The organism is Stenotrophomonas sp. TWI273 (assembly GCF_039674765.1).
In the GTDB taxonomy this organism is placed as follows: Bacteria; Pseudomonadota; Gammaproteobacteria; order Xanthomonadales; family Xanthomonadaceae; genus Stenotrophomonas.
In genome coordinates this window covers 1-57,671 of record NZ_JBDJOA010000007.1, presented here as the reverse complement: position 1 = coordinate 57,671, position 57,671 = coordinate 1, and the positions used below count along the sequence as shown (strand labels likewise).

Genomic DNA, 57,671 nt, shown 5'->3' with positions numbered 1-57,671 from the left:
GTTTTCCCGCACCCGCCACAGGAAGTACATGAGCATCGAACAGCTGGCTGAAACCGCACAGGCCATGGTCGCCCCGGGCAAGGGCATCATCGCGATCGACGAATCCACCGGCACCATCGGCAAGCGCTTCGCCAGCGTGGGCCTGGAGAACACCGAGGAGAACCGTCGCGCCTACCGCGAACTGCTGCTCACCACGCCCAAGCTGAACGAGCACATCTCCGGCGCGATCCTGTACGACGAGACCATCCGTCAGTCCACCAAGGATGGCGTCCCGTTCGCCAAGTACATGGCGGCCCAGGGCATCATCCCGGGCATCAAGGTCGACAAGGGCGCCCATGCCCTGGCCGGCTGCCCGGGCGAGCTGGTCACCGAAGGCCTGGATGGCCTGCGCGAGCGCCTGCAGGAGTACTACAAGCTGGGTGCGCGCTTCGCCAAGTGGCGTGCAGTCATCAACATCGGTGAAAGCATCCCGTCGGGCACCTGCATCGAGTCCAACGCCCACGCGCTGGCCCGTTATGCGGCGCTGTGCCAGGAATGCGGCCTGGTGCCGATGGTCGAGCCGGAAGTGATCATGGACGGTGACCACGACATCGAGACCTGCTACGAAGTCACCGAAGCCACCCTGCGTTCGCTGTTCGACGCGCTGTACCAGCAGAACGTGCTGCTGGAAGGCACCATCCTGAAGGCCTCGATGGTCATCTCCGGCAAGGGCTGCGAAGAGCAGGCCGACGTCGAGGAAGTGGCCGAGTCGACCGTGATGTGCCTCAAGAGCACCGTGCCGGCGATCCTGCCGGGCGTGGTGTTCCTGTCCGGTGGCCAGAGCGATGAGCAGTCCACCGCGCATCTGAATGCCATGAACCAGATGGGCAACCTGCCGTGGCCGCTGAGCTTCTCCTACGGCCGCGCCATGCAGCAGGCTGCATTGAAGCTGTGGGCCAAGGACACCAAGGCGAACGTTGCCAAGGCGCAGCAGACGATCTTCGATCGCGCCAAGGAAAACGGCCAGGCTGCCCTGGGCAAGTGGAACGGCTGATTCACGCCTGACCAGCATCAACGAAAACGCCGGCCTTGGGCCGGCGTTTTTGTTTGCGCGGTGGTTTGCTCAGTGCGCCGCCGCCGGCGGCAACCCGAGCGCCAGCGGCGCGAAGATCGCCGAGGTTGACGGCTCGACCGGCTGCCCCAGCGCGGCCAGCGCCGACTGGTAGGCCTTGTACGTCGCCGCGTTGTACGCCACCAGGATGATCCGGCGCGGCTGGCGATGCGAGCGCTGCCACGTCAGGGTCTCGGTGGCGGCGATGTGCGCGGCCTGGTGCAGCGGATAGCCGAACACGCCGCAGCTGATCGCCGGGAAGGCGATCGATTCCAGATCCAGTTTTTCGGCCAGTTGCAGCGATTTCCAGTAGCAGTTGGCCAGCAGCGCCGGCTCGTCGCGCAGACCGTCCTGCCAGACCGGGCCGACGGTGTGGAACACATGCTTCGCCGGCAGCTCGAACGCTGGCGTCTCGCGCACTTCGCCGGTCGGGCAGCGCATGCCCGGGCGGATCTCCGGCAGGGCGCTACAGGCCTCCAGCAGCTGAGGGCCGGCCGCACGATGGATCGCGCCGTCCACGCCACCACCGCCGAGCAGGGATTCGTTGGCCGCATTGACGATCGCATCCACCGCCAGGGTCGTGATGTCGCCCTGCCACACTTCGATCTTCATGCGTACCGCTCCTTACTGACTGTTACCGGGTCCATACAACGGAATGACGTGCCTGACCTGCACGTTACCCGGCAGGACATCTAGGCTGCGTCATCGTCGTCTCAGGCAGTGCGACCCGCCCGAGCGCTGGCTGACCTTCACACGATGCCGCCGGATCGCTTCACCGCAGATGAAGCGCCCCATGCAAAACGCCCGCCGATGTGGGCGGGCGCTTCGTTCCTACGGACCAACGGGCAGATCAGGGCAGACCGGCCAGCCAGTCGTCGTCGGAGCCTTCGTTGATATCGGCAAACAGCGGGGTGGAGAAGTAGCGCTCGCCGGTGTCGGGCAGCATCGCCAGGATCACCGCGCCGGGTGCGGCCTTGGCAGCGATGTCCAGCGCGCTGGCGACCGTGGCACCGGCCGAGATGCCGACGAAGATGCCTTCCTCGGCCGCCAGCCGGCGCGAGGTCTCGATCGCGCGGGCGTCGTCGATGGTCAGCAGTTCATCGTAGACACCGCGGTTGAGGACCTCCGGCACGAAGTCCGGGGTCCAGCCCTGGATCTTGTGCGGCTTCCACTCATCGCCTTTGAGCAGGGCGGCGCCTTCCGGCTCGGTGGCAACGATGCGCGTCTCCGGGCGGGCCACCTTGAGCACCTCGCCGACGCCGGTCAGGGTGCCGCCGGTGCCCCAGCCCGTGACGAAGTAGTCCAGCCGCTTGCCGGCGAAGTCGCGCAGGATTTCCGGTGCGGTGGTGTTGCGGTGATACGCAGGATTGGCCGGGTTCGCGAACTGGCTGGCCAGGAACCAGCCATGTTCCTCGGCCAGTTCCTTCGCCCGGCGCACCATGCCCGAGCCGCGCTCGGCGGCCGGGGTCAGGATCACCTTGGCGCCATAGGCGCGCATGAGCTTGCGGCGCTCGATCGAGAAGGTCTCCACCATCGTGGCCACGAACTTGTAGCCGCGCGCGGCGGCCACCATCGCCAGCGCCACGCCGGTGTTGCCCGAGGTCGCTTCCACGATGGTATCGCCGGGCTTGAGCAGGCCCTTGGCTTCGGCGTCGAGAATGATCGCCAGCGCCAGTCGGTCCTTGACCGAGCCGCCGGGGTTGAACGACTCGACCTTGGCATACAGGGTGACGTGCTCGGGGGCGAGACGGTGCAGGCGCACCACCGGGGTGTTGCCGATGGTGTCCAGGATGGAGTCGTACAGGGCCATGGGGATGCTCCGGAGAAGTCGTTGCCGCCCGGGGGCCGTGCGGCAGGGGGAAAGGGTCGGGCCGGTGGCGGCGCAAGGCGCCCGCGCGCGGCCGGGCCGGGGTCGGTCAGACCGTACCGCTGGCATATGACCGCGCGAAATGACCTGATTACCTTCTTAAACAACGTTTGGTTATAAGCTGGTGACGGCATTTGCCCTACAGTCGGATGGCCCCCTCTCCATGCGCCGTATCGCCCGCCCATGACGCTGACCCAACTTCGCTACCTGGTCGCCATCGCCGACGCCGAGCTGAACATCACGCTGGCGGCGTCCCGTGTGCACGCCACCCAGCCCGGCCTGTCCAAGCAGCTCAAGCAGCTGGAGGATGAACTCGGCTTTCTCCTGTTCGTGCGTAAGGGTCGCAGCCTGGAAGCGGTGACCCCGGCCGGCGTGGAAGTGATCGGCCGCGCCCGCGCCGTGCTTGGCGAGGCCAACAACATCCGCACGTATGCCGCCAACCAGCGCCGTGAAAGCCAGGGCCAGCTGGTGCTCACCACCACCCATACCCAGGCGCGCTTCGTGCTGCCGCCGGCGGTGGCGCGGATCAAGCAGGCCTACCCGCAGGTCAGCGTGCATCTGCAGCAGGCTGCCGAAAGCGACGCGCTGGACCTGCTCAGCCAGGGCGACGCGGACATCGCCATCATCAGCACCGCCGGCGGTGAACCCACTGCCGGCCTGGCCATTCCGCTGTACCGCTGGCGTCGGCTGGTGCTGGTGCCGCGCGGGCACGCGCTGGACCGCCCGGGCGCCGCGCCGGACCTGCAGGCGCTCGCCAGCCACCCGCTGATCAGCTACGAATCCTCCACCCGCGGCAGCTCCTCGCTGCAGCGCGCCTTCGCCAGCGCCGGGCTGACCCCGGACATCGCCTTGACCGCCCTCGATGCGGACCTGATCAAGACGTATGTGCGCACCGGCCTGGGCGTAGGCCTGCTGGCCGAAATGGCGGTCAACGCCAGCGATGAAGACCTGCGGTCCTGGCCGGCCCCGACGCCGATCGACGAGTGCATCGCCTGGGCGGTGCTGCCGCGTGACCGCGTGCTGCGCGATTACGCGCTGGAGCTGGTGCACGTGCTCGCCCCGCAGATCGATACCCGCGACCTGCGCCGGGTGATCGACGGCAACCAGGAAGCCAACTGGCCGCTGCCGCCGACGTGGGAATCGCTGACGCAGACCATCACCGTCTAGCGACGGTGATGGCTGCCCGCGCATTCCCCCTCTACCCCGCGCCGTTGGCGCGCCCCCTTCAACAGAAGGGGGCTTTTCTCCAGAGCGGTTGAGGGGGTCGGTGGGCGCTTCGAAAGGGCCGCTGCGACGGTTGGTCGCAGGGCTTCGGGTCGGCCGGCCAACGCTCGGGCGCTACCATGACAGGGTGAACGTCCGCCGTCGCCCGTATGCCGTCTTTCTGCAGCTTGCCTTCGTGGCGACGTTGCTGATGGCGCTGGCGCCGCTGGTCAGCCGCTGGCAACAGGCGCATGCCGAGGCGCCGGTGATGCTGATGCCGACCGGCATGACCCACGCGATGCCCGTGCCGCCCGATGCCCACGCCGGGCACGACATGCAGCACGACATCGCGCAGCGCGACGTGCACCACCACGGCATGCAGCAGCACGACATGGCGCACCATGACATGGCGATGCAGCCCATGCCGATGCACGCCCTGCCAAGCGCCCACGACACCCCCGCATCGTCGCCACCGATGAGCGAGCATGCCGGGCATGGCGATGCCTGCGAGTACTGCATGATGGCCTCGCGGCTGATGCCGTGGCTGGCGGTACTGATCCTGCTGCTGCCGGCGATGCCGGTCATTGCCCCGCGGGTGCTGCGCGCGGTGCCCACGCCCCGCAGCCTGCGCTGGCCGGCCCACGCCGCACGCGGCCCCCCCGCGCTCTCCTGAGACCACCGCCCTTTCTGCCCGTGTCGCCGTGATGGCGGCGCGTGCCTGCGTGCTTTTCTGGAGTTCCACCATGACTGTTTCTTCCCGCAGCGCGGGCGCACTGACGCGCCTGTCTGTTTCCCTGTCGCTGGCCCTGGTCGCGCTGCCGCTGCATGCCGCCAACGACGACGCCCGTACGCTCGATACGCTGGTGGTCACCGCCACCGCGCCCTCCTCGCCGCTGCACTGGGTCACCGATCCGCGCCTGCCGCGGCAGCCGGTGCCGGCCAGCGATGGCGCTGACTATCTGAAGACGGTTCCCGGCTTCTCGGCGATCCGCAACGGTGGCACCAACGGCGATCCGGTGCTGCGTGGCATGTTCGGTTCGCGCCTGAACATCGTCAGCAACGAAGGCAATCTGATCGGTGCCTGCCCCTCGCGCATGGACAACCCGCTGTCCTACATCGCCCCGGAAACCTTCGATCGGCTGACCATCATCAAGGGGCCGCAGAGCGTGCGCTGGGGTGCCGGTGCCTCGGCCGGCACGGTGCGCTTCGAGCGCGATACCCCGCGTTTCGATCAGCCGGGCGTGGATATCAACGCCAGCGCGCTGGTCGGCTCGCGCAACCGCAACGACCAGGTGCTGGATCTCACCGCCGGCGCTTCGCCGGGCTATGTGCGGGTCAACGGCAACCGCTCCGAATCGGAGGACTACAAGGACGGCAACGGGGATGTAGTGCCCTCCAGGTGGCGCAAGTGGAACAGCGATGTCGCCGTCGGCTGGACGCCCGATGCCGATACCGTGCTGGAGCTGTCGGCCGGCACCGGCGATGCGATCGCGCGCTACGCCGGTCGCGGCATGGATGGCGCCTCGTTCAGGCGCACCAGCTACGCTGCGCGCTTCGAAAAGGACAATCTGCCGGGTGCATGGGACCGGCTGCAGGCGAACCTGTACTACAACGACGCCGACCACGTGATGGACAACTACACGCTGCGCACGCCGAACCCGGCCAGCAGCATGCCGATGCCGATGGGCTCCAATGTCGACCGTCGCACCACCGGGGGCCGCATCGCATCGGAATGGCGCTGGCAGGACATCGCCATCGTGGCCGGCGTGGACGCGCAGGACAGCCGTCACCGCAGCCGCAATGCCATGGGGCGCAACACGTACCGGGAGCAGCCGTGGCGCACCGATGCGCGCTTCGGGAATCTGGGGGCGTTCACGGAGATCACCCTGGGCGAGGGCACTGCCCAGCGCTGGGTGGGTGGCCTGCGCATGGACCGTGCCGAGGTGAAGGACGAGCGCGCCACCAGCGGCATGATGGCGATGCCGAATCCGACGGCCGGGCAGACCCGGCGCGAGAATCTCGGTAGCGGTTTTGCCCGGTTCGAGCGCGATATCGCCCCCGCACTGACGTGGTACGCCGGTATCGGTCATAGCGAGCGCATGCCCGACTACTGGGAACTGTTCTCGCCGACGCTCGGCCCGGCCGGCGCGGTCAACGCCTTCACCGGTGTGCAGCCGGAAAAAACCACCCAGCTCGATCTGGGTCTGCAGTACCGCACTGATCGCCTCAACGCCTGGGTCTCCGCGTATGCCGGGCGCATCCAGGACTACATCCTGTTCACCTACCGCGACGGCGGCATGATGGGTAGCACCAGCCAGGCCAGCAATGTCGATGCGCGCATTGCCGGCGCCGAGGCGGGCGTGGAGTGGCAGCTGGCGCAGCAGTGGAAACTCGGCGGCACGCTGGCCTATGCCTGGGGCGAGAACCGCAGTGACGGCCGCGCGCTGCCGCAGATGCCGCCGCTGGAAGCCCGGCTCAGCACCGCCTGGGAGGGCGAGCGCTGGACCGTGGGGGCGCTGGCACGCGCGGTCTCGCGTCAGGGCCGGGTCGCGGCGGGGCAGGGCAACGTGGTCGCCCGCGATCTCGGCCCCAGCGCCGGCTTCGCCACCCTGGCCGTGAATGCCAGCTACCGGGTCAACGAGGCGCTCCTGGTCAGTGCAGGCGTGGACAACCTGTTTGACCGCGCCTACAGCGAGCATCTGAACCTGGCCGGCAGCGCCGATTTCGGCTTCCCGGCCGATCCGGTGCGTATCAACGAACCCGGCCGCACCGCATGGTTGAAAGTGAATTATCGGTACTGAGCACGTTGGCCGGGCGGGGGACATCTCGCCCGCCCGGCGCCCGCTGCCGCCGGGGCCGACACCCCGGCGCGTGCCGCGCACTTCGACATGCGTCGATACATGGCGATACATCCTGCGCAGGCCCCAGCACGGAAAGGCCTTCGCCCGTCACCGGCAGATGTGAAGAGGCCGGTAAACGCTTGGCACATATGCCCCGGCTCGACCCCTCTATACACTCGGCGGTCGAGAAACAACCGGGATTGCATTACATGTTGGGACGCATCGCAGCGCGCTTCGCCGCTGGCATCGCCTTGGTCGCTTTGGCTGGGTGTGGCAGCAAAGACGAGGCCGCTCGCCGGCAGGCAGACGCCGTACCGGTCACCACCCAGGTGGTGAAGGCTTCGGCATGGAGCGACACGCTGCAGGCCCTGGGCACGGCCAAGGCGCGCGAGTCGGTGACGGTCACCGCCAAGGTCAGCGAAATCATCGAAACGGTGCACTTCGAAAGTGGCCAGCAGGTCAGTGCCGGCACGCCGCTGGTGACCCTGCGCGGGCAAGCCCAGGAAGCTGCGCTGCTGCAGGCCCAGGCCACGTTCCTGGAAGCCGACCAGCTGTACAAGCGCCAGCGCGAACTCGCCGCCCAGCAGCTGGTGGCCAGCTCCACGCTGGACACGCAGCGCGCCATCCGCGATGCCGCTGACGCCCGCGTGCGCGAAATGCAGTCCGACATCGGCGACCGCCGGGTACGCGCGCCGTTCGCCGGCGTGCTGGGCATCCGTCAGGTCAGCGCCGGTTCGCTGGTCACCCCCAGCACCGCGATCACCACCCTGGATGACATCGAGCGCATGCACGTGGACTTCCAGGTGCCCGAAGCCGAGCTGGCTTCGCTGAGCACCGGTGACAAGGTCAACGCGACCAGCGTGGCGTATCCGGGCCGCAACTTCGAAGGCCAGGTCGCCACCATCGATACCCGCGTGGATCCGGGCACGCGTGCGGTCACCGTGCGCGCGGATTTCATCAATGCCGATCACGCACTGCGCCCGGGCATGCTGCTGGATGTGCGCATGTTCCGCCCCGAGCGCCAGGCGCTGGTCATCCCTGAAATCGCGGTGGTGCAGGTCGGGCGCGATTCCTACGTGTTCCGGGTCACGCCGGACCAGGTCGTGGAGCGCGTGGACATCACCGCCGGCGCGCGCCGCAGCGGCGTGGTCGAAATCCGTGAGGGGCTCGCCGCCGGCGACCGCATCGTGGTGGACGGCACCGGCAAGCTGCGCCCGGGCCTGAAGATCCAGGCCGAAGAAGCTGCACCGACTGCACCGATCGCGCCGGCCGCCGCCACGACGGCCGAACCGGACACTGCCGGATGAAGCTCTCCGACGTTTCCATCCAGCGGCCGGTCTTCGCCGTGGTGATGAGCCTGCTGCTGGTCGTGCTGGGCTTCATGTCATTCACACGCTTGACCCTGCGCGAACTGCCTGCGATCGATCCGCCCATCGTCTCGGTCTCGGTCGATTACACCGGCGCGTCGGCAGCGGTCATCGAAAGCCGCATCACCCAGGTGCTGGAAGATGCGCTGGCCGGCATCGAAGGCATCGATACGATCAACGCGCGCAGCTCCAACGGGCGCTCGCAGGTCAGTATCGAATTCACCTCCAACCGCGATATCGAAGCGGCCGCCAACGACGTGCGCGATGCGGTCAGCCGCGTTGCCGACCGCATGCCCGAAGAGGCGCGGCCGCCGGAAATCGCCAAGGTCGAGAGCGACGCCGATCCCATCATCTGGCTCAACATGAGCTCGACCTCGATGGATACGCTGGAGCTGAGCGACTACGCCGACCGCTACATCGTCGACCGCTTCTCCAGCCTCGATGGCGTTGCCCAGGTGCGTATCGGTGGCCGCCAGCGCTATGCGATGCGGATCTGGCTGGACCGCGACCAGCTCGCCGCGCGCGGCCTGACCGTGGGCGATGTGGAAAGTGCGCTGCGCAACGAGAACGTGGAACTGCCGGCCGGCCGCATCGAATCGGCCGACCGCGATTTCACCCTGCGCGTGGAGCGCAATTACGTCAAACCGGAAGACTTCGCCGGCATTCCGCTGGGCAAGGGCGCCGATGGGTACGTCGTGCGCATGGGCGATGTCGCCAAGATCGAACTGGCCTCGTCCGAACGCCGCGCGTACTACCGCAGCAACGGTGAGCCGAACATCGGCCTGGGCATCGTCAAGACCTCCACCGCCAACGCGCTGGATGTCGCCCGTGAAGCGCGCGCCGAAGCCGACCGGATCAGCAGCACGCTGCCCGAAGGCACCCGCATCTTCGTGGCCTTCGACAACACCACCTTCATCGAGGCCGCGGTCGATCGCGTCTACGCCACGCTGGTCGAGGCGATGCTGCTGGTGCTGGCGGTGATCTGGCTGTTCCTGGGCAGTTTCCGCGCGGCGTTGATTCCCGCGGTAACGGTGCCGGTCTGCCTGATCGCGGCCTTCATCGCGCTGTATGCCTTCGGGTTCTCGATCAACCTGCTGACCCTGCTCGCGCTGGTGCTGTGTATCGGCCTGGTGGTGGATGACGCCATCGTGGTGGTGGAGAACGTGCAGCGCCGCATCGATCTGGGCGAGCCACCGCTGGTCGCCTCCAAACGCGGCACCACCCAAGTGGCGTTCGCGGTGATCGCCACCACCGCCGTGCTGGTCGCGGTGTTCCTGCCGGTCGGCTTCCTGGAAGGCAATACCGGCCGCCTGTTCCGCGAGCTGGCCGTGGCGCTGGCCGCGGCGGTGGCGCTGTCGGCGTTCGTGTCGCTCACGCTGACCCCGATGATGGCCTCCAAGCTGCTCAAGCCGCATACCGGCCAGGCACCGAAGGGCCTGCACGGGCTGATCAACCGCAACCTGGATCGGCTGTCGGCCGCCTACGGGCGCTTCCTGGAAGCGCACGTGACCCGCACCTGGGTCTACATCGTGGTGATGATCCTGTCGCTGCTGGCCAGCGCGCTGCTGCTCAAGGTGCTGCCGTCCGAGCTGGCCCCGGCCGAAGACCGTGGCTCCTTCCAGATCATGATCGATGGCCCGGAAGGTGCCGGCTTCGATTACACCGTCGGCCAGGTCCAGCAGGTCGAGAAGATCGTCTCCGGCTTCGTCGGCGAAGATGAGCCGATCGTGCGCGCCAACCCGCGCGTGCCCGGCGGCTGGGGCTCCAGCGAGGAAATGCACACCGGCCGCATCAGCGTGTTCCTGCAGCCCTGGCGCCAACGTGATGTCTCCACCCCGGATGTGGCGGCCGAGCTGCAGACCCACCTCAATGATCTGCGGGGCGTGCGCGTGCGCACCCAGGTCGGGGGTGGTCTGGTCCGCAGCCAGGGCCAGCCGTTCCAGATCGTGCTGGGTGGCCCGGAGTACGCGGAGATCGCGCAGTGGCGTGACCGCATGCTGCTGCGCATGGCCGACAACCCTGGCCTGGTCGGTGCGGACTCGGATTACAAGGAAACCCGCCCGCAGATGCGCGTGAACATCGATCGCCAGCGGGCGGCCGATCTGGGCGTATCGGTCACCGCGATCGGCAGCGCGCTGGAAACCATGATGGGCTCGCGCCGCGTCACCACCTTCGTCGACAACGGCGAGGAGTACGACGTGCTGGTCCAGGCCGGCCGCGACGGCCGCGCCTCGCCGTCGGATCTGGCCGCGATCCGCGTGCGCGCCAGTGGCGGCGAACTGGTCCCGCTGTCCAACCTGGTCACGCTCAGCGAAGTGGCCGAAGCCGGCAGCCTCAACCGCTTCAACCGGCTGCGCTCGATCACCATCAACGCCGGCCTGGCCCCGGGCTATCCGCTGGGCGAGGCCATCGCCTGGGCCCAGCAGGTGGCCAGCGAGGAGCTGCCACAGCATGCGCAGATCAGCTGGAAGGGCGAATCGCGCGAGTACCAGAACGCCGGCAGCGCCGTGCTGCTGACCTTCGCGATGGCCCTGCTGGTGGTGTTCCTGGTGCTGGCCGCACAGTTCGAGAGCTTCATCCACCCGCTGGTGATCATGCTCACCGTGCCGCTGGGCGTGCTCGGCGCGCTGCTGGGGCTGTATGTCAGTGGTGGCACGATCAACCTGTTCAGCCAGATCGGCATCGTGATGCTGGTGGGCCTGGCGGCCAAGAACGGCATCCTGATCGTGGAGTTCGCCAACCAGCTGCGCGATGAGGGCCGCAACGTGCACCAGGCCATCGTCGAATCGGCGATGGTGCGCCTGCGCCCGATCCTGATGACCTCCATCGCCACCGTGGTCGGTGCGATCCCGCTGGTGGTGGCCGGTGGCCCGGGTTCGGCCAGCCGCGGCACGATCGGCGTGGTGGTGATCTTCGGCGTGACCGTGTCCACCTTCCTGTCGCTGTTCGTGGTGCCGGCGTTCTACTCGCTGCTGGCCCCGTACACCCGCTCGCCGGAAGCCGTGGCGCGTGAACTGGCCCGCCAGGAAGCGGAAACCCCCTCGGTCGGCGGCCATGCCTGACCCGAATGGGCGGCATTGCCGCCCATTCATCGAAATTGCCACTACGCAGTCCGGCGCGGATCGTGGAGAATCGACCGGGTCCCAGCCGACGGGGACGTTCCTTTTGTTTCCGCCGACTGGAGAGAGCGCGTGGAAGAAGTAGTCAGTTTCATCAACGGGATCATCTGGAGCAAAGCCCTGATCTTCCTGTGTCTTGCCGCAGGCCTGTACTTCAGTGCCCGTACCCGTTTCATGCAGATCCGCGGGTTCGTGGAGATGTGCCGGCTCACCGTGCAGGGTGAGAAATCCGAGGCGGGCGTGTCCTCGTTCCAGGCGCTGGCCATGTCCATGGCCGGGCGCATGGGCATCGGCAACATCGCCGGTGTGGCCACCGCGATCGCCTTCGGTGGCCCCGGTGCGATCTTCTGGATGTGGGTGATGGGCTTCCTCGGTGCGTCCACCTCGTATGTGGAATGCACCCTGGCGCAGATCTACAAGACCAAGGATGCCGAAGGCCGCTACCGCGGTGGCCCGGCGTACTACATTGAAAAGGCCATGGGCCTGAAGTGGTACGCCTTGGCCTTCGCCGTGGCCACCATCATCGCCGCCGGCTTCCTGATGCCGGGCGTGCAGGCCAATGCCATCGCCGACAGCATCATCAATGCCTGCCGCGGCGGTGCGCTGTGCGGGCCACTGGATGGTCAGTTCATGGGCCTGGAATCGGTGCAGGCGCTCAAGCTGGGCATCGGCATCGTGGTCTCGTTGCTGCTGGCCGTGGTGATCTTCGGCGGCGTCAAGCGCATCGCCAACTTCGCCGAGGTGGTCGTTCCGTTCATGGCCGCCGCCTTCATCCTGATGGCCATCGTCATCATGATCATCAACTACGACCGCGTGCCGGACATGTTCCACACGGTGTTCAGCAGCGCCTTCGGTGCGCATGCCGCGTTCGGCGCGATGATGGGCCTGGCGGTGGAGTGGGGCGTCAAGCGCGGTATCTACGCCAACGAGGCCGGCCAGGGTACCGGCCCGCATGCGGCGGCCGCCTCGGAGGTTTCGCACCCGGCCAAGCAGGGTTACGTGCAGGCCTTCGCGATCTACTTCGACACCATGATGGTGTGCACCGCCACCGCGTTCCTGATCCTGGCCGCGGGCACCTACAACGTGTATTCCCCGGTCCCGGGCGGCGCGCCCGTGTTCGCCGGCCTGGCCGGTGTCGCTGAAGGCGCGGGTTACGCCCAGGCGGCGGTGGAAACCGTCATCCCGGGCTTCGGCGCGGCCTTTGTGGCGATCGCGATCTTCTTCTTCGCCTTCACCACGATCATGGCCTATTACTACATGGCCGAGACCAACCTGACCTACGTCAACAACAACGCCAAGCGCCCGCTGACCGTCCTGCTGCTGCGCCTGGGCATCATCGGCATGGTGATCTTCGGTGCCTTCCACAATGCCGGCATGGCGTGGGCGCTGGGCGACATCGGCGTCGGCCTGATGGCGTGGTTGAACATCATCGCGATCCTGATCGTGCAGAAGCCGGCGATGCTGGCCCTGCGCGACTACGAACGTCAAAAGAAGCTCGGCCTGGATCCGACCTTCGACCCCGATGCACTTGGCATCAAGAACGCCGATTTCTGGCGTCAACGCAAGCTGGAGCTGTCCCGTAGTGAATGATCCCTGGAAGAATGCGCGCCGTCCGTCCTCGCGGCCGCCGCGCGCCACGCCGTTGCCGCCGCGCGAAGGTGGCACGCCGCCGCCGCCCGGCCGCGGCAACGACGAGCTGCGCCTGTACGGCTGGAATGCCGTGCAGGCACTGTTCGAGCATCGCCCGCAGGCGCTGCGCAAGCTGTACCTGACCGAGTCGCTGATCCCGCGCATGCAGCCGGTGCTGAAATGGTGCGTGGCCAACCGCGTCGGTTACCGTGTGGTGGAAGACGGCGATCTGAACAAGCTCGCCGCGACCACCCATCACGAGGGCCTGGTGGCTGACGTGCTGCGTGCGCCGATGCTGGAGCTGGACGAATGGCTGGCCACGTTGCCGGCCGGCGCGCCGGTGCTGGCGCTGTGGCTGGATGGCGTAGGCAACCCGCACAACTTCGGCGCGATCCTGCGCTCGGCGGCGCATTTCGGTGTGGCCGGGCTGCTGCTGCCGCCGGGCTCCACGCTGGCATTGTCCGGCGCGGCCGCGCGCGTGGCCGAAGGCGGCGCCGAGTCGGTGCCGCTGGTGCGTCTGCCGGAACTGCCCGAGGCGATGGCGCAGCTGCGCGCGGCCGGCATCGGCCTGGCGGCAACGCTGGTGGAGGGAGGCAAGGACCTGTTCGCCACGGAACTGCCGCAACGCCTGGTCTATGTGATGGGTGCCGAGGGCGAGGGCATGGACCGCGATCTGGCCGACGACTGCGATCTGCAGGTGTCCATTCCCGGGTCCGGTGCCGTGGAAAGCCTCAACGTCGCTTCGGCGACGGCGGTGTTGTTGGCGCACTGGTACGGCAGCCGCTCGCGCTGATCGGAAGGTGTGCGTTTGTCGGGAACGGCGCGTTGCGCCGGACCCGCGGTGTGATCGGTTTCACCGAACGCGTCGTGACTACATCCGATTCGGATTTTCCGCATGGCGCTCGACGTGAGAACTGAGCACAGTGCGGGGTGGACGTTGTGCTGCGTAGATGAGGAGAGACATCCACGCAGTGCGACGGTCCGTTTCTCCGGACCGTGAAAGTAGTACGGCGCTCACCGCGTGGGGTGTGACGAATCCCGGTAGCCCGGTCGCATTGCGACCGGGTTTTTTTTTGTACCGACCCACGGTCGGTACCTGCCGCCTGCGCGTCGGGATTACTCGTTCGGCGGCGTGGTCGGCTTGGCTTCGCTGCCGAAACTGCCGTCGGCCTCGGCGGCCAGATACGCGAACACCGTGTAGGCGGCGACGTTCTGCGCCAGCGCCGCCGGGTCGATCTTGTCCAGCGTGTCGTCGGCGGTGTGGTGCAGGTGGAAGTAGTCGCTGCCGTCCTGCGCCAGCCATGCCCACGCGCCGCCCTTGGCCGCCAGTGGACCCACGTCCGGGCCCGGGCCGCCCTTGTCGGCGGCGTACTCGATGCCCAGCGGCTTGAGCACCTCGGCGATCTGGCGGGTGGCCTCGCGCGAATTGGCCGGGTTCGGCGAGCCTGTGTTGAAGGCATAGATGCGGCCGGCACCGAAATCGCTTTCGGCGGCCAGCTGGTGCCGCACCACGTCCTTGGCATGTGCCTCGGCGTAGGCCTTGCCGCCGTACAGGCCCTGCTCCTCGTTGGCGAACGCGACCACGCGGATGGTGCGCTTGGGCGCCTGCTTGAGCTGGCCGATCAGATGGCCAGCGGCCATGGTGATGCCCACGCCGGCCCCATCATCCACCGCGCCGGTGCCCAGGTCCCAGGAGTCGAGGTGACCGCCGATCACCACCACTTCCTTGGGCAGGCTGCGCCCGGTGATCTCGCCGATCACGTTGTGCGACGTGGCCGTACCATCCCAACCGCAATCCAGGCTCAGCTTCAGCGTGGTGCTGCCGAGCGCGACCAGACGTGCCAGCTGGTTGGCATCGGGCACCGACAGCGCGGCGGCCGGCACCGGGGTCAGGCCGTCATCGAAGCGGGTGATGCCGGTGTGCGGCACGCGGTGCGAATCGGTGCCTGCCGAGCGCATCACGAAGCCGATCGCACCCTTGCGGATCGCCTCGGACGGGCCCTTGCTGCGCACGGCGCCACCGTTGCCGTAGTCGCGGCCATCGCGGTAGGCGGTCATCTGGTAATCGACGAAGGCGATCTTGCCCTTCAGCGAACCCTCCGGCGCGGCCTGCAGCGCGGCCAGATCGGCGAAGCGCACGACGTCGGCCTCCACCGTGCCGCCCGGGCTGCCGCCAAGGGCGGTGACCGTCAGCGGCTGGGCATGCTTGCCGATCACTTCGGCGTGCTCACTGCGGCGCTCCCACTTGGGGAAGGTGACCGGCTCGGTCCAGACCTTGTCGAAGCCCAGCGACTTGAACTTGGCCACCGCCCAGGCCACGGCGCGTGCGTCGGCTTCACTGCCGGCGATGCGCGGGCCGATCTCGGTGGTGAGCGATTCGACCACCTTCCAGCCGGTGTCGTCCTTGAGGGCCTGCTCGCGCAGCTCGGCGGCGGTGGCCAGCGACGTCGGCGGCAGCGTGGTGATACCGGTCGCCGCGAATGCGGGCGCGGCCAGCAGGGCGAGGGAAGATGCGATGGCAAGGACGCGGCGACGCATGGACGAACTCCGGGAAACGGGGCGGAAGCGTCCGAGCTTACCAGCCTCGCCGGCACGCACATGGGCGGTAGGTCATGTCCCGGCGGATACTGTTTTCCAAAAGCGAAAACCCCGCCAAAGCGGGGCTTTCGATCGGTAGTGCCGGCCGCTGGCCGGCTCCGCACGAGGCAGGATATCCGTGCTGCCGACGAGCGGCCGGCACTACCGGTGTTGCTGCCTCAGTGCTTGAGGTTGTCGCGGATCTCGCGCAGCAGCAGCACTTCTTCACTCGGCGCCGCCGGGGCGGCCGGCTCGGCCTGCTTCTTGCGCGCCAGGCGGTTGATGAACTTGACCACCATGAAGATCGCAAAGGCCACGATCACGAACTGCACCACGGTGTTGAGGAAATCACCGTAGCCGATCACCACCGCCGGAATCTCTTTGCCATCGGCGGCAATCCGCGCCGGGGCCAGGGTCCAGGCCAGCTCGGAGAAGTCCACGCGGCCGATCATCCAGCCCAGCGGCGGCATGATGATCTTGTCCACCAGCGCGGTGACGATCTTGCCGAACGCCGCACCGATGACCACACCAACCGCCAGGTCGATGACGTTGCCACGCATGGCGAATTCTTTGAACTCAGTCAGTACACCCATCGGGCTCTCCTGTCGTAGTGGGGGAATCAAATGACGCCGCAGCGTAACGCAGCGATTGTCATCCGGCGATGATGCCGTGGCGCTCGGCCACGTTCTCCAGGCGTGCACTGAAACGGTCGCCCGGCTTCAATGCGGCCACGCCCGAGGGCGTACCCATGAAGACCAGGTCGCCTGCGCGCAACGCCCACAGCTTGGAGAGCTCGTGCAGGATCTCCGGCACGTTCCAGATCATCTGGTCCAGCAGTGATTGCTGGCGCACCTCGCCATTGATCTCCAGCGACAGATTGAGGGCGGCCAGATCGCCGACTTCACCGGCCGGCACCAGCTCGCTCACCGGCGCGGACTGATCAAAGCCCTTGGCCGGATCCCACGGGTGGCCCTTGGCCTTGGCCTGCGCCTGCAGATCGCGGCGGGTCAGGTCCAGGCCGACGCCATAGCCGAACACCAGCGCCTCGGCCTGGTCGACGGGCAGCTCGCCGGCAGGGGCGTCCTTGCCGATCGCCACCACCAGTTCCACCTCATGGTGCAGGTCCTGGGTGGCGAGCGGGTAGGGGATCACATCGTCATGCCCGACCACGATCGCATCGGCCGGCTTGCTGAAGAACATCGGGCGGCCGCGATCATCGGCGACCGGCACGGCCGCACCCATTTCGCGCGCGTGATCAGCGAAGTTGCGGCCGACACAGTAGATGCGACGCACCGGGAAGGTACCGCCGCCGGCGACCGGAATTCGGGGCTGCTCGGGCGTGGGAATTACATCGGTCATGCGCGCGTCCTGTGGAGAGGTTTCGCCGCAGTCTAGAGCGTTTTCCCGCCGCCACAAACAGAAACGGCCGCGCAGGGCGCGGCCGTCATCAGGAGGAATGCGCGTCGATCAACGCGACATCGGCAAGGCCTGCTTGCGGACCACCCGGTATTCGCCGTCCACGACCTGCGACGGAACGGTGCGCGCACTCTTGCGCTGGGCGAGCAGCTTCCATGCCAGACCGGCGATGATCATCGCCGCGCCCACGAACACACCCACGAACACCAGCGCGGCCAGGATCGCCAGGCCCAACAGACCGACCGCAACGCGCACCAACGGGTGGCGCGGCTTGCGCGGCGCGAACAGGGCACGGAACTGGTTGAACTGGAAGATGCGGCTGTACATGGCACTCTTTTTGGCTGAGGTCAGCAGTGGACGAGTATCCGTGCTGGCCTTTGTGACTGAGTGAAAAAAGCGTTAAACGTGCCCCGCGCGCATTGCAAATCAATGACTTGTATTCATCCGGGAGCCAGTGACATGAGCGCGTGAGACACTGTGCCTCCACTGCCTGTTGTCTGGATGCCATGTCCCACCCTGAGTCCACCGCCACCGCCCTCATTGCCCTGGATGCCATGGCCGACGGGGGTTTCGCCGAAACCGATGCCAGCATTGGGGGCGACAGCGAATCGGTGGTGTTGTATCGCGAGGGCGACCAGGTGCGCGCGTGGCTGAACATCTGCCCGCACGCCGGCCGCCGGTTGGACTGGGCCCCGGGGCAGTTCCTGAAAAGCAAGGACGGCCACCTGGTGTGCGCGGCGCACGGCGCCTCATTCTCGCTGGACAACGGCGACTGCGTGGCCGGGCCGTGCCGCGGTGATCGCCTGCGCGCGGTGCCGGTGCAGGTGCGCGACGGCCAGGTCTGGCTGGCGTGACAACGACCGGTGGGTCTCCAACCCACGGGTAGGTAGCGACCGTTGGTCGCTACGCCTCCAATGCCGCCCAGCGACCGGTAGTGCCGGCCGCTGGCCGGCTGCTCTTGATGGCCAACCGTACGTGGAGCCGGCCAGCGGCCGGCACTACTACGTCTTCGATGCCGGCCAGCGGCCGGCACTACCTGGGGCATCGGGCGAGCCCGCCCGCGGCCGGCACTACCTGGGGTATCGGGCGAGCCGGCCAGCGGCCGGCACTCCCTAGAACATCAGGTTGATCATCAGCACCACCACCGCCGTATAGATCAACGACAGCGGGGCGCCGACGCGCCACAGCTCGCGCGGGGTGTAATTGGCCGGGCCGGTGATCATCGAAATCACCGGGTTGGAGGCTGTCATCAGATTGTTCGAGGCCGACAACGCCACGATCAGCGCGAACGCGGTCGGGCTGCCCCCGGCGGCCAGCGCCAGGTTCACCGCGATGGGCACCATCACGATGGTTGCGCCCACGTGGCTGATCACCAGCGAGAACATCGTGGTCAACAACGCCAGCGCGATTTCCAGCACCCACACCGGGATGCCGGTCGGCAGGCGGTCGATGGTGTGCCCGGCGATCCACGCCGCCGCGCCGCTGCTGTCCATCGCCCAGCCGAGCGGAATCAGCCCGGCCATCATGAACACGGTTTTCCAGTTGATCGAGGCGTAGGCCTCGTCCATGCGCAGCACGCCGGTCAGCAGCATGCCGGCCACGCCGGTCATCAGGGTCAGCGCCACCGGCAGCTTGGAGGTCAGCGCGATCAGGATGGTGATGGCGAAGATGCTCATTGCGATCTTGAACTTGTGCGGCCGCTGCTCGCCCTTGGGGTAATCGGTCACCACCACGAAGTCGCGGCTCTTGGCCGCCTGCGCCAGGTCGGTCCAGATGCTGTGGAAGACCAGCATGTCACCGGCGCGCAGGGCCACGTTGCGCACGTCTTCGCGGATCACCTGCTTGTCGCGGTTGATCGCCAGCAGGCTGATCCCACGCTGCTTGCGCAGGCGCAGGTCCGAGGCGCTCTTGCCGATCACATCGGAGGTGGGCGGCACCACTGCTTCGGAAATGCCGGCGCGGCTGGGGTTGAACAGGTCGCCCAGGTGCTTCAGCCGCGAGGACATCCGCAGGAACTGGTTCTGTGCGAAATCGCTGACCTGCTGGCGCGCGCCCATCACGCCCAGCACGCTGCCCACCCAGATCCGCATCTCGGCCGGCGGGGCCAGACGGGTGTCATTGCCGGTCTTGAGCGCCAGCAGCAGCGGCGCATCGTGCACGTTCTCGGCCTCGCCCAGGGTCATGCCGACCAGCGGGCTTTCGGCGGTGACCACCAGTTCGAACACATCGCCTTCGATGCCGTAGGTCTTGGCGAAGTAGCTTTCGGTGCGCGACGGGGTGACGCCATCGTTGGCCAGCGTCTCTTCCTCCACCAGCTTGCGATCACCGAAGTAGCGGAAATACAGCAGCGAGGCGATCAGCAGCGCCACGCCGATCGGCAGCGGTGCGAACATGCGCAGCGGCTCGATCGTGGCCAGGCCCGAGGGCAGGTTGTTGTTGGCCGAGGCCAGCAGATCGTTGAGCAGGATCAACGGCGAATTGCCGACCATGGTCAGCGCGCCGCCCATGACGATGGCCGCGGCGATCGGCAGCAGCAGGCGCTGCAGGGTCAGCCCGGTGCGCGCGGCCAGCCGCGAGGCGACCGGCAGGTACAGCGCCATCACCGAAGGGTTCTGCATGAACGAGGAGTTCAAGCCGGCGATCGCGGTGGTCATCATCAACAGGCGTGTCTCCACGCCATGCCCGCGCCGCAGCAGCCACGCCGCCAACCGGTTCAATGCCCCGGTGCGGTCCAGGCCCGCGCCGAGGATGGTGGTGGCGATGATGCTCATCACCGCGTTACCGGAAAAGCCGCCGAAGATTTCCTCCGGCGCGATCAGGCCGGTAACGCCGAGCACCACCAGCACCACCAAGGCCACCACGTCGGCGCGGATGCGCTCGAACAGGAACATCGCCATCGTGAAGCCGACCAGCCCGAGAACGAGCTTCATGTCGGTAGTCAGCGTCAGCGCGGTATCCATGGGGTGGCGCGGTTCCTTGTGGGATCAGGTGCGGTCGTACAACAGGTCCCACACCCCATGGCCAAGCTTCTGGCCACGGGTTTCGAAGTGGGTCTGCGGGCGCCATTCCGGCCGCTCGACCTGCCCACGCGGACCGGCGCGGTTGCTCAGCCCGGCGGTGGCGTCGAGCACGTCCCACATCTGCTCGGCATAGTCTTCCCAGTCCGTGGCGCAGTGCAGGCGGCCACCGACGCGCAGCTTGCGCACCAGCAGCTCGGCAAAGCCAGGCTGGATCAGGCGACGCTTGTTATGGCGCTTCTTGTGCCACGGATCCGGGAAGTAGATGCGCACTTCATCCAGCGCGCCATCGGCGATTTCCTTCTCCAGCACCTCCACGGCATCGTGGTGGTACAGGCGCACGTGGTCGGCGTTGTCGTCGGCCAGTGCATTGAGCAGGCGTCCCACGCCGGGCGCGTGCACTTCCAGGCCGATGTAATCGCGGCTCGGGTCCTGCTGTGCGGCGAAGCGCAGCGCGGCGCCATTGCCGAAGCCGATCTCCAGCACCTTGTGCGCATCGCGCCCGAAGGTGGCATCCAGATCACGCGGCTCGCCGGTGAAATCCAGCCCGAAGCGCGGCCAGCGGTCATCGAACGCACGTTGCTGGGCGGGGGTGAAACGCCCCTGGCGCAGCACGAAACTGCGGACCTCGCGGCGGCCTTCGGTGATGGTGAAGGGCTTGGGCGGTGCCTTGGCACCGGCGCTGTCGAAAGGATTGGTCATCAGCCGATCAACCCGTCGATCGGCGAGGACGCACTGGCGTAGCGCTTGCGCGGAATGCGCCCGGCCAGGAAGGCCTCGCGGCCCGCCTCCACGGCCTTGCGCATCGCGCTGGCCATCAGGATCGGGTTGCGCGCGCCGGCGATGGCGGTGTTCATCAGCACGCCATCGCAGCCCAGCTCCATCGCAATGGCTGCATCGGAGGCCGTGCCCACGCCGGCATCGACGATGATCGGTACCTTGGCGTCTTCGATGATCTGCAGCAGGTTGTACTTGTTCTGGATGCCCAGGCCCGAGCCGATCGGCGCGGCCAGCGGCATCACCGCAGCGCAGCCGATGTCTTCCAGGCGCTTGGCCAGGATCGGGTCATCGGAGGTATAGACCATCACCTCGAAGCCATCCTTGACCAGCTGCTCGGCCGCTTTGAGGGTCTGCACCACATCCGGGTACAGGCTCTTCTGGTCGCCCAGCACTTCCAGCTTGGTCAGGTTGTGGCCGTCCAGCAGCTCGCGGGCCAGCCGGCAGGTGCGCACGGCGTCTTCGGCGGTGTAGCAGCCGGCGGTGTTGGGCAGGATGGTGTAACGGTCCGGCGGCAGCACGTCGAGCAGGTTCGGCTCGCCCGGGTTCTGCCCGATGTTGGTGCGGCGGATCGCCACGGTGACGATCCGGGCGCCAGCGGCCTCGGTGGCCAGGCGGGTTTCTTCCAGATCCTTGAACTTGCCGGTGCCGGTGAGCAGGCGGGAAGCATAGGTCTTGCCGGCGATCACCAGCGAATCAGTGGGGGCAGGTGCATTCATGGCCCGAATTATCGCCTATCGCGCGTCACGATGCTGCCTCAGCCGCCGCCCAGTGCATGCACGATCTCGACCACGTCGCCCTCGCGCAGGGGGTGGCTGGCGTGCTGGCTGCGGGTGACGATCTGGCCATTGACTTCGACCGCGACGCGGCGCTCGAGCAGGTCCTCGCTGCGCAGCAGGTCGTGGACAGTGGCGGTGTGCGGAAGCTGGCGGTTCTCGCCGTTGAGCTGGATGTTCATGACGGTATTGTCCCGTAATCACATCCCAGTGCGTACCCTGTGCGCCCCGCGGCAGAGGTGCCGCGAGCGCCAGGCCAACGATGGCCGGGCGGCGGGCTGCGGCGTTCATGCCGCAGCGCAGCGTGATGCCGGCCAGGTGCAGTGGAACCATGGCACCGTGCGCCGGCGTACGTCCGCCGTCTTCCCCACCCTCAAGGAGTTTCCATGTTGCTCAGCAAACGCCCGATCCGTTCCCTCATGGCCGTGGCCATCGCCCTGGCGGCGATGCCGGCCATGGCCCAGTCGCCGTACACCAAGACCGTCTTCATCGGCGACAGCCTGACCGATTCCGGCTACTACCGCCCGCTGCTGCCGGCCGCTGTCCGCCCGGTGACCGGCCAGGCCACCACCAACCCGGGTTGGCAATGGGCGCAGCACGTGGCGAACTACTACGGCACCGATGCCAGCCCGAACGGTAACGGCCAGAACGGCGACAACTACGCCGTTGGCGGGGCCCGCGTGGGCGTGGACCTGACCCAGCCCGCGCTGGGCGGTGTGCCGATTCCTTCGCTGAAGACCCAGACGGCCAACTATCTGGCGGCCAACGGTGGCAAGGCCGACCCGAACGCGCTGTACACCGTGTGGGGCGGTGCCAATGATCTGTTCGCGATCCAGACCGGTGCGCCGCTGGTCCCGACCCTGACCGGTGCCGTCACCGACCAGGTCGGCATCGTCGGCACGCTGAAGGCAGCGGGCGCTGAATACATCGTGGTGCCGACCATCCCGGACATCGGCCTGACCCCGGGCGCCCGCGCCGGCGGCCCGGCTGGCATGGCCGCCGGCACCGCGCTGGCCAAGGCCTACAACGACGCCCTGTTCGGTGGCCTGAAGGCCGCCGGCCTGCAGGTGATCCCGGTCGACACCTTCCACATCCTGCAGGAAATCGTCGCCAACCCGTCGACCTACGGCTTCAGCAACGTCAGTGGCACTGCCTGCACGGTGCCTTCGTCGCTGACCTGCAACCCGACCAGCCTGGTCACCCCGGACGCATGGCGCACCTATGTCTTCGCCGACGGCGTGCACCCGTCCTCGGCCACGCATGAAATGCTGGGCCAGTACACCCTGTCGATCCTGGAAGCGCCGCGCAACCAGCAGATCCTGACCCACTCGGCACAGACCATCGGCCGCTCGCGCGCTGACCAGGTCAGCTGGCACGTGGATGGCCGTCCGGCCGACGGCCTGAGCTGGTGGGGCAACCTGCGCGGCGACATGCAGCGTTACGCCCACGCCGATCTGTACGACGGCATGGCCCCGGCCGGCCTGTTCGGTGTGGATTGGGCGCGTGATGGCATGGTGGTCGGCGGCTTCGCCGGCTATGGCCGCATGGACGCCGATTTCGGCAACAACAAGGGCGACTTCACCCAGTCCGATACCACCCTGGGCCTGTTCGCCGGCTGGTACGGCGAGCGCGCCTGGGTCAACGGCCAGCTCAGCTACAGCTGGCTGGACTACGACGTGACCCGCAAGCTGCAGCTCGGCCCGGCAACGCGCATCCACAAGGGCTCGCCGGAAGGCAGCAACCTGACCGCCGCGTTGAACGCCGGTTACGAGTTCGGCACCGAAGGCGGCTTCCGTCACGGTCCGGTCGCCGCGGTGATCTGGCAGAAGGTGAAGCTGGATGGCTACACCGAGTCCAACCTGAGCGCCTCGGCGCTGGGCTATGGCGACCAGGATACGGATTCGACCGTCGGCCGCGTCGGCTGGCAGGCCCGCTTCGATGGCGGCAACGTCAAGCCGTACGTGCAGGTCACCTATGACCACGAGTTCGAGGACAGCAAGCAGGCCAGCGCCTGGCTGCAGACCATGCCGGACGTGGGCATGTACAAGGTGCCGGGCCTGGAGTTCGACAAGAACTACGCCACCGCCGTGCTGGGTGCGCGCCTGAACCTGTGGGGCCTGAGCAGCAACATCGGCATGAGCACCACCACGATGCAGAAGCGTGCACGTGACGTGTCGCTGTTCGCCAGCTTCGGCGGCAGCTTCTGATCCCACGTGCGCAGCGCCCGCCCGCGGGCGCCGTGCACGGCGGTGGAAAAGCGTGAAACAACGGGCGGCCCAGTGCCGCCCGTTGCGTTTGAGGGCCCCGCCCGAATAGACTTACGCCGCGCCTTGCGGGTGTAGCTCAATGGTAGAGCTGTAGCTTCCCAAGCTACTGACGAGGGTTCGATTCCCTTCACCCGCTCCACGCTTCACCCTCCCATGCCGCCCGTCACCGCACGCGCGATGCCTCGAAGGTGAAGGGGTCGCTCTGATCCGGAAAGCGCAGCAGATAACGCGCAACGCGTGTCGTGCCATCCGATAGCAGATAGTCCACCTGCAGGCCGCTTGGATTCGTTTCCATCCCCGGGCCCAGATAGGTCGTGCTCGGATAACTGAATCCATCGCCCGCCGCCTTCTGTATGGCCACGCAACTGCCAAAGAGCGGGGGCAGGGTGTACAGATGCTCACCGTGCAACAGCATCACCAGCGTGTAGCGACTGCCTTTGCCACTGCTCACATAGTGCATGTCCAGGCACACCGACGTGCCCTGCTGCCAGGCGGTGACGTTCGCCAGATTCTCCGGGTCGATGGGGGTGCGGCTGGGCCAGTCCGGTGGTGTGAGAGCGACAGCGCTGCGCAATGGCCATCGCTGCGTACCGACCATCAGCGTCTGGCCGTCAAAGGCAATGTCGGGTGCGCCATCGGCCGGGTTCATCTGCAAGGTGCCCGGAACGATCCAGTCGGTCGCCTCGTAGCGCCGCAGGGCCTGCGTCATCGAGGTGGTCCACAGGCACGCGCGCGGTGCGTCCGTGCAGGGCTTGTCGAGTGCGGTCCCCTTTCCCTCGAACAGGGGATCGCCCAACGACCTGTAGAAGTCGTTGTAGCTGGTGAAATGGGCAGGCGCGGCCTGCGTGCCCGCTGAGAGCAGAACCGCGAGCAGGGCCGCGAAACAATGACGGGTGGGAGGCGTGGTCATCCGTGTTGCCGGGGCAGCTCTGTGGGCGCCCATTATTGTGGAACAACCGCTGGATGCGGGCCGCAGCATCGTCGGGGCGGTCCGTCATCGCGGCCTACGCACCGCACGCTATGCTTCGCGCTTTCCCGTCCCCTGCGCCGCGATGAAACTCGCCATCCTGTCCCGCAACAGCAAGCTGTACTCCACGCGTCGCCTGGTGGAGGCCGCGCGTGCGCGGGGCCATACCGTGCGCATCCTCGATCCGTTGCGCTGTTACATGCGCATCGCCGCGGATGGCTTCACCATGCATTACAAGGGGCGGCCGATCACCGGGGTGGACGCGGTGATCCCACGCATTGGTGCCTCGGTCACCCGCTACGGGACGGCCGTGCTGCGCCAGTTCGAGATGATGGGCGCGCGCACGCCCAACCCCTCCGATGCCATCCTGCGCGCCCGCGACAAGCTGCGCGCCCACCAGATCCTGGCCTCCAAGGGCATCGACATGCCGGTCACGGTGTTCGGCGACAACCCCGATGACACGGTCGATCTGCTCTCGATGCTGGGGCCGCCGCCGCATGTGGTGAAGCTCAACGAGGGCACCCAGGGCCGCGGCGTCATCCTGACCGAGAAGGCCAGCGCCTCGCGCGGCATCGTGGAGGCACTGCGCGGGCTCTACGCCAACTTCCTGATGCAGGAGTTCATCGGCGAGGCGCAGGGCGCCGACCTGCGCTGCCTGGTGGTCGGCGACCAGGTGGTCGGGGCGATGCAACGGCAGGCGCCGGAGGGGGATTTCCGCTCCAATCTGCATGCCGGGGGCAGTGCCCGCGCCGCCAAGGCCAGCCGGGCCGAGCAGCTGGTGGCGGTGCGCTCGGCCAAGGCGCTGGGCCTGGGCGTGGCCGGTGTGGACCTGATCCGCTCCAGCCGCGGCCCGCTGGTGTTGGAGGTCAACTCCACCCCCGGGCTGGAAGGCATCGAGGCGATCTGCCAGGCCGATCTTGCCGGGCGCATCATCGATCATGTCGCTTCCTTGAAAAAACCTGCAAATACAAAGGGTTGATGCGGTTTTCCAAGGTGGGGCAGGGCCTTAACATCGGTTTAATCGGCCCCGGCGTAGGCTCTGTCGAACCGCAGCTCTGCCCTCCTCAGCAGGATCGGTAATCGGGAAACACCTTCAGGCCCGGCCAGCGTCAGTTGGTCGGGCCTTTTTCCGGCCGGCAGCGCTGCCAAGCCCCTGCCATCGGTAACTTGTCGGCCCGGTTCCATCCTCGTAGAGTTGGCGTTCATTCATGTGGATAAGGAAGTCGCAGATGTCAAAGATGCATCGAATCATCGCTGTCGCGCTGCTCGGCTGTCTCTCGCTGGGTGCCCACGCCAAGCCGACTGCGAAAGCCGATGAGGCCGCGATGGCGCTTGCCGACGATGCGCCTGTTGCCGAACAGCTGGCCAAGGTCGAGCGCGCGCTGCACAGTGAGGACTACAGCGAGCTGAGCGTGGCCGACAAGAGCCGCGTTCAGGCCGCCTTGGACCGCATCCGCACCAAGATGGGCGATCGCGAGCGCTTCGATCAGCTCACCCCGCCGCAGAAAGTAGAGGTCTTCAATGACCAGGAAGTGGTCAATACCTTGATGACCAACGCCAAGGAAGACAGCCGCATGGTCTGCCGCAGCGAACGTCCGATCGGCAGCAACCGCCCTCAGCGCACCTGCATGACGGTGGCTCAGCGCCGCCAGGCGACGGACGACGCCAGGCAGATGAAGCGTGATCTTCGGATTTCCGAAGTGAGGGACGCAAAGTGACCGAAGGCCGCTGAGTTTTGACGCTGCGCCAGCATTCGACGGTGTCTAATGTTAAGAATCGAAGCTGTATGGTCAGCTTGAGGTCGCGCAGTCCTTTTCCCATTGCTGCCCTGCGGCTCCGTTCTTTCCGTTGAACCCCACGAATCAGAGGTCCCAGTGCGAATTCTCGTCATCGAAGACAACAGCGACATTGCCGCCAACCTGGGCGATTACCTCGAAGACCGCGGTCACACCGTGGACTTCGCAGCCGATGGCGTCACCGGCCTGCACCTGGCGGTCGTCCATGAGTTCGACGCGATCGTGCTGGACCTCAACCTGCCCGGCATGGATGGGATCGAGGTCTGTCGCAAGCTCCGCAACGAGGCGCGCAAGCAGACGCCGGTGCTGATGCTCACGGCGCGCGATTCCCTGGATAACAAACTGGCCGGCTTCGATTCCGGCGCCGATGATTACCTGATCAAGCCGTTCGCGCTGCAGGAAGTCGAGGTGCGTCTGAACGCCCTGTCGCGTCGCGGCAAGGGCGTGCAGACCCGCGTGCTGGAAACCGGCGATCTGGAATACAACCTGGACACGCTGGAAGTGCGCCGCCAGGGCAAGCTGCTGCAGCTCAACCCGACCGCGCTGAAGATCCTGCAGGCGCTGATGGAGGCCTCCCCGGCCGTCGTCACCCGCCAGGAGCTGGAAACCCGCGTCTGGGGCGAAGAGCTGCCCGATTCGGATTCCCTGCGCGTGCATATCCATGGCCTGCGCGCCGTGGTCGACAAGCCCTTCGAGGTTCCGATGATCCAGACCCGTCATGGCATCGGATACCGCATCGCCGCGCCGGAAGCCTGATCCGGTGACGGGCAGGGGGGGGCGTCGCCGCGCGCCATACCGGCGCCGGCTGCGCAGCCGCATCATCGTCTCGTTCGTGCTGTTGGGCTTCTGCCTGACCACGTTGTTTGCGTTCGCCACCAACTGGGCGCGTGCCCGTGTGGAGAACCAGCTCGTCGAAGACGTGATGAACCGCAACATCGATGAGTTCGCCAAGCGCTTCTATTCCGACCGTACCCGTAATCCGGATCTTCCCGTGCAGCAGATGCGGGCCTTCGCGTATCCGCGCGAAATGCTCGACCGTGTACGGGTAGAGCGGGCGGAATGGGCGGCGTTGCCAAACGGCAACCACAACGTGAGCGGCCTGGACGAAGAGGGCAGGCCTTACGCCTACAAATTGGCGGTCCGCAAAGCTGACGATGCCTGGTTCTTCCTGGCATACGACATGACCGAGGCCACGCGCGGGGAGGCCCAGCTCAAGCGCGCGCTGTGGATTTCGGTGCTGGTGTTCAGCGCCCTGTCCCTGGTGCTGGGCTGGTGGTCCGCCTCCAAGGTGATGAAGCCGGTGTCCGATCTGGCCGCCCGCCTGCGCGCCTACCGCGGTGGCACCAGCGAGCCCGAGCCGCTGGCACCGCGCTTCCCGGACGATGAGGTGGGCCAGCTGGCCCAGGCGCTGGATGACTATTCCGCGCGGCTGACCGAAGTGGTGCAGCGCGACCGCGAGTTCAATGCGGACGTCAGTCACGAGCTGCGCACGCCCCTGGCCGTGATCCGTGGCGCCACCGAGCTGCTGCTGACCCGCCCGGATCTCGATCCGAAGGTGCTGCAGCGCCTGCAGCGCATCCAGCGGGCCGAGCAGCAATGCACCGATCTGATCGGCGCGCTGCTGCTGCTCTCGCGCAACGAGCGCGGGCAGGGCAGCAGCAATGTCGCCCGCGTCTCCGAGCAGCTGCTGGATTCGCACCGTGCCCAGCTCGGCGGCAAGCCGCTCGAACTGATCCTGGAAGGCAACCACGACCTGGTGATCGATGCGCCGGAATCGGCCCTCTCGGTCGCGTTGGGCAACCTGATCGGCAATGCCGTGAAGTACTCGAAGGAAGGCGCAGTGCGCGTGCGCGTGGGCAACAACGCGGTCGAAGTGATCGACAGCGGCCCCGGCCTGAGCGAAGAAGATGCCGCCAAGCTGTTCCAGCGCGGCTACCGCGGAACGCATGCGGGGCATTCGCAGGGCGGGGGTATCGGCCTGTCCATCGTCAGCCGCCTGTGTGATCTCTACGGCTGGCAGGTCAACGTACGGCCAGGCGCCGGGCGCGGCGTCATCGCCACGCTGACGTTCTCCCCCGCCTGACACGGTAGAGCCGACCGTTGGTCGGCTCCTCCACAACCGTGGGTCGGCGCCTCCAGATCTACCGCGCCGCCAACTCCCGATACGCCCGATCCAGCCGCTCCACATGCGCCTGCAGGTGGTCCGGGTGGCCATCATTGACCACCACATCATCGGCCAATGCCAGGCGCGCCTCGCGGCTGGCCTGGGCGGCGATCATGCGGTCGGCCAGGGCGCTATCGATGCCATCGCGCTGCATCAGCCGCGCGTGCTGCACGGCCACCGGCACGTCCACCACCAGGATCCGGTCCAGCCACGGGTACTGCTGGCGGCCACCGGCCTCGGTGAGCAGCGGAATCGCCGCGATCGCATACGGTCCCTCGGCCTGCTCGCAGGTCTCGCGCAGCAACTGACGAATAGCCGGATGGGTGATCGCTTCCAGCGCCTGACGCTCCTGCGCCGACGCGAAGATGCGGGCCCGCAGGGCGGCACGGTCCAGCTGGCCATCGGCCAGCAGGATCTCGGTGCCGAAGTGGGCGGCGATCCGCGCCAGCCCCTCGCTGCCCGGTGCCACCACCGCGCGTGCGGCCAGGTCGGCATCGGCAACGGTGATGCCCAGCGCCTCGAAGCGGCGGCTGACCTCGCTCTTGCCGGCGGCAATGCCGCCGGTCAGCCCAATCACGAAGCGGCTCATCGCGCGGCCCTCAACGCAGGCCGGCGTAGCTCAGGTAGCCGTCAATCAACGGCTCGCCCCACATGAACACGATCCAGCCGGCAATGGCCAGGTACGGCCCGAACGGGATCGGCGTGGCCCGGTCACGGCCGCGGGAGTACAGCCAGATCGAGCCGATGATCGCGCCCACCACGGACGACAGCAGGATGATCGGCAGGATGCCCTTGAGCCCGCACCAGGCGCCCAGGGCCGCCAGCAGCTTGAAATCGCCGTGGCCCATGCCTTCCTTGCCGGTGATCTGCTTGAACAGCCACCACACCGACCACAGCGACAGATAGCCCGCCAGCGCACCCAGCAGGGCAGGCTTGGCCGGCATATAGAGATTGTCGCTGGCCGCGATCAGGCCCAGCCACATCAAGGGCAGGGTGAGCTGGTCGGGCAGCAGCTGGGTGCGCAGGTCGATCCCGGACAGCGCCACCAGGAAGCAGCTCAGCACGATCGCACCGAAGCCCTGCCAGCCGAACCCCAACTGCCAGACGCTGGCGGCCACCAGCACGGCGGTCAGCAGCTCCACCAGCGGGTACTGGATCGAGATCGGGGCATGGCAATGCCGGCACTTGCCGCGCAGGACCAGCCAGCTGAACAGCGGGATGTTCTCGTACCAGGACAGCTTGTGCTTGCAGTGCGGGCAGTGCGAGGGCTCCACCACGATGCCCGGTGGTGGCGGCTCGTAGATGTCCGGCTCTTCCAGCACCTCGCGCGCATCGCGCTTCCACTCCCACTCCAGCCGCTTGGGCAGGCGCAGGATCACCACGTTGAGGAAACTGCCGATCAGCAGTCCCAGTCCGACCGCGGCGGGGTAGCCGAGACCGGGATGCTGGTCGAGAAATGCCATTGATTAGTTATCCAACTACCGCGCCGAGTTTGAAGATGGGCAGGTACATGCCGATCACCATGCCGCCGACGATAATACCAATGAAGACCATGATCATCGGTTCCAGCAGGCTGCTCAGGGCGTCCACGGCATTGTTGACCTCCTGCTCATAGTACTCGGCCACCTTGAACAGCATGGTGTCCAGCGCGCCGGCCTCTTCGCCGATGCCGGTCATTTGGATCACCATGTGCGGGAAGATGTTGACCTGCTTCATCGCCATGTTGACCGGGTAGCCGACCGACACGTCGTCGCGCATGCGCAGCACGGCCTCTTCATAGACCTTGTTGCCAGTGGCGCCAGCCACGATGCCCAGCGCCTCCACCAGTGGTACGCCGGCTTTGAAGGTGACGGCCGTAGTGCGGGCGAATCGGGCAATAGCACTGTTGTGCATGATCTGGCCGATGACCGGGACCTTCAGGATCAGGCGGTCCATGCCGTGCTGCATCTTGGGCGATCGTTTATAGGCGTAGATGAAGCCTGCCGCCGCACCCAGCAGCACGAAAAGGATCACCCACCACCAGGACACGAGGAACCGCGACAGGTTGACGATCATCTGCGTGAAGGCAGGCAGCTCGGCGCCAAAACCCTTGAACACATCTTCGAACTGAGGAACAACGAAGATCAGCATGATGGAACTGACCAGCATGGCGACAACGATCACCATCACTGGATAGAAGAGGGCCTTCTTGATCTTGCCTTTCAGGCCTTCAATGTTCTCTTTATAAGTGGCAATGGTGTCCAGTACGGTTTCCAGGACACCAGCGCCCTCGCCTGCGCGCACCAGGTTGCGGTAGAGCTCGTCGAACTGAACCGGATGACGACTGATCGCTTCGTGTAGCGAGGAGCCGCCTTCAATGTCGGTACGGATCGTTTCCACGAGCTTCTTCATTCGTGGATTCTTATGTCCGCTAGCGATGATCTCCAGCGCACTGACGATCGGTACACCCGATTTCATCATGATCGCCATCTGGCGACTGAAGAAGGCGATGTCTTTGGCGCTGACTGCCGACCCCGCACCGCCAAACAATGGCTTGGGCTTCTGCTTGACGATACTGGGCGTAATACCCTGCCGCCGCAGTTCCGCTCTCAGCAGGTTGGCGTTCTTGGCAGGCTGTTCGCCCTTCATCTTGATGCCCCGCTTGTCTGTCCCCTCCCAGACAAACGGTTGCAACTCCATGGTGCTACGCGCCACGGGCTCTTTCTTGATCGCGCTACGGCTGACAGACATACAGGGCTCCCCAGCCACACCATCCCCAGGCGGGCTATCTCGGCGCATGGTAGCCGGTTCCGGGGGGTGTTGGCAGTCCTGCCGGGCGTCGGCTTTGGGCAGCAAGCCCGGACCGGGGGTGTCAAAAGGTGACGCAACAGGTCACATTGCCGGACGCGTCGCAAATTGTTGTGCGGGGGGTTCCAATCCTGAAGATTGGTGCCATGATTGCGCCGGGGAATGCTGGGGAGCATTGCTGGCACTGTTGGCACGCAACCTGCTTCGATCCACCCGCACGGGCGCCCGCCTAGCTCACCCGGTCCGCCGGTCAGGCAACGGCCCAGTGCCCTACTTATTTATCTACCTCTAGGGGATGTACTCATGAAGAAGCAGCAGGGCTTTACCCTGATCGAACTGATGATCGTTGTGGCGATCATCGCCATCCTGGCCGCAATCGCGTTGCCGGCTTATCAGGACTATGTGTCCAAGTCGAAGGTGACCGCTGCGCTGGCCGACCTCGCCTCGCACAAGACTCAGTTTGAAATGGAAGTCAGCGAAGGTCGTACCCCGACGCTCGCAACTGCCGGTTTTCAGGCTGCCTCGACCGGTAGCTGCTCGGGGATTGCGGTCGATGATTCGGGCATGATCTGCACGATCCGTGACCCGGGTCGTATCGGTTCTTCTTCCAAGATCGCTCTTGAATACACTCAGGCGAGTGGCACGGGCAACGCTGCAGTTGCTGGTGGCTTCGTTTGCAAGGCGACCGCGGTTGACGCCAAGTACCTCCCGAATGGTTGCACTGGCAGTTCTGGCACTCCTTCTCCGTAATTTTCCGGCCTCACGTTCGGCAACTCGGCAGACAGTCATCTGACGTCGGGTACTGAAGAAGCCACACAAGGCCCGCTTTATGCGGGCCTTGTGCTTAGGACCCAAGCAGAAGTGGGCAAACTTGGATTCGAGGTTTTAGTTTTTCGCAAGACGAGCCATTTTCTAAAGTCCAACGCTGAGAGCGTTTAGCGAAGCAATGGGGATTGCTTGGGCCAGGGGGAGTCATGAACAAGAAAAAAGGCTTCACACTCATCGAATTGATGATCGTTGTTGCCATCATCGCGATCCTAGCCGCGATTGCGATCCAAGCATTTCCTGCGTACATCGCAAGAACCCAGGTCGCTGCCGCACTTGCGGACATGCATCCCGGGAAAACTCTGGTGGAAGCGGTCATTGTGGAAGGCCTCAGCCCAGCAGTAGTGACGCCTGGCTACCTAGGGCTCACGCGAAGCGTGCATTGTTCAGCGGTAGCTGCACAATTCAGTGATTCCGGAGTGGGGTCTATTCTCTGCACGGTGAAGGGCGCCGGTACTGCGAATGGAAAGGATCTTCTCCTTCGCAGGAGCATAGAGGGCATCTGGTCTTGCGACGGAAGCGCCTTTGAGGTGCGCGTCCGCCCCACTGGCTGCTGACCTGGCAGTAGGCGCCTTAGTGATGTTTGACTTACGTCGGCAGCGCTATCATGACGCGGCGCCTCAGATTCCTGCTCCGCGTTCATGATTGGCGAGACGGGGTGCGACAAAGCACAGGGCTCATCCGTGAGCCGCGTGGTCGTTCGATGCGGCCATCGAAGAGAAGGATTGATATGAATGCCGTAACCACCGCAAACCTCGTAGGCATCACTGGCATCGCACGCCGCCTCGTTCAAGACGGCGTTCTAGAAGAGGCCGTCGCCCGCGAAGCCATGGCAAAGGCAGGTGCTGCCAAGCAGCCACTGCCGCAGTGGTTTGCCGAGAAGAGGGTGGTCACCAGCGCCCAACTCGCCGCAGCGAACTCCCTCGAGTTCGGCATGCCGCTGCTGGATGTGTCGGTGTTCGATAACAATCAGAATGCCATGGGTCTGGTCAGCGAGGAGCTGCTGCGCAAGCATCATGTGCTTCCGCTGTTCAAGCGCGGTGGCAGGCTGTTTGTCGGTACCAGCAACCCGACCCATTCGCTGGACGAGATCAAGTTTCACACCAATCTGGTGGTGGAGCCGATCCTGGTCGATGAGGACCAGATCCGCCGTACGCTGGAGCAGTGGCAGTCCAAGCAGGACACGCTTGGCTCGGCGCTAGGCGCTGACGAGGAGGGGATGTCCGATCTCGACGTCTCCGCGGGCGACGAAGAAGGCGGTATCAGCGACTCCGGCATCGACGCCAAAGGCGACGACACCCCGGTCGTAAAGTTCGTCAACAAAGTCCTCGTGGACGCCATCCGCAAAGGCGCCTCGGACATCCACTTCGAACCCTACGAAGACGACTACCGCGTGCGCCTGCGCATCGATGGTCTGCTCAAGAACGTGGCCAAGGCCCCGGTCAAGCTCAACCAGCGCATCGCCGCGCGCCTGAAGGTGATGGCGCAGCTGGATATCGCCGAAAAGCGCGTGCCGCAGGATGGGCGCATCAAGCTCAACCTCTCCAAGACCCGCCAGATCGATTTCCGCGTCAGCACGCTGCCGACCCTGTTCGGCGAGAAGGTGGTGCTGCGTATCCTCGATGGCAGCGCCGCCAAGCTGGGCATCGACAAGCTCGGTTACGAGCCGGCGCAGCAGAAGCTGTTCCTGGATGCGATCCACAAGCCGTATGGCATGGTGCTGGTCACCGGGCCGACCGGCTCGGGTAAGACGGTCTCGCTGTACACCGCGCTGGGCATCCTCAACGATGAAACGCGCAACATCTCCACCGCCGAAGACCCGGTGGAAATCCGTCTGCCCGGCGTCAACCAGGTGCAGCAGAACGTGAAGCGCGGCATGACCTTCGCCGCGGCGCTGCGCTCGTTCCTGCGCCAGGATCCGGACATCATCATGGTCGGCGAAATCCGCGACCTGGAAACGGCGGAGATCGCGATCAAGGCGGCGCAGACGGGCCACATGGTGCTCTCCACGCTGCATACCAACGATGCGCCGCAGACCATCGCGCGCCTGATGAACATGGGCATCGCGCCGTACAACATCACCAGCTCGGTGACGTTGGTGATCGCCCAGCGCCTGGCGCGCCGGCTGTGCAACAACTGCAAGCGCCCGGTGGAACTGCCGGCCAATGCGCTGCTGGCCGAGGGTTTCACCCAGGCGCAGCTGGATACGGGGATCACGCTGTTCGAGCCGGTCGGCTGCGATGAGTGCACAGAGGGTTACAAGGGCCGTACCGGTCTGTACCAGGTGATGCCGATGACCGATGAGATCTCGACGATCGTGCTGGCCGGTGGCAATGCGCTGCAGATCGCCGAGGCCGCGCAGCTGGCCGGGGTGAACGATCTGCGTCAATCCGCGTTGATCAAGGCCGCGGCCGGGGTGACCGGTCTGGCGGAGATCAATCGTGTGACCAAGGATTGAGCGGCGTCCGCAGATGAGAAAAGGCCCGCGCAAGCGGGCCTTTTGGTTTCTGGGGTGGTGGATCCAAAGCAGCCACCCATGGGGTGGCGCTACTCCATGCCTAGCTTTTTCAGCTTGTACCGCAGTGCGCGGAAGGTGATGCCCAGCTGCGCCGCAGTACGCGTCTTGTTCCAGCGGTTTTCTTCCAGCGCCTTCTGGATCGCGGTGCGCTCCATCTGCTCGATGTAGGAGGGCAGGGCGCCATTGCCGGTCGGCAGATCGACCACCGCTTCTTCCTGGGTGGGCGGCGCATTGCCGGCGCCGAAGCGTGGGGCGTGCTGGGGCAGGCGCAGGTCGCTGGCACCGATGCGGTCTTCCTCGGCCAGGGCCAAGGCGCGCTCGAGGATGTTCTCCAGTTCGCGCACGTTGCCGGGGAAGTGGTACTGGGCCAGGGCTTCCAGCGCCGAGGGCGCCAGCAGCGGGGTCGGGCGGCCGTGGGTGCGGGCCAGCCGGGCCAGGATCGAGGCGGCCAGCGCGGGCAGGTCGCTGCGGCGTTCGCGCAGCGGTGGCACGCGCAGTTCGATCACGTTGATGCGGTAGTACAGATCGTGGCGGAAGCGGCCGTCTTCAACCAGTTCGCCCAGGTCCTTGTGCGTGGCGGAAAGGATGCGTACGTCCACTGGCACTTCGGTGGCGGCACCGACCGGACGGATCGATTTCTCCTGGATCGCGCGCAGCAGTTTGACCTGCATCTGCAGGGGCAGCTCGGCCACTTCATCCAGGAACAGGGTGCCGCCGTGCGCGGCCTGGAACAGGCCGGGCTTGTCCGCGTGCGCGCCGCTGAAGCTGCCCTTCTTGTGGCCGAAGAACTCGCTTTCCATCAGTTCGGACGGAATCGCGCCGCAGTTGACCGGCACGAAGGCGCCGGGGGCGCGCGCGCTTTGCGCGTGGATGGTGCGGGCGACCAGTTCCTTGCCGACGCCGGATTCGCCAAGGATGTAGACCGGCGCCTGGCTGCGCGCGACCTTGCCGATGGTGGCGCGCAGCACATCCATCGAGGGCGAATCGCCGAGCAGGCGTGCGGCCTGTTCCGGGGCGAGCGGCGCGGGCGCGGCGCGCTCGGTGTTGTTGAGTTCCAGTGCGTGCTTGACCAGGCCGCGCAGCACCGAGATGTCGACCGGCTTGCTGACGAAATCGAAGGCGCCGGCCTTCAGCGCTTCCACCGCCAGGTCCATGCTGCCGAACGCGGTGATCATCGCCACCGGTGTGCGCGGGTAGTGCTGTGCGATCTCGGTGACCAGCTCGATGCCGTTGCCATCGGGCAGCCGCATGTCGGTGATGCACAGGTCGTACGGATTGCTGGCCAGCAGTTCACGGGCTTCGGCGAGGTTGGCTGCGGTGCTGATGCGCAGGCCCATGCGGCCCAGGGTCAGTACCAGCAGTTCGCGGATGTCACGCTCGTCATCGACGACGAGGGCGCTGCGGGTGTCATTCATAAGGAAGGAAGATAGCCGAGGGCGGTCGTTGGCGACAAATGTTTGACGGTGGCGTCCGGGTGTGCGCGGCTCATCCGGCCATCATCGTGTGGGGACCGGCCAGCACCAGCCGGAAACACGCACCGCCGGCGGGCACCGAGACGTATTCCAGCCGTGCCTGGTTGGCGCGGCACAGTTCGCGGGCGATATACAGGCCCAGCCCGGTGCCGTGCTCGGAGGTGGTGAAGAACGGGCGGAACAACTGGCTGGCAACCGTCTCGGGAATGCCCGGGCCGCGGTCCATCACATCGATGATGGCGGTGCGGTCCTGGCGCGCCACGCGCAGCCGCACGCGCGCCGGCTCTTCGGCCACGCGGCCGTACTTGAGCGCGTTGTGCACCAGCACGGTGAGGATCTGATGCAGGTGGCGCGGATCGACCAGGGCGTGCACCGAGGTCTCGCTGATGATCGGCTCCACGCTGTCGGTTTCCAGCGACAGGACCTGTTTGTACTCCAGCACGAAGCGGCGCACGAACGAGGCCAGATCCACGTTCTCCGGGTTGGCACGCTCGCGCCGGGCCAGCCCGAGCACGCTTTCGACGATGCCGTTGGTGCGCTGGCACTGCTGGTTGATGATCTGCAGCAGGCGGCGGTCGGTGTCGCCGATATCGGTGGATTCTTCCAGCAGCTGGGCGGCGTAGTTGATTGCCGCCAGCGGGTTGCGGATCTCATGGGCCAGGCTGGCCGAGAAGCGCCCCATCGCCGAGAGCGTCAAGGACTCGGCACGCCGCGAGACCACGGTGGAATCATCCAGGAACACCAGGGTGAGGTCGCTGCCGGCCAGCAGGCGGGCAAAGCGTGGCTGCACTTCGGGCTGGTCCGGCGAGAGCTGCAGGGGCATTTCTTCGTTGGTCCAGCCGTTGCGCCAGCGCAGCAGCCGGCGGCTCAGCTCGGGCGAGGCACTGCCCAGTTCCAGCTTGCCGCTGCCACTGTTGCCGTCGGCATCGCCGAGCAGGGTGGAGGCGGCTTCGTTGGCCAGGGTGATGCGGTTGGCGCCGTCCACCACGATCACGCCGGTGCGCATGCGGCGGATGATCAGCTCGTTGATCTGGAACAGGTTGGCCACTTCATCGCCGCGCTGGTTGGCCAGCTGCTGGTTCATGCGGGCGCGGTTGCCAACCTGGTAGCTGATGAAGGCGATGGCCAGATAGCTGGTGACGAACATGGCCAGCTCGGCCAGGGTGCGGGTCGGGTCGCCGCCTTCGAGCTGCTTCCAGAGGTACTCGCCGGCGGTGGCGGTGCTGGCGGCAGCGGCCAGGCCCAGCCCCATGCCCAGCGGCAGCAGGGTCGCGGCGGCGGCGATGTTGAACAGCAGCGACATCGAGATGCCCGCGCTGGCGCCCGGCAGGGCGTGGGCGAGCAGGGTGGCGGCGATGATGTCGGCGGCCACGCTCCACACCACGATGGTGCGCAGCCAGCGCTCGTTGCGCCCGAACAGCAGCACCAGCACGGCCACCACCAGGTAGCCGCTGGCCACGATGGTCGCCAGCGTCGGGTGGTCCGCGGTGCCGACCAGACCGCTCAGCGGGCTGAACAGCAGCGCGCCGATGACGGTGGCCATCAGCAGGCGGTACAGCGCGAAGAAATACAGCTCGCGCCGCGGTATCGATTCGATGCGGTCGATCAATGAAGCACTGGGTGACACGCCGGAACTCCCCTTCTGGCATGGGGGCAGTGTAGGGGGTCCGGCCGGGTTTGGGGGCAGGCGGCGGGGGCGGGGCGTGTGAAGGCCGGGCGGTGCGCGGGCGCCGGCCAGCTGCGCGGCCGTGCCACAGGGGGCCCGGGTGGCCGTTTCCGGCCGCTGCCGCAACTGTCTGAAATTGCGCCGGAAACGCCTCCCCGCGCGTGTCTTGGGACTGACTTCTTTGCGCCCGCGCGCCGGGTCGTCCACAATAGTGGGCCCGCCGCGGTCCTTACCGGCGCCCCCGTGAGGGAGCCTTGGAGATGCGTGCGGTCGTTCCTATTCCCACGGTGACGCATGAATTTCCACGAATACCAGTCAAAACAGCTGCTTGCCGAGTACGGCATTCCCGTTCCGGCCGGCAAGGTCGCGGCTACCCCGGACGAAGCGGTTGACGCTGCCAACGCCCTGGGCCAGGGCCCCTGGATGGTCAAGGCGCAGATCCACGCTGGCGGCCGCGGCAAGGCTGGCGGCGTCAAGTTCTGCAAGACCACCGACGACGTGAAGGCCGCTGCGGCCAAGATGCTCGGCACCAAGATGGCCACCTACCAGACCGCAGGCGTTGAACTGCCGGTCAACCTGGTGCTGGTGACCACCGCCGGTGAGATCGTCAAGGAACTGTACCTGTCGGTGCTGGTTGACCGTGGCACCAAGACCATCACCTACATCGCTTCTTCGGAAGGCGGCGTGGAGATCGAGCAGGTCGCCGCTGAAACCCCCGAGCTGATCCACTCGCTCAACGTTGATTTCGTTGAAGGCGTGCAGGGTTACCACGGCCGTGATTTCGGCTTCAAGCTGGGCCTGACCGCCAAGCAGGCCGGCCAGTTCGCCAGCATCATGGTGAACCTGTACCGCCTGTTCAACGAAAAGGACCTGGCCCTGGTTGAAATCAACCCGCTGGCCATCCTGGACGACGGCAACCTGTACGCGCTGGACGGCAAGTTCGACAGCGACGACAACGCCGCGTTCCGTCAGAAGGCGCTGGTTGCCATGCGCGACAAGACCCAGGAAGACGAAACCGAAGTGACCGCTTCGGAGCTGGACATCAACTACGTCACCATGGACGGCAACATCGGCTGCATGGTCAACGGCGCCGGCCTGGCCATGGCCACCATGGACGTCATCAAGCTCAACGGCGGCGAGCCGGCGAACTTCCTGGACGTGGGCGGCGGTGCGAACAAGCAGCGCGTCATCGAAGCGTTCAAGCTGATCCTGTCCTCGGACAAGGTCGAAGGCATCTTCGTCAACATCTTCGGCGGCATCGTCCGCTGCGACATGATTGCCGAAGGCATCATCGCCGCGGTCAAGGAAGTGGGCGTCAAGGTTCCGGTCGTGGTGCGCCTGGAAGGCACCAACGTGGAAGAAGGCAAGCAGCTGCTGCGTGACAGCGGCATGGCCATCATCCCGGCCGACAACATCAACGACGGTGCCAAGAAGGTCGTCGCTGCTGTCAAAGCCGCCGCCTGATCCGACACCGAAGGAAATCCAATGTCAGTTTTGATCAATAAGAACACCAAGGTGATCGTGCAGGGCTTCACCGGCCAGCAGGGTACCTTCCACGCCACTCAGATGATCGAGTACGGCACCCAGGTTGTTGGCGGCGTGACCCCCGGCAAGGGCGGCACCACCCACATCGATCTGCCGGTCTTCAACACCGTTGCCGACGCCGTGCAGAGCACCGGCGCCAACGCCTCGGTCATCTACGTGCCGCCGCCGTACGCGGCTGACGCGATCCTGGAAGCGGCCGCTGCCGGCATCCAGGTCATCGTGTGCATCACCGAAGGCATTCCGGTGCTGGACATGCTGCGCGTCAAGAACGTGCTGACCCGTGCCCATCCGGACACCGTGCTGGTCGGCCCGAACTGCCCCGGCGTGATCACCCCGGGCGAGTGCAAGATCGGCATCATGCCGGGCCACATCCACATGCCGGGCAAGATCGGCATCGTGTCGCGCTCGGGCACCCTGACCTACGAAGCGGTCAAGCAGACCACCGAAGTCGGCCTGGGCCAGTCCACCTGCATCGGCATCGGTGGTGACCCGATCAACGGCCTGAACTTCGTCGACTGCCTCAAGCTGTTCAACGAAGATCCGCAGACCCTGGGCATCATCATGGTCGGCGAAATCGGCGGCGACGCTGAAGAAGCCGGTGCCGAGTACATCAAGAACCACGTGAAGAAGCCGGTCGTCGGTTTCATCGCGGGCGCCTCGGCTCCGGCCGGCAAGCGCATGGGCCACGCCGGTGCGATCGCATCGGGCGGCAAGGGCACTGCCGAAGGCAAGTTCGCCGCCATGGAAGCAGCCGGTGTTGTCACCGTCCGCTCGCCGGGCGACCTGGGCGCTGCCATCGCCAAGCTGGTCAAATAAGCCGCCGGCCGCACCCGCGGCCGACGCGCGGGTAGAGCTGACCGTTGGTCAGCTGCCCGTAGAGCCGACCGTTGGTCGGCTGCATCAAACAGAAAGGCCGCCTCCGGGCGGCCTTTCTGCGTTTCAGGCGGTCCCCACCTTGGTGGGTACCAGCCGTTGACCGGTACGCACGCCACGTAGTGCCGGCCGCTGGCGGGCTCCTCATCGTGCGGCCGCCGAAGGGGTGGTTGCCGGCCAGCGGCCGGCACTACAATGAGCGCAGTACACCTACAGGCTGGACCCCCATGACGTCGCTCCGCATTGCCCTGGCGCAGTTTGATTTTCCGGTTGGCGCAGTGGCGCAGAACACCGACACCATCATCGCCATGATCGCCGAGGCGCGCGATGAGTACGGTGCCGAGCTGGTGGTGTTCCCCGAGCTGGCGATCAGCGGCTATCCGCCGGAGGATCTGCTGCTGCGGCCGGGCTTCCTGTACGACTGCCAGCAGGCGCTGGAGCGCATCGCCGCAGCCACCACCGGCATCGCGGCCGTGGTCGGTTGGCCCCAGGCCGCCGGTGCGGTGGTCTACAACGCGGCCAGCGTGCTGCGCGATGGCCAGGTCGAACACACCTACCGCAAGCGCGAGCTGCCCAATTACGCGGTGTTCGATGAGCGCCGTTATTTCGATGTCGATCCGGACGGCGGCAGCTGCGTGTTCGAGCTGAAGGGCGTGCCGGTGGGCGTGCTGGTCTGCGAAGACCTGTGGTTCGCCGAACCGCTCGCCGATACCGTCCGTGCGGGCGCGCAGCTGGTGGTGGTGCCCAATGCTTCTCCCTACGAGCGTGGCAAGCATGCCCAGCGCGATGCGCTGCTGGCCGAGCGTACCCGCGAGAGCGGGGCGGCGATCGCCTACCTCAACGTGGTGGGTGGGCAGGACGCGCTGGTGTTCGATGGCGCCTCGGTCGTCGCTGACGGCGACGGCACGGTGCATCCGGCGGCTGCGGCCTTCACCGACCAGTGGCTGGTGGTGGATTACGACGCCGGCACCCGCCGCTTCCTGCCGCGCGAGTGGATCGACGATGGCGACGAGAGCATGGATGCACTGGCCTGGCGCGCGGTGACCCGCGGGATCCAGGATTACTGCCGCAAGAACGGCTTCAAGAAGGTCTGGCTGGGCCTGTCCGGCGGCATCGATTCGGCCCTGGTGCTGGCGATGGCGGTGGACGCGCTGGGCGCGGCCAATGTCACCGCGGTGCGGCTGCCCTCGCGCTACACGGCGGATATGTCCAACGACCTGGCGGCCGAGCAGTGCCGCGCGCTGGGCGTGAAACTGGAAGCGGTCTCGATCGAGCCGGTGTTCGAGGGGCTGATGGCCGCGCTCGGCCCGATGTTCGAGGGGCAGGCGGCGGATGTGACGGAAGAGAACCTGCAGTCGCGCAGCCGTGGTGTGATCCTGATGGCGCTCTCCAACAAGTTCGGCGGGCTGCTGCTGACCACCGGCAACAAGAGCGAGTACGCGGTGGGCTACGCGACCATCTACGGGGACATGTGCGGTGGCTACGCCCCGCTCAAGGACCTGTACAAGACGGAGGTGTTCGGGCTCTCCAAGTGGCGCAATACCGTGGGCGGCGCTCCGGTGATCCCGCCGGCGGTGATTTCCCGCCCCCCCTCGGCCGAGCTGCGCGCCAACCAGACCGACCAGGACTCGCTGCCGGCCTACGATGTGCTCGATGGCATCCTGTACCGCTATGTGGACCAGGAGCAGTCGCGCGAGGAGATCGTGGCCGCAGGCTATGCCGCCGAGGTGGTGGACCGTGTGCTGCGCCTGGTGCGCACCAGCGAGTGGAAGCGCCACCAGGCCGCCCCGGGGCCGAAGGTCTCGCGCCGGGCGTTCGGGCGTGAGCGGCGGTACCCGATCAGCAATGGGTACAAGGGCTGAGACGCCAGCCGGTCGGCTCTACCGGCGTCGCCGCCGGGGAATAAAAAAGGCCCCTTTCGGGGCCTTTTCTATTATTTGCGGTTCATCGTGGCGTTGCGTTCGCCGGTACTGGCGGACTTCTCGCCGGCAAACGGGTTCAGCTTGCGGACCATCCACGGGTACTTCGGCCACTTGCCCTGCAGCCAGGGGTGGTCGGGCTGGTTCAGCTCGAGCACGCGGCGGGCATCGTCGGCCAGGGTCTTGTTGCCCAGGTGGGTGTAGGCCTCGCCCAGGGCGGCCACGGCGTCGTACTGGAACGCGCTCTGCGGGTAGTTCTCCAGCAGGAAGTTGGCGCGGCCAGCGGCCGAGACGTACGCCTCGCGGCGCAGGTAGTACAGGGCGTTGTCCAGCTCGTACTGGGCGAACACGTCGCGCAGGGCGATCATCCGCTGGCGCGCATCGGCGGCGTAGCGGCTGTTCGGGTAGCGCTCGGTGACGATGGTGAAATCGGCATAGGCCTGGCGCGGGCTCGACAGGTCACGGCGGCTCGGGTCCAGCGACCAGACGCGGCGCAGGAAGACCGTGTCGCGGTTGCCGTTGGCCAGGCCGCGCAGGTAGTACATGTAGGCGATGTTACGGTGGGTCGGGTAGGTACGGATGAAGCGGTCCACGCTGGACACCGCGTCATCGTGCTTGCCGGCCTTGTACTGCGCGTAGGCGCTTTCGATCATGGCCTGTTCGGTATACGGGCCATACGGGTACTGGGCCACCAGGCGGCGGAAGCTGGCTTCGGCACCGCTCCAGTTCCCCCCTTCCATGAGCTTGTGGCTCTTCTCATAGAGCGTTTCGACCGGCAGGCCTTCATCCGGATTCTTGCCCTTGGTACCGCGGTGACAGCCGGTGGCGACGAAGAGCAGCACCAGCATCAGGGCGGCGAGGCGGACGGGCGCGGACAGCATAACGGAGCGTCGGATCATGGGGTCAGGGCGGGACGCGGCTGGAATACGAAGGGTCGATGATAGCCTAGTGGCCTGTCCCGCGACTGAAACTGGTCGCCCGGACCCCAAAATTGTCCCTATTGCGGTGTACCCCCATGTCCGATACCCCTGCTGATTCCGATTCCCCCCGCCAGGCCATCGTGCCCGATACCGCTGCCGGCCGGCGTTTCGACGCCGTCCTGGCCGAGCTGTTCCCCGAATTCTCCCGGTCCAAGCTGACCGAGTGGATCAAGTCCGGCGACGTCCTGCTGGACGGCGACACCGTGCGCGGGCGCGACCCGGTGCGCGGCGGCGAGGTGGCCAGCCTGCATGTCGTTCTCGACACCCAGACCCATGCCGAGCCGGAGGACATCCCGCTGGAGGTCCTGTACGAGGACGAGCATGTCTTCGTGATCAACAAGCCGGTCGGCCTGGTGGTCCACCCCGGCGCGGGCAACCCGACCGGCACCCTGGTCAATGCGCTGCTGTTCCGCGATCCGTCGCTGTCGGTGCTGCCGCGTGCGGGCATCGTGCACCGCCTGGACAAGGACACCAGCGGTGTGATGGTCATCGCCCGCACGATCCAGGCGCAGACCGCGCTGGTCGAGCAGCTCTCGGCGCGTGAAGTGCATCGCCAGTACCTGGCCGTGGTGGTGGGTGCGCTGGTCTCCGGCGGCACCGCCACCGCCGGTATCGACCGCCACCCGCGCGATCGCATCCGCATGGCCGTGCGCGAAGACGGCAAGGAAGCGATCACCCATTACCGCCTGCGCGAGCGTTTCCGTGCGCACACCGCGCTGGAGTGCCGCCTGGAAACCGGCCGTACCCACCAGATCCGCGTGCACATGGCGCACCTGCGCCACCCGATCATCGGCGATCAGCTGTATGGCGGCGCGCTGAAACTGCCCAAGGGCGCCAGCGAGGAGCTGGTCGCCGAACTGCGCGGCTTCAAGCGCCAGGCGCTGCACGCCGAAACGCTGGAGTTCGTGCACCCGATCACCGGCGAGAAGATCACCAACAGTGCGCCGCCGCCGGCCGACATGCAGGCGCTGCTGCACGCCCTGCGCGAAGACAGCAAGCGCTTCGCCGAGCAGGAACGCAACCGTCGCTGATGGAGCCCACCGTGCCCGTGCTGCGCGCCGACTGGCAGGCCCCGACCGGGGTCCATGCGCTGACCACCCTGCGCTACGGCGCGGGCGGTTCGGTGCCGCCGTTCGACCAGTTCAACATGGGCAACCGCTACGCCGCCGAGGGCGATGACCCGGCGCAGGTGCAGCGCAACCGCGACCTGCTCGTGCCCGGGTTGGGCCTGCCCTCGGCGCCGCATTGGCTGCGCCAGGTGCATGGCACCGGCGTGCGGCGCTTCACCGCGCCGCCCACGGCCATCGGCGTGGAGGCTGAACCCACCGCCGATGCCGCCGTGACGTCGGTTGCGGGCGTGGTATTGGCGATCCTCACCGCCGACTGCCTCCCGGTGGTCTTCGCCGCCCGCGAGGGCGGTGAGATCGGGGCCGCCCATGCCGGGTGGCGTGGGCTGGCCGACGGCATGCTGGAGGCCACCGTGGCCGCCATGCAGACCCCGGCCGCCCAGCTGCAGGCCTGGCTGGGCCCCGCGGCCGGGCCCGCGCTGTATGAGATCGGCGAGGACGTGTTCGAGGCGTTCGTGGAACGTGATGAAGGCGCTGCCACGGCCTTCGTGGCAACCCGGCCCGGGCACTGGAAGGTGGACCTGTATGCGTTGGCCCGCCGGCGGCTGCAATCGGCAGGGTTGGACCCGGTACACATCAGCGGCGGGCAGTACTGCACCCTGGCCGATCCGCAGCGGTTCTATTCGCATCGGCGCGACCGCCGCACCGGCCGCATGGCGACCCTGGCGTGGATCGCACCCTGACCGTTGGACAGACAGTGAGTGGCGCGGCCGACGCGGTCATCGTCTTCGACGGCGTCTGCGCCCTGTGCAACCGCTGGGTGCGGTTCCTGCTGCGCTTTGATACGCGTGGCCGCTATCGCTTCGCTGCGATGCAGGGCGTGCACGGACGCGCCCTGCTGCAGGCGCACGGGCTGGATCCGGAGGATCCGTCGTCGTTCCTGCTGCTTGAACAGGGGCGCGCATGGACGGACACCGATGCGATCCTCCGCGTGCTGACCGGCCTGGGCGGTGCATGGCGTCTAGTGCAGGTGCTGCGCTGGCTGCCCCGCAGGCTGCGCGACCGCGCGTACCGCGCGCTGGCGCGCAACCGGTATCGGTGGTTCGGTCGTCACGACACGTGTTTCCTGCCGACACCGGAGCAGGCGGCGCGGTTCCTGGACTGACGGGCGGGCGCGTTGCCGGCCAGCGGCCGGCACTACCGCAAACGTTCGCGCCATCACCCGTCGTGCCGGCCGCTGGCCGGCATCACCCTTCCAGCGCCTGCAGATACGTCCGCCGCCAATGGTTGATGTCGTAGGTGCGCAGGTGCTCCATCATCGCCTGCCAGCGCTCCACGCGCTTTTTCAGCGGCATCGTCGCCGCCGTGGCGATCGCATCGGCGACGCCATCCAGGTCATGCGGATTGACCAGCAGCGCCTGCTTCAATTCATCGGCGGCACCGGCCAGCAGTGACAGCACCAGCACGCCCGGGTTCTCGGGGTCCTGCGAGGCGACGTACTCCTTGGCGACCAGGTTCATGCCGTCGCGCAGCGGCGTCACCAGGCCCACCGCGGCTGCCCGGTAGAAGCCGGTCAGCGTGGCATGGGTGAAGTTCTGGTTGACGTAGCGCAGCGGGGTCCAGTCCGGCGCGGCATGCCCGCCGTTGATGTGCCCGGCGATCTGTTCCAGCTGGCTGCGCAGCTGGCGGTACTCGGTAACATCCCCGCGCGAGACCGGGGCGATCTGCAGGTAGGTCAACGAGCCGTGCTGGTCCGGATGACGCTCCAGATACCGCTCGAACCCCTGGAAGCGTTCGGGCAGGCCCTTGGAGTAGTCCAGCCGGTCCACGCCGATCGCCAGCTGACGATTGCGCAGGCTGCCGCGCAGGTCCTTGACGGCGGGTTTGTTCGCCCCCGCTTTGGCCTGGCGGGCGATGAATTCGGTATCGATACCGATCGGGAAGGCCGCAGCGCGGAAACGCCGGCCGCCGGGTGCTTCCAGCTCACCGTCAGGCAGCACGCGGCCACCACCGAACAGGCGCACGTAGGACTGGAAGCGGTCCGCATCGCGCTGGGTCTGGAAGCCGACCAGATCGTAGGCGTACAGGCTGGAGAACAACCGCAGGTGATCCGGCAGCGCCTGCAGCAGATCGGCCGAGGGCATCGGCACGTGCAGGAAGAAGCCGATCCGGCAGCCAATGCCGCGCTCGCGCAGCAGCGAGGCCAGCGGGATCAAGTGATAGTCATGGATCCAGACGATGTCGTCCTCGCGCAGCAGCGGCGCGAGCTTCTCGGCGAACAGCGCGTTGACCCGGCGATACGTTTCGCGCGTGGCGCGATCGTAGTCGACCAGGTCCAGCCGGAAGTGCAGCAGCGGCCACAGCGTGCGGTTGGCGAAGCCGTTGTAGTAGCCATCCACGTCGCGCTTGTTGAGGTCCATGGTGACGTAGCGGATGTCACCGTCCACCTGCTCGTGCAGCGTGCCGCTGTTGTCGCGGGTGGATTTCCCGCTCCAGCCGAACCACAGGCCGCCACGCTCCTTGAGCGCGGCCAGCAGGCCGACTGCCAGGCCGCCGGCGCGGGATTCACCGGGAACGGCGACCCGGTTGGACACGACGACCAGGCGGCTCATGATGCCTCCTGCCAGCTGCGCGACAGGCGCATGGCGGCGGTGATCAGGCCCACGTGCGAATAGGTCTGCGGGAAATTGCCCCAGGCCTCGCCGCTGTCGAACGCAAGATCCTCGGACAGCAGGCCCAGGTGATTGCGGCGTTCCAGCAGCATCTCGAACATCTCGCGTGCTTCGTCCAGACGACCGATCGCGGCGAGCGCATCGATGTACCAGAACGTGCAGATGGTGAAGCTGGTTTCCGGCTCGCCGAAATCATCCGGCGCGACGTAGCGATACAGCGCGTTGCCGTGCTTGAGATCGCGGCCGATCGCCTCGACCGTGGCGACGAAGCGCGCATCGGTGGCGTCGATGAAGCCGATATCGGCCAGCAGCAGCAACGAGGCATCCAGGCGATGGCCGCCGAAGGTATCGGTGAAGTGGCCGAGTGCTTCGCTCCATGAGTCGCGCATGATGCGCGCATGGATGATGTCGGCGCGCTCGCGCCAATAGGTGGCGCGGTCATCCAGTTTCAAGCGCACGGCGATCTTGCACAGGCGGTCACACGCAGCCCAGCACATCGCACTGGTGTAGGTGTGCACTTCGGTGCGGCCGCGGAATTCCCACAGGCCGGCATCGGGCACATCGTGCAGGGTGAAGGCCTGCTCGCCGAGCGGCTCCAGCCGCGCGAAGGTGTGCGCATCGCCCGGGTCCTGCAGGCGGCGATCGAAGAACAGCTGGGTGGAGGCGAGCACCACGCTGCCGTAGACATCGTGCTGGCGCTGCACCCAGGCCAGGTTGCCGCGCCGCACCGGGCCCATGCCGCGATAGCCGGAGAGCGACGCGACTTCGGTTTCCTCCAGCTTGGCCTCGAAGCTGATGCCATACAGCGGTTGCAGGCTGCCATCGGCCGTGGCCAGGTTGAAGATGTAGCCCAGGAACTGCTCCATCGTGCGGGTCGCACCGAGACGGTTGAGCGTACGCACCACGAAGGCGGCATCGCGCAGCCAGCAGTAGCGGTAATCCCAGTTGCGGATGCTGCCGGGTGCTTCCGGAATGGAGGTGGTCATCGCGGCGATGATGGCGCCGCTGTCCTCGTACTGGCACAGCTTCAGCGTGATCGCGCTGCGGATCACCGCGTCCTGCCACTCCAGCGGGATCGACAGATAGCGCACCCATTCGCGCCAATAGTCACGCGTGCGCTGGAAGGATTCCTGCACGTAGCCACTGAGCGAACGGTTGAGCGATTCGTCCACCCCGAGCACCAGATGCACCGGGTGGTTCAGCACGAACGGCAGGCCATCGCGGACGAAACGCAGCGGCACATCGGTGGTCAGGCGCAGCACGTGGTCGGGAAGCACCCAGCGGATGTGGTTGCTGCCCCACGTGGCATCCGGGACGCGGGCGCCCCAGTCGGCCAGTGGACGCGCGCGCACGATGATGCGCGGGTTGCCGGACAGCGGCCGCACCTGGCGGATCAGGCTGACCGGTCGGTAGAAGCGGTCGTTCTGACGCCAGCGCGGCGCGAAATCGATGATTTCCAACGCACCACCGTGCTTGTCGCGCAGCACGGTGCGCAGGATGGCGGTGTTGGTCAGGTAGCTCTGTTCGCTGTCGACCATGTCCTCCAGCTCGATGCCGAAGTCACCGCCGTCCTGTTGATTGGGGCCGAGCAGGGCGCAGAAGGTCGGGTCGCCGTCGAAGGTCGGCAGGCAGCTCCAGACGACGCGCGCGTGCTTGTCGATCAGCGCGCCGAAGCTGCCATTGCCGACCACGCCCAGATTCAGATCGGGTTCGCTCATGATGCAGGAAGTCTCGTGTCATGCCGCGGCGGCACACCGGTGGGGGAGACCTGCGCGCGGCGTCAGGGGGCCTTGGGGTCAAGGCATCAGTAGGCATTCTCGCGAAGCCAGGCGTGCACGCTGCGTATCGTCGGCAGCGCGAACACCGCATCGCTGGGCTCGCGCGCACCGACCAGCACGCTCCAGCCATGCAGGTCGTTGGCCGCGCCGAAGCCGAATTCATCGGTGAGGTCATCGCCGACGAACACCGGCATGCGATCGCGGAACGGCGGCTGCAGCATCAGCTGCCGCATCGCACGGCCCTTGTCGCTGCCTTCGGGCAGAAACTCGATGACATGGTCACCGGGCTGCAGCCGGTAGCCGCCATGGCCACGGATATGCCGTTCGGCGAAGGCGCGCACGTCGTTGGCGGCGTGCGGGGCACCGCGCCAGTGCAGGGCCAGGCTGCGGCCTTTGTCCTCCACCAGTACGCCGGGATAGCCATGCGCGAAACGCATCGCCTGCTGGTGCAGGGCATGCAGCCACTCGCTGGTATCGGCAGAAGGATCGCTGCTCTGCGCGCGCTGCTCATGGTTGCGCAGCTCGTGGCCGTGCAGGCCGGCCGCGGGCAGGCTCAAGGGGGCGAAAAGTTTGTCCAGTTGCGCCAAGGGGCGCCCGCTGATCAGCGCGACCGCGCCATCCAGCCGGTCGCTGATGCGCCCGATCGCTTCACGCACATCGGGCAGCAGCGCGACCGACTCGGGGTCGTCCGCGAATTCGATAAGGGTGCCATCCACGTCCAGGAACAGCGCACAGGCATCGTCCAGCAGCGGCGGCGGCGGACGTTGGGGGAAGTCGTTGGCCATGTTGACCAACATGCCAGCGTGGATGTGATCGCCAGGTCATGGCATCACGCACGCGTCCTCCCCATTCACCACCGGTAGAGCCGACCGTCGGTCGGCTGCACCCCTCCGGTAGAGCCGACCGTTGGTCGGCTGCACCCCTCCGGTAGAGCCGACCGTTGGTCGGCTGCCCCATCAGAACGTATACCGCACGCGCCCGTAGTAATACGCGCCATTGCTGCCGATCGGTGACAGCACGTCGTACGGCAGGTTACCGAAGTAGTAGATGTCGTCGTTGGACAGATCCGAGTAATTGTCGGTCAGGTTCTGCCCACCCACCGCCACGCTCCACTGCGGGGTGATCTTGTACTCCACTTCGGCATCCAGCTGCCACTCGGCGCCGTAGGTCTGGCGCGGGATGTAGCCATCGCCGAAGTTGAACACACGGGTCACGCTGCCATAGCGGCTCAGACGGCTGGTCAACGACCAATGATCGTCGGCCCAGCTGGCGGCCAGGGCAGCGCGGGTGCGCGGGGTGGCATCGGTCAGCGTATTGGTTTCTTCCACGCCGAACAGCACGTAATCCGGATCCAGCGCGAGCAGGCCCGGCGCCGTGGCGAGCACGTTCTTCAGCGTGGTCTTGGTATAGGCATAGGTGCCAGTCAGCACCAGTTCGCCGCCACCCAGCGACTGCCGCCAGTTGCTCACCAGTTCCGCACCGCGGGTGCGGGTATCGGCGGCGTTGACGAAGAAGCTGGCGCTCTGCAGGCCGGCCACGCCGAACTGCTGCTGCACGTAGTCGGTCAACGCATCACCGGTGATGCTCTCTGACAGCGCGATGCGGTCATCGATGTCGATCTGGAAGAAGTCCAGCGAGACATCGAAGTGGTCGCCGATGCGGCTGGTGAAGCCCAGGCTGGTGTTGAGCGACTTCTCCGGCTTCAGATCGGTGGCACCCAGGCCACGCGCGATCGGATTGTTGACCGACAGCACGCGGCCCTGCACCAGCTGGCCGGCGGCGTTGTAACCGGTGGAGGTGGATTCGTAGCCGATCTGCGCCAGCGACGGGGCACGGAAGTTGTTGGAGATCGCACCGCGCAGCGCGAAGGCCGGGGTGAATTCATAGCGCAGACCGAGCTTGCCGGTGAGCTCACCGCCGAAGTCATCGCTGTGCTCGTAGCGCGCCGCCAGATCGCTGGAGAAATGCTCGCCGAACTGGCTGGAGAGGCTGGCGTAGGCGCTGGCGACATCGCGCGACAGCGAGGTCGCATCCTGCGGGGTCAGGCCGCCACCGGCCTGCGAGCCGGTCGGGCGATCCGTGAACGGGCCGGCAGCATAGCTGCTCGGGTCACCGGGGCGGGTTTGGTAATGGTCGCGGCGCGCTTCCAGGCCCAGGCCCAGGCTGTGGGTGATGCTGTCGCCCTGCGAGAACACGCGGCCGAGGTCGAAGTTCGCCACCGTCAGCTCGTTGCGGTAATCACCGGTCTTGAAGCGGGTCGGGCTGGTCGGGCCCAGCGAGGCGTTGAGCGAGTTGCGCAGGCGGTAGGTAAACGTGTTGACGCCGTAATCCAGGCTCGCGTCGTAGTTCCACTCGCCCCACTGGCCCTTCGCGCCGGCCACGGCCTGCACGTCGCGGTTCTCGCCTTCGGAGATCGGGCGGTAGCCGTTGGGGTAGATCTGCGCCCAGTTGGCGTCGCTGTCCGGGTAGCGGAAGTAGTTCGCGCCTTCGCTGTCGCGCTGGTTGAAGGTGGCGAAGCTGTAGAAGGTGGAGGTCTCACCGAACGGCAGCTGCGCGTTGTACCAGGCGTTCAGATCCTTGGTCTTGCCATCGCCGAGCACGTAGTTGCGCTTGCCCTGCAGGGCAAGGTTGGTGTCGCTCTGGTCCCACGGCGGAATCTGGTCGAAGCCGGCGCGGTTGGTGCCTTCGTGGTTCTTCAGCTCCAGGCCGACCCGCAGGAAGCCGCCGTTGTCACCCAGCGCGGTGCCGACCTTGGCGCTGGCGTAGCTGGTCTGGCCATCGGTGAGGGTGCGGTCGATCGGCTTGAGATCGGTGTGGTTGGCGCCGAAGCTGGCTTCGAACGCGCCACCTTCCGGAGCGTCATCCAGGATCACGTTGATCACGCCGGCCACCGCATCCGAGCCATACAGCGCGCCGGCGCCATCGCGCAGCACCTCGATGCGCTTGATCGCGCTGACCGGGATCGCGTTGAAGTCGACCGGGGTGGTGCCCTTGCCGATCTTGCTGTCGGTGTTGACCAGCGCGCTGCTGTGGCGGCGCTTGCCGTTGACCAGCACCAGCACCTGGTCGGGCGAGAGCCCGCGCAGCTGGGCGGCGCGGATGTGGTCGGCACCGCCCGAGTTGGACTGGCGCGGGAAGTTGAACGAGGGCAGCAGCGCCTGCAGCGCGCTGCCCAGTTCGCCATTGACCACACCGGCCTTGCGGATGTCCTCGGCGGTGAGCACGTCCACCGGCGAGGTGGATTCCAGCACGGTCCGGTCCACGGCGCGGGTGCCGGTGACGATCACGGTGTCCAGCGTTTTGGCGGTGTTCGGCGCGTCCTGCGCAAGTACGTCCTGGGCCAGCAGGGGGGAGGAGAGGACGAGCGCGATGGCAAGGCCAAGGCGCGACGCGGACGGACGGGACATGCGGACTCCAGCAGAACGACGAGGGGGAGGAACGGGGGAGGGGGGGGGGGCTGGCGTTGCGACCCATGGCCGGCACTACCAATCCATCCGGATGAAGCGATATATTATCTTCGCGTGATGTCCCTGTGTGATGCAAGTCCCATCGGGGTGGTTATCAGCAGATAGCCGTTGGCGATCTGCGCCGGACCCGGATGTCCGGCACGCTCCTTCCCCTGCCTGTCCCTGTGTTTCCGGAGAGTTGTCCATGTCGTTCCGCGCCATTCTGTTTGCCCTGGTCCTGGCCACCAGCGGCTGTGCCACTGCCGCCCCGGCCGCCAAGCCGACCCCGCCCGCCACCGCCACGGCCACCCTGCAGGGCGACGCCGCGCGCCCGGATGCCGCCGCCGGCTGGGTCCGCAGCGAGCTGTACTTCGGCGTGGGCGAAGAAACCGGCGTGGCCGACCGCCCGCAGACCGAGGGCATCAGTGACGCGCAGTGGCGCGCCTTCCTCGACAAGGACGTCACGCCGCGCTTCCCGGACGGCCTGACCGTGTTCGACGCTTACGGCCAGTGGCTGTTCCGCGGTGCGCCCGAGCCGAATCGCCTGCGCACCAAGGTGCTGGTGGTCCTGCACGAGAACACCCCGCAGCGCCGCGCCGATATCGAAGCGATCCGGCTGGCGTGGAAGCAGGCCACCGGGCACCAGTCCGTGCTGTGGGCACAGCAGGCGGTTGAAGTATCGTTCTGAGCCAGGGCGCCGCGGTGGCGCTGCACGGAGCGATGATGAAACACAGGGATGCGATGCTGGCCGCGGTGGTGATGGGCCTGGCGGCAACGTGCGCGCACGCGCAGGATGCCGACCAAGCCCGGCTTCAGCTGGAGGTGGCCGCCGGCGTGCAGGCGCAGGCGACGCTGCAGGACGGCGGCGGCATCGCTGTCGTGCTGGCACCGTCGGGCAAGCGTCAGGTGCTGCCGGGCGTGGCCGATGCGGATGGCAACATGCGCCTGTCGGCGGAGGACGTCGATTTCGATGGCCACCCGGAGCTGGTGGCGCGTGCCTCGGTCGGCATGGTCAACGAAGCGGTGGCGGTGTATCGCTTTGATCCGGCGCGACAGCAGCTGGTCGCATTGGAGCCGATCTCCACAGAAGGCGCGCAATGCGGTGGCCTGATGGGCCTGACCGTGGATGCAACGACGCGCACCCTGAGCAGCAGCTGCCGCGGTGGCCCGATGTGGTACGTGGACCAGTACCGCTACGACGGTGCGCGCCTGTATCTGTACCGCGCCGAGCGCCTGCTGATGCTCGACGATGTGCTCGAGCCTTACGTGTTCATCAAGCAGACCGCCGACAGCGGTCCGCTGGCGGTCTGGAGCACCTTTGATCCTGACGGCAACGTGCTGGAGACCGCCATCGACGATGGCCTGGAGACGCCGCGTGCCGGGTCGCCGCTGCGGCGCATTTCCGGTCATGTGATGGTGGCGCGGCTGCCCCTGTACAGCCAGCCCGGTGATGCCACGACCCAGCGGTATCTGGTACGCGATGACCGCGTGGAACTGCTTGATGAGCGCGATGGCTGGGTGCAGGTGCGTTATGACAATCCCACGCGGGGCGCGGTGCTGGGCTGGGTGAACACGCAGCCGTGATCGGGCGCTGCCACGGGTAAACCTACATGAGTGTCACTTGCCCGGGACTAGGCTGACCCTTCCCCCTCGTCGTGGAAGCATGTCATGAGCAAGCGCGTTGCCGAGATCGTGGTTGAAACCCTGCAGGCCGCTGGTGTCCGTCACTGTTACGGCATCGTCGGCGATACCCTCAACTACGTCACCGATGCCATCCACCACAGCGAGATCGAGTGGGTGCACATGCGGCATGAGGAAGTGGCCGCATTTGCCGCCGGTGCCGAGGCGTTGATCAGCGGGCAGCTCACCGCCTGCGCCGGTTCGTGCGGCCCCGGTGGCCTGCATTTCATCAACGGCGTGTTCGAGACCAACCGCAACCGCGCACCGATGGTGTTGATCGCCAGCCAGGTGGTCACCGCCGAACTGGGTATGGAGTTCCCGCAGGAAGTCGATTTCAAGGCGGTGTATGGCAGCTGCAGTGTGTTCTGCGAACAGGTACAGAGCGCCGAGCAGGCGCGCCGCGTAGTGACCCTTGCCTGCCAGGCTGCCATCAGCCGCCGCGGGGTGGCGGTGGTGATTCTGCCCGCCGACATCAGCGAAGCCGAGGTCAAGCACGATGTGCCGTTCTCGGTGCACTACACCCAGCCGGTGTTGCGCCCCTCGGACGACGAACTGCAGCGCATCGCCGCGCTGATCGGCGAGGGCAAGCGGATCGGCATCTACGCCGGCGCTGGCTGCGAGCATGCGCACGATGCGCTGGTCGCCCTCGGCGCCCGGCTCAAGGCGCCGATCGCGCATACCTCGCGCGCGAAGGATTTCGTGGAGTACGACAACCCGTACAACATGGGCATGACCGGCATCTTCGGCATCGAATCCGGGTATCACACGCTGATGGCCTGCGACACGCTGCTGCTGCTCGGTGCGGACTTCGCGTGGGGCCAGTACTACCCGGACAAGGCCACGCTGATCCAGGTGGATCGCGATGGCAGCCATCTTGGCCGCCGTCACCCGGTGAACCTGGGCGTGGTGGGCGATATCGGCCCGACCCTGGAGGCGCTGCTGCCGTTGCTGCCCGAGCGCGAGGACCGCAGCTTCCTGGACGAATGCCAGGAGCATCGCGAAAAGGCGCTGGCCACGCGGGCCAAGGAAGAGCAGCCGGGCGAGGGTGAGCTGATCCACCCGCAGCACCTGACGGCACTGATCGACCGGCATGCCGCCGACGATGCCTTGTTCACCGCTGACGGCGGCTCGCCGATGGTCTGGATCCTGCGCCATATCCGCGTCAATGGTCGCCGCCGCACGCTGACCAGCCTGCTGCACGGCACGATGGCCAACGCGATGCCGCAGGCGCTGGGCCTGCAGAAGGCCTACCCGGGCCGGCAGGTGATCTCGCTGTCCGGTGATGGTGGCCTGGCGATGCTGCTCGGCGACCTGCTCACCGCTGTGCAGGAAAACCTGCCGATCAAGGTGGTGGTCTACAACAACAGCTCGCTGAACTTCGTGGAGCTGGAGCAGAAGGTCGAAGGCCTGCTGGACAACTACACCGACCTGAAGAACCCCGATTTCGGCCGGCTGGCCGAGGTGATCGGCTTCTACGGGCGCACGGTGACCCGCTCGGAAGACCTGGAGCAGGCCGTGCAGGACATCCTGGCCCATCCCGGCCCGGCGCTGCTGGACGTGCACACCAGCCCGACCGAACTGGTGATGCCGCCGCAGGTGGAAGCCAAGCAGGTGGCCGGTACTGCCCTGTACGCCGCCAAGGCGCTGCTGAGCGGGCGGGTCGGGGATGTGCGGGACCTGCTGGCCAACAACTTCCTCAACAAGCCCTGATCCCACGCCATCGGGTAGTGCCGGCCGCTGGCCGGCTCCCGCCATTGCATGGAGCATCCCGAGGGAGCCGGCCAGCGGCCGGCACTACCCGATGGCGTTCCATCGGCGGACGTTTCCCGGCGTTCCATTCATGCGCCTGTTACTGGGGGCGGGGAGGCCCTACCATCGGCTACCCCCTCCCCACGGCCGCCCTGCGCATGTCCGCCACTGCTCCCGTCCCCACCGGACGCCCCCGCTGGTTCGTTGCCGGCGATCTCAACGGTTTCTTCGGCCTGGTGGTCGACAATCTGTCGATCCTCGGCTTCATCGCGATGGCGCTGGTCGGCATCTTCCAGTTCCCGGCCGATGTGGTGTTCGGCCGCATGTTCCCGGGCACCGCCTTCGGCGTGCTGGTCGGCAACGTGCTCTACACCTGGATGGCCCGGCGCCTGGCGGCGCGCACCGGCCGTGACGATGTCACCGCGATGCCGCTCGGCCTGGATGCGCCGACCAGCATCGGCATGGCGCTGCTGGTGCTCGGCCCGGCCTTCCTCGCCTTCAAAGGGCAGGGCTTGGCACCGCACGATGCCGCCATCGCCACCTGGCAGCTGGGCATGGCCTCGCTGGTGATCATGGGCGTGCTGAAGGTGATCCTGTCGTTCTTCGGCGAAGCGGTCACCCGCGCGCTGCCGCGTGCCTCGCTGCTCGGCTCCATCGCCGGTATCGCGATCGTGCTGATGGGCTTTCTGCCGCTGCTGGAAACGCTGCGCTCGCCGATCGTCGGCTTCGTCACGCTGGGCCTGCTGCTGTACGTGCTGATCGCCAAGCGCACGCTGCCGATCCGCGCCCCCGGCGTGCTGGTCGCGTTCGTGTTCGGCACGATCCTGTATTACGGCCTCGGGCTTGCCGGGCTGGGCGCACCGGGCTTCAAGGTGCCCGAGTGGGTGCCGCCGCAGGTGGTGCTGCCGTGGCCGACGCTGGGCTTCATCGACGGCCTGCCGACCGCGATCACCTACCTGCCGCTGCTGCTGCCGTTCGGCCTGCTGATGGTGGTGGGCGGCATCAACGTCTCGGAGAGTGCGCGCGCGGCCGGTGACGATTACCGCACCCGCGACATCCTGCTGGTGGAAGCCATCGCCACGCTGGTGGCCGGCTTCTGCGGCGGTGTGGCGCAGACCACGCCGTACATCGGCCAGCCGGCCTACAAGCACATGGGCGCCCGCAGCGGCTACACGCTGCTGACGGGCCTGTTCGTCGGCATCGGCGGCATGCTGGGCGTGATCTCCGGGCTGGTGCAGTGGCTGCCGCTGGCCGTGCTGGCCCCGATCATCGTGTACGTGGCGATCGACATCACCACCCAGGCCTTCCAGGCCACGCCGCGCGAGCACGCCGGCGCGATGGTGCTGGGCTTCCTGCCCTCGGTGGCGTACCTGCTGGCGATCAAGGCCCCGGGCTGGATCGCACCGGAACAGCTGGCGGCGATGACCTCCACCCTGGACGGGCATGGCCTGCCGGAGCTGGCGGTGATCTTCACCCTGGGCAATGGCTTCATCATCACCTCGATGCTGTGGATCGCGGCGGTGGTGGCGATGATCGACGGGAAGCTGCTGCGCGCCTCCGGATTTCTGCTGGTGGCTGCGGCGCTGACGCTGTTCGGCCTGATCCACTCGGTGGACCCGCGCGGTGGCGTCTACCTGCCGTGGCAGTTGGAAGGACTGCCGAAGATCATCAGCTGGCAGTTCACCGGCGCCTATGTGGCGCTGGCCGGGTTGCTGGCGCTGTTGTCGCTGCAGAAGCAGCCTGCGGAGCGGACGTAACGCCCCGGTAGGGCCGGCCGCTGGCCGGCTGCTTTTCCTTGCGCTCACGACCCACGGTCGTGAGC

At 66.7% G+C, this 57,671-nt stretch carries 48 protein-coding genes and 1 tRNA gene; 28 read left to right on the top strand and 21 right to left on the bottom strand.

The genetic code is table 11. The features are described 5' to 3' along the window. Positions 1-28: 28 nt before the first annotated feature. Positions 29-1,033 carry a class I fructose-bisphosphate aldolase gene (locus ABE571_RS11580; RefSeq protein WP_121039354.1) on the top strand — a complete coding sequence of 335 codons (1,005 nt, stop codon included), beginning with the start codon at positions 29-31 and terminating at the stop codon, positions 1,031-1,033. Positions 1,034-1,102: 69 nt separating this feature from the next. On the opposite strand, the gene ABE571_RS11575 is transcribed toward ABE571_RS11580, so the two are convergent. Further along, the gene (locus tag ABE571_RS11575) at positions 1,103-1,702 is read right to left on the bottom strand and encodes an O-acetyl-ADP-ribose deacetylase (protein ID WP_346482828.1); all 600 of its coding nucleotides are present in this window, start codon (positions 1,700-1,702) and stop codon (positions 1,103-1,105) included. Between the two features lie 238 nt (positions 1,703-1,940). Then, positions 1,941-2,900 carry a cysteine synthase A gene (cysK, locus tag ABE571_RS11570; protein WP_121039348.1) on the bottom strand — a complete coding sequence of 320 codons (960 nt, stop codon included), beginning with the start codon at positions 2,898-2,900 and terminating at the stop codon, positions 1,941-1,943. Between the two features lie 240 nt (positions 2,901-3,140). Here cysK and ABE571_RS11565 point away from each other — a divergent pair, with 240 nt between their 5' ends. From ABE571_RS11565 to ABE571_RS11535, 7 genes are all read left to right on the top strand, one after another. Beyond that, entirely contained in the window at positions 3,141-4,124 is a 984-nt protein-coding gene (locus ABE571_RS11565; RefSeq protein ID WP_313219690.1) for a LysR family transcriptional regulator, read from the top strand. 184 nt (positions 4,125-4,308) lie between these two features. Continuing rightward, positions 4,309-4,833, top strand: a complete 525-nt coding sequence (locus ABE571_RS11560; protein ID WP_346482827.1) for a hypothetical protein — start codon at positions 4,309-4,311, stop codon at positions 4,831-4,833. A gap of 70 nt (positions 4,834-4,903) precedes the next feature. Further along, the gene (locus ABE571_RS11555; protein WP_346493746.1) at positions 4,904-6,961 is read left to right on the top strand and encodes a TonB-dependent copper receptor; all 2,058 of its coding nucleotides are present in this window, start codon (positions 4,904-4,906) and stop codon (positions 6,959-6,961) included. A gap of 248 nt (positions 6,962-7,209) precedes the next feature. Continuing rightward, a complete protein-coding gene (locus tag ABE571_RS11550; RefSeq protein ID WP_313210045.1) occupies positions 7,210-8,307 on the top strand; it encodes an efflux RND transporter periplasmic adaptor subunit in 1,098 nt (365 codons plus the stop codon). After that, positions 8,304-11,429, top strand: coding sequence for an efflux RND transporter permease subunit (locus tag ABE571_RS11545; RefSeq protein ID WP_313210047.1), 3,126 nt, complete (start codon positions 8,304-8,306; stop codon positions 11,427-11,429). Before ABE571_RS11550 ends, ABE571_RS11545 begins: the two co-directional genes overlap by 4 nt. Positions 11,430-11,558: 129 nt before the next feature. Next, positions 11,559-13,076: an alanine/glycine:cation symporter family protein gene (locus ABE571_RS11540; protein WP_102788179.1), complete on the top strand. Its 1,518-nt coding sequence runs from the start codon at positions 11,559-11,561 to the stop codon at positions 13,074-13,076. Beyond that, positions 13,069-13,908 carry a TrmH family RNA methyltransferase gene (locus ABE571_RS11535; RefSeq protein ID WP_070471206.1) on the top strand — a complete coding sequence of 280 codons (840 nt, stop codon included), beginning with the start codon at positions 13,069-13,071 and terminating at the stop codon, positions 13,906-13,908. Before ABE571_RS11540 ends, ABE571_RS11535 begins: the two co-directional genes overlap by 8 nt. Positions 13,909-14,231: 323 nt before the next feature. Here ABE571_RS11535 and ABE571_RS11530 read toward each other — a convergent pair whose 3' ends face one another. From ABE571_RS11530 to ABE571_RS11515, 4 genes are all read right to left on the bottom strand, one after another. Beyond that, the gene (locus ABE571_RS11530; RefSeq protein WP_102788178.1) at positions 14,232-15,653 is read right to left on the bottom strand and encodes a M28 family peptidase; all 1,422 of its coding nucleotides are present in this window, start codon (positions 15,651-15,653) and stop codon (positions 14,232-14,234) included. Between the two features lie 218 nt (positions 15,654-15,871). Continuing rightward, positions 15,872-16,285, bottom strand: a complete 414-nt coding sequence (gene mscL, locus ABE571_RS11525; RefSeq protein WP_121039325.1) for a large-conductance mechanosensitive channel protein MscL — start codon at positions 16,283-16,285, stop codon at positions 15,872-15,874. A gap of 58 nt (positions 16,286-16,343) precedes the next feature. Further along, positions 16,344-17,051 carry a fumarylacetoacetate hydrolase family protein gene (locus tag ABE571_RS11520; RefSeq protein WP_346493745.1) on the bottom strand — a complete coding sequence of 236 codons (708 nt, stop codon included), beginning with the start codon at positions 17,049-17,051 and terminating at the stop codon, positions 16,344-16,346. A 108-nt stretch (positions 17,052-17,159) separates the two neighbouring features. Then, entirely contained in the window at positions 17,160-17,435 is a 276-nt protein-coding gene (locus ABE571_RS11515; RefSeq protein ID WP_121039319.1) for a hypothetical protein, read from the bottom strand. 179 nt (positions 17,436-17,614) lie between these two features. On the opposite strand from ABE571_RS11515, the gene ABE571_RS11510 reads away from it, so the two are divergent. Further along, positions 17,615-17,962, top strand: coding sequence for a Rieske (2Fe-2S) protein (locus ABE571_RS11510; protein ID WP_313219695.1), 348 nt, complete (start codon positions 17,615-17,617; stop codon positions 17,960-17,962). 258 nt (positions 17,963-18,220) lie between these two features. On the opposite strand, the gene ABE571_RS11505 is transcribed toward ABE571_RS11510, so the two are convergent. Genes ABE571_RS11505 through thiS form a run of 4 tightly spaced genes read right to left on the bottom strand, consistent with a single transcriptional unit; the run spans position 18,221 to position 21,860 of the window. Then, positions 18,221-20,068: an SLC13 family permease gene (locus tag ABE571_RS11505; protein WP_121039313.1), complete on the bottom strand. Its 1,848-nt coding sequence runs from the start codon at positions 20,066-20,068 to the stop codon at positions 18,221-18,223. A 24-nt stretch (positions 20,069-20,092) separates the two neighbouring features. Next, complete coding sequence (trmB, locus tag ABE571_RS11500) at positions 20,093-20,827, bottom strand: tRNA (guanosine(46)-N7)-methyltransferase TrmB (protein ID WP_313210056.1); 735 nt, start codon at positions 20,825-20,827, stop codon at positions 20,093-20,095. Beyond that, positions 20,827-21,621, bottom strand: a complete 795-nt coding sequence (locus ABE571_RS11495) for a thiazole synthase (RefSeq protein ID WP_313210058.1) — start codon at positions 21,619-21,621, stop codon at positions 20,827-20,829. Before ABE571_RS11495 ends, trmB begins: the two co-directional genes overlap by 1 nt. A gap of 38 nt (positions 21,622-21,659) precedes the next feature. Then, positions 21,660-21,860 carry a sulfur carrier protein ThiS gene (gene thiS, locus ABE571_RS11490; protein WP_346493744.1) on the bottom strand — a complete coding sequence of 67 codons (201 nt, stop codon included), beginning with the start codon at positions 21,858-21,860 and terminating at the stop codon, positions 21,660-21,662. Positions 21,861-22,064: 204 nt separating this feature from the next. Here thiS and ABE571_RS11485 point away from each other — a divergent pair, with 204 nt between their 5' ends. Continuing rightward, entirely contained in the window at positions 22,065-23,885 is a 1,821-nt protein-coding gene (locus ABE571_RS11485) for an autotransporter domain-containing protein (RefSeq protein ID WP_313210061.1), read from the top strand. A 125-nt stretch (positions 23,886-24,010) separates the two neighbouring features. After that, a tRNA-Gly gene (locus tag ABE571_RS11480) sits at positions 24,011-24,084 on the top strand. A 24-nt stretch (positions 24,085-24,108) separates the two neighbouring features. On the opposite strand, the gene ABE571_RS11475 is transcribed toward ABE571_RS11480, so the two are convergent. Then, positions 24,109-24,855: a hypothetical protein gene (locus tag ABE571_RS11475; protein WP_346493743.1), complete on the bottom strand. Its 747-nt coding sequence runs from the start codon at positions 24,853-24,855 to the stop codon at positions 24,109-24,111. 142 nt (positions 24,856-24,997) lie between these two features. On the opposite strand from ABE571_RS11475, the gene rimK reads away from it, so the two are divergent. The 4 genes from rimK (at position 24,998) to ABE571_RS11455 (ending at position 28,791) form a co-directional block, all read left to right on the top strand. Next, positions 24,998-25,891 (top strand): 30S ribosomal protein S6--L-glutamate ligase, encoded by an 894-nt coding sequence (gene rimK / locus ABE571_RS11470; RefSeq protein WP_121039296.1) that lies wholly within the window; start codon positions 24,998-25,000, stop codon positions 25,889-25,891. A gap of 250 nt (positions 25,892-26,141) precedes the next feature. After that, the gene (locus ABE571_RS11465; RefSeq protein ID WP_313210067.1) at positions 26,142-26,630 is read left to right on the top strand and encodes a hypothetical protein; all 489 of its coding nucleotides are present in this window, start codon (positions 26,142-26,144) and stop codon (positions 26,628-26,630) included. 156 nt (positions 26,631-26,786) lie between these two features. Next, entirely contained in the window at positions 26,787-27,464 is a 678-nt protein-coding gene (locus ABE571_RS11460) for a response regulator transcription factor (protein ID WP_019183933.1), read from the top strand. Between the two features lie 4 nt (positions 27,465-27,468). Beyond that, complete coding sequence (locus ABE571_RS11455) at positions 27,469-28,791, top strand: HAMP domain-containing sensor histidine kinase (protein ID WP_313210069.1); 1,323 nt, start codon at positions 27,469-27,471, stop codon at positions 28,789-28,791. Positions 28,792-28,849: 58 nt separating this feature from the next. Here the strand turns inward: ABE571_RS11455 and coaE are convergent, their stop codons facing one another. The 3 genes from coaE to ABE571_RS11440 are packed head-to-tail and all read right to left on the bottom strand — an operon-like array spanning position 28,850 to position 31,602. Then, positions 28,850-29,461: a dephospho-CoA kinase gene (coaE, locus tag ABE571_RS11450; protein WP_346464005.1), complete on the bottom strand. Its 612-nt coding sequence runs from the start codon at positions 29,459-29,461 to the stop codon at positions 28,850-28,852. Positions 29,462-29,471: 10 nt separating this feature from the next. Continuing rightward, positions 29,472-30,335 (bottom strand): A24 family peptidase, encoded by an 864-nt coding sequence (locus ABE571_RS11445; RefSeq protein ID WP_346493742.1) that lies wholly within the window; start codon positions 30,333-30,335, stop codon positions 29,472-29,474. A gap of 7 nt (positions 30,336-30,342) precedes the next feature. Continuing rightward, complete coding sequence (locus tag ABE571_RS11440; protein ID WP_346493741.1) at positions 30,343-31,602, bottom strand: type II secretion system F family protein; 1,260 nt, start codon at positions 31,600-31,602, stop codon at positions 30,343-30,345. A gap of 360 nt (positions 31,603-31,962) precedes the next feature. Between ABE571_RS11440 and ABE571_RS11435 the strand changes: the two genes are divergently transcribed. The 3 genes from ABE571_RS11435 (at position 31,963) to pilB (ending at position 34,942) form a co-directional block, all read left to right on the top strand. Next, complete coding sequence (locus ABE571_RS11435) at positions 31,963-32,409, top strand: pilin (protein WP_346493740.1); 447 nt, start codon at positions 31,963-31,965, stop codon at positions 32,407-32,409. Positions 32,410-32,633: 224 nt separating this feature from the next. After that, positions 32,634-33,041, top strand: a complete 408-nt coding sequence (locus tag ABE571_RS11430) for a pilin (protein ID WP_346493739.1) — start codon at positions 32,634-32,636, stop codon at positions 33,039-33,041. A gap of 173 nt (positions 33,042-33,214) precedes the next feature. After that, entirely contained in the window at positions 33,215-34,942 is a 1,728-nt protein-coding gene (gene pilB / locus ABE571_RS11425) for a type IV-A pilus assembly ATPase PilB (RefSeq protein WP_346493738.1), read from the top strand. 89 nt (positions 34,943-35,031) lie between these two features. On the opposite strand, the gene ABE571_RS11420 is transcribed toward pilB, so the two are convergent. Both ABE571_RS11420 and ABE571_RS11415 read right to left on the bottom strand, forming a co-directional pair. Then, positions 35,032-36,417 (bottom strand): sigma-54 dependent transcriptional regulator, encoded by a 1,386-nt coding sequence (locus ABE571_RS11420; protein WP_346493737.1) that lies wholly within the window; start codon positions 36,415-36,417, stop codon positions 35,032-35,034. 70 nt (positions 36,418-36,487) lie between these two features. Beyond that, entirely contained in the window at positions 36,488-38,101 is a 1,614-nt protein-coding gene (locus tag ABE571_RS11415; RefSeq protein ID WP_346466641.1) for an ATP-binding protein, read from the bottom strand. 333 nt (positions 38,102-38,434) lie between these two features. Between ABE571_RS11415 and sucC the strand changes: the two genes are divergently transcribed. The 3 genes from sucC to ABE571_RS11400 all read left to right on the top strand — a co-directional run bounded on the left by sucC (position 38,435) and on the right by ABE571_RS11400 (position 42,420). After that, complete coding sequence (gene sucC, locus ABE571_RS11410) at positions 38,435-39,604, top strand: ADP-forming succinate--CoA ligase subunit beta (protein ID WP_313210085.1); 1,170 nt, start codon at positions 38,435-38,437, stop codon at positions 39,602-39,604. A gap of 21 nt (positions 39,605-39,625) precedes the next feature. Beyond that, positions 39,626-40,501 carry a succinate--CoA ligase subunit alpha gene (gene sucD, locus ABE571_RS11405; RefSeq protein WP_137190155.1) on the top strand — a complete coding sequence of 292 codons (876 nt, stop codon included), beginning with the start codon at positions 39,626-39,628 and terminating at the stop codon, positions 40,499-40,501. A 284-nt stretch (positions 40,502-40,785) separates the two neighbouring features. Further along, the gene (locus ABE571_RS11400) at positions 40,786-42,420 is read left to right on the top strand and encodes an NAD+ synthase (protein ID WP_313213006.1); all 1,635 of its coding nucleotides are present in this window, start codon (positions 40,786-40,788) and stop codon (positions 42,418-42,420) included. A 71-nt stretch (positions 42,421-42,491) separates the two neighbouring features. On the opposite strand, the gene ABE571_RS11395 is transcribed toward ABE571_RS11400, so the two are convergent. Next, positions 42,492-43,376, bottom strand: coding sequence for an outer membrane protein assembly factor BamD (locus tag ABE571_RS11395; protein ID WP_088433876.1), 885 nt, complete (start codon positions 43,374-43,376; stop codon positions 42,492-42,494). Positions 43,377-43,492: 116 nt separating this feature from the next. On the opposite strand from ABE571_RS11395, the gene rluD reads away from it, so the two are divergent. The 3 genes from rluD to ABE571_RS11380 are packed head-to-tail and all read left to right on the top strand — an operon-like array spanning position 43,493 to position 45,689. After that, complete coding sequence (gene rluD, locus ABE571_RS11390) at positions 43,493-44,488, top strand: 23S rRNA pseudouridine(1911/1915/1917) synthase RluD (protein ID WP_123730367.1); 996 nt, start codon at positions 43,493-43,495, stop codon at positions 44,486-44,488. Beyond that, positions 44,488-45,267 (top strand): peptidoglycan editing factor PgeF, encoded by a 780-nt coding sequence (gene pgeF, locus ABE571_RS11385; protein ID WP_346493736.1) that lies wholly within the window; start codon positions 44,488-44,490, stop codon positions 45,265-45,267. The genes rluD and pgeF overlap by 1 nt, the downstream gene beginning before the upstream one ends. After that, positions 45,264-45,689, top strand: a complete 426-nt coding sequence (locus ABE571_RS11380; RefSeq protein WP_346493779.1) for a thiol-disulfide oxidoreductase DCC family protein — start codon at positions 45,264-45,266, stop codon at positions 45,687-45,689. Before pgeF ends, ABE571_RS11380 begins: the two co-directional genes overlap by 4 nt. Positions 45,690-45,771: 82 nt before the next feature. On the opposite strand, the gene otsA is transcribed toward ABE571_RS11380, so the two are convergent. From otsA to ABE571_RS11360, 4 genes are all read right to left on the bottom strand, one after another. Next, on the bottom strand, positions 45,772-47,136 hold the full coding sequence (gene otsA / locus ABE571_RS11375) for an alpha,alpha-trehalose-phosphate synthase (UDP-forming) (RefSeq protein ID WP_313213011.1): 1,365 nt from the start codon (positions 47,134-47,136) through the stop codon (positions 45,772-45,774). Beyond that, the gene (locus tag ABE571_RS11370) at positions 47,133-48,914 is read right to left on the bottom strand and encodes a glycoside hydrolase family 15 protein (RefSeq protein WP_313213013.1); all 1,782 of its coding nucleotides are present in this window, start codon (positions 48,912-48,914) and stop codon (positions 47,133-47,135) included. The genes otsA and ABE571_RS11370 overlap by 4 nt, the downstream gene beginning before the upstream one ends. A gap of 86 nt (positions 48,915-49,000) precedes the next feature. Continuing rightward, a complete protein-coding gene (otsB, locus tag ABE571_RS11365) occupies positions 49,001-49,759 on the bottom strand; it encodes a trehalose-phosphatase (protein WP_088433909.1) in 759 nt (252 codons plus the stop codon). A gap of 171 nt (positions 49,760-49,930) precedes the next feature. After that, on the bottom strand, positions 49,931-52,381 hold the full coding sequence (locus tag ABE571_RS11360; protein WP_346493735.1) for a TonB-dependent receptor: 2,451 nt from the start codon (positions 52,379-52,381) through the stop codon (positions 49,931-49,933). Positions 52,382-52,625: 244 nt separating this feature from the next. Here ABE571_RS11360 and ABE571_RS11355 point away from each other — a divergent pair, with 244 nt between their 5' ends. The 4 genes from ABE571_RS11355 (at position 52,626) to ABE571_RS11340 (ending at position 57,606) form a co-directional block, all read left to right on the top strand. After that, positions 52,626-53,108 carry a DUF3574 domain-containing protein gene (locus ABE571_RS11355; protein ID WP_313212528.1) on the top strand — a complete coding sequence of 161 codons (483 nt, stop codon included), beginning with the start codon at positions 52,626-52,628 and terminating at the stop codon, positions 53,106-53,108. A 35-nt stretch (positions 53,109-53,143) separates the two neighbouring features. Beyond that, positions 53,144-54,004: an SH3 domain-containing protein gene (locus ABE571_RS11350; RefSeq protein WP_346493734.1), complete on the top strand. Its 861-nt coding sequence runs from the start codon at positions 53,144-53,146 to the stop codon at positions 54,002-54,004. Positions 54,005-54,088: 84 nt separating this feature from the next. Next, the gene (locus ABE571_RS11345) at positions 54,089-55,810 is read left to right on the top strand and encodes a thiamine pyrophosphate-dependent enzyme (RefSeq protein ID WP_346493733.1); all 1,722 of its coding nucleotides are present in this window, start codon (positions 54,089-54,091) and stop codon (positions 55,808-55,810) included. Positions 55,811-56,007: 197 nt separating this feature from the next. Next, positions 56,008-57,606 carry a hypothetical protein gene (locus ABE571_RS11340; protein ID WP_346493732.1) on the top strand — a complete coding sequence of 533 codons (1,599 nt, stop codon included), beginning with the start codon at positions 56,008-56,010 and terminating at the stop codon, positions 57,604-57,606. Positions 57,607-57,671: the final 65 nt, after the last annotated feature.

Coding starts and splice junctions, on each gene's coding strand:
- ABE571_RS11580 (WP_121039354.1), top strand. CDS start 29: ATGAGCATCGAACAGCTGGCTGAAACCGCACAGGCCATGGTCGCCCCG.
- ABE571_RS11575 (WP_346482828.1), bottom strand. CDS start 1,702: ATGAAGATCGAAGTGTGGCAGGGCGACATCACGACCCTGGCGGTGGAT.
- cysK (WP_121039348.1), bottom strand. CDS start 2,900: ATGGCCCTGTACGACTCCATCCTGGACACCATCGGCAACACCCCGGTG.
- ABE571_RS11565 (WP_313219690.1), top strand. CDS start 3,141: ATGACGCTGACCCAACTTCGCTACCTGGTCGCCATCGCCGACGCCGAG.
- ABE571_RS11555 (WP_346493746.1), top strand. CDS start 4,904: ATGACTGTTTCTTCCCGCAGCGCGGGCGCACTGACGCGCCTGTCTGTT.
- ABE571_RS11550 (WP_313210045.1), top strand. CDS start 7,210: ATGTTGGGACGCATCGCAGCGCGCTTCGCCGCTGGCATCGCCTTGGTC.
- ABE571_RS11545 (WP_313210047.1), top strand. CDS start 8,304: ATGAAGCTCTCCGACGTTTCCATCCAGCGGCCGGTCTTCGCCGTGGTG.
- ABE571_RS11530 (WP_102788178.1), bottom strand. CDS start 15,653: ATGCGTCGCCGCGTCCTTGCCATCGCATCTTCCCTCGCCCTGCTGGCC.
- mscL (WP_121039325.1), bottom strand. CDS start 16,285: ATGGGTGTACTGACTGAGTTCAAAGAATTCGCCATGCGTGGCAACGTC.
- ABE571_RS11520 (WP_346493745.1), bottom strand. CDS start 17,051: ATGACCGATGTAATTCCCACGCCCGAGCAGCCCCGAATTCCGGTCGCC.
- ABE571_RS11515 (WP_121039319.1), bottom strand. CDS start 17,435: ATGTACAGCCGCATCTTCCAGTTCAACCAGTTCCGTGCCCTGTTCGCG.
- ABE571_RS11510 (WP_313219695.1), top strand. CDS start 17,615: ATGTCCCACCCTGAGTCCACCGCCACCGCCCTCATTGCCCTGGATGCC.
- ABE571_RS11505 (WP_121039313.1), bottom strand. CDS start 20,068: ATGGATACCGCGCTGACGCTGACTACCGACATGAAGCTCGTTCTCGGG.
- trmB (WP_313210056.1), bottom strand. CDS start 20,827: ATGACCAATCCTTTCGACAGCGCCGGTGCCAAGGCACCGCCCAAGCCC.
- ABE571_RS11495 (WP_313210058.1), bottom strand. CDS start 21,621: ATGAATGCACCTGCCCCCACTGATTCGCTGGTGATCGCCGGCAAGACC.
- thiS (WP_346493744.1), bottom strand. CDS start 21,860: ATGAACATCCAGCTCAACGGCGAGAACCGCCAGCTTCCGCACACCGCC.
- ABE571_RS11485 (WP_313210061.1), top strand. CDS start 22,065: ATGTTGCTCAGCAAACGCCCGATCCGTTCCCTCATGGCCGTGGCCATC.
- ABE571_RS11475 (WP_346493743.1), bottom strand. CDS start 24,855: ATGACCACGCCTCCCACCCGTCATTGTTTCGCGGCCCTGCTCGCGGTT.
- rimK (WP_121039296.1), top strand. CDS start 24,998: ATGAAACTCGCCATCCTGTCCCGCAACAGCAAGCTGTACTCCACGCGT.
- ABE571_RS11465 (WP_313210067.1), top strand. CDS start 26,142: ATGTCAAAGATGCATCGAATCATCGCTGTCGCGCTGCTCGGCTGTCTC.
- coaE (WP_346464005.1), bottom strand. CDS start 29,461: ATGAGCCGCTTCGTGATTGGGCTGACCGGCGGCATTGCCGCCGGCAAG.
- ABE571_RS11445 (WP_346493742.1), bottom strand. CDS start 30,335: ATGGCATTTCTCGACCAGCATCCCGGTCTCGGCTACCCCGCCGCGGTC.
- ABE571_RS11440 (WP_346493741.1), bottom strand. CDS start 31,602: ATGTCTGTCAGCCGTAGCGCGATCAAGAAAGAGCCCGTGGCGCGTAGC.
- ABE571_RS11435 (WP_346493740.1), top strand. CDS start 31,963: ATGAAGAAGCAGCAGGGCTTTACCCTGATCGAACTGATGATCGTTGTG.
- ABE571_RS11430 (WP_346493739.1), top strand. CDS start 32,634: ATGAACAAGAAAAAAGGCTTCACACTCATCGAATTGATGATCGTTGTT.
- pilB (WP_346493738.1), top strand. CDS start 33,215: ATGAATGCCGTAACCACCGCAAACCTCGTAGGCATCACTGGCATCGCA.
- ABE571_RS11420 (WP_346493737.1), bottom strand. CDS start 36,417: ATGAATGACACCCGCAGCGCCCTCGTCGTCGATGACGAGCGTGACATC.
- sucC (WP_313210085.1), top strand. CDS start 38,435: ATGAATTTCCACGAATACCAGTCAAAACAGCTGCTTGCCGAGTACGGC.
- sucD (WP_137190155.1), top strand. CDS start 39,626: ATGTCAGTTTTGATCAATAAGAACACCAAGGTGATCGTGCAGGGCTTC.
- ABE571_RS11400 (WP_313213006.1), top strand. CDS start 40,786: ATGACGTCGCTCCGCATTGCCCTGGCGCAGTTTGATTTTCCGGTTGGC.
- ABE571_RS11395 (WP_088433876.1), bottom strand. CDS start 43,376: ATGATCCGACGCTCCGTTATGCTGTCCGCGCCCGTCCGCCTCGCCGCC.
- rluD (WP_123730367.1), top strand. CDS start 43,493: ATGTCCGATACCCCTGCTGATTCCGATTCCCCCCGCCAGGCCATCGTG.
- pgeF (WP_346493736.1), top strand. CDS start 44,488: ATGGAGCCCACCGTGCCCGTGCTGCGCGCCGACTGGCAGGCCCCGACC.
- otsA (WP_313213011.1), bottom strand. CDS start 47,136: ATGAGCCGCCTGGTCGTCGTGTCCAACCGGGTCGCCGTTCCCGGTGAA.
- ABE571_RS11370 (WP_313213013.1), bottom strand. CDS start 48,914: ATGAGCGAACCCGATCTGAATCTGGGCGTGGTCGGCAATGGCAGCTTC.
- otsB (WP_088433909.1), bottom strand. CDS start 49,759: ATGGCCAACGACTTCCCCCAACGTCCGCCGCCGCCGCTGCTGGACGAT.
- ABE571_RS11360 (WP_346493735.1), bottom strand. CDS start 52,381: ATGTCCCGTCCGTCCGCGTCGCGCCTTGGCCTTGCCATCGCGCTCGTC.
- ABE571_RS11355 (WP_313212528.1), top strand. CDS start 52,626: ATGTCGTTCCGCGCCATTCTGTTTGCCCTGGTCCTGGCCACCAGCGGC.
- ABE571_RS11350 (WP_346493734.1), top strand. CDS start 53,144: ATGAAACACAGGGATGCGATGCTGGCCGCGGTGGTGATGGGCCTGGCG.
- ABE571_RS11345 (WP_346493733.1), top strand. CDS start 54,089: ATGAGCAAGCGCGTTGCCGAGATCGTGGTTGAAACCCTGCAGGCCGCT.
- ABE571_RS11340 (WP_346493732.1), top strand. CDS start 56,008: ATGTCCGCCACTGCTCCCGTCCCCACCGGACGCCCCCGCTGGTTCGTT.